Source organism: Ferrigenium straubiae (genome assembly GCF_051257895.1).
GTDB classification, from domain to species: Bacteria; Pseudomonadota; Gammaproteobacteria; order Burkholderiales; family Gallionellaceae; genus Gallionella; species Gallionella straubiae.
Window position 1 is genome coordinate 1423565 of the sequence record NZ_CP194331.1, and the last position, 55507, is coordinate 1479071.

The following is a 55507-nucleotide window of genomic DNA, read 5'->3' on the forward strand; positions in this document are numbered from 1 at the left end:
AACACCTGCATCTGGCGTTGCGTCAGGCCGTACTCGTTGGTGTTGATGCTGCGCCGGTCAACCAGTTCCGGCGGTTTTTCGGCCAGCGTATCGTGCCCCCGCAGCATCTGCGGCGGGACATACACCCCGCCGGAAAGCACCAGGTTCAGCGCGCTCAGCATCACGGGGGCGGTCGAGCTCTTGCAGACGAAACCCATCGCGCCGTAGTCCATCACCTTTTCCATGTAGCCGCGGCTTTCTTCGCCGGAGACCACCACCACCGGAATATACGGATAACGCTGATGGAAGAAACGGATGGAAATGGGACCTTCGCTGCCGGGCATGTTCAGGTCGAGCAGCGCCAGGTCGAGTTCGGGATGCTGATTGGCGATTCTCAGGCCTTCCTGGAAATTTCCCGCCTCCATGATCTCGACCTCTTCGGGCAGTTGCTGCAGCACATAACGCATCCCGTCGCGAAACAACGCGTGATCATCCACCAGCAGAATCTTCATTGCGCGTACTCCCCTGAAAGCTTTTTTGACCTTATGGATTACAGCCATCCGTACGTAAACCAGCGGCCAGAAACACGCTGCCGGTTCAATCCGCGGATTGAACCGCTTTCTCCGGATTCATTGTATCCGAAGGCACGGCATCACGCCCCGCCGAGCAGCTTGCGGATATCCTCGGCCAGCCAGTCGGCGCGTTGCGCGAGCGGCGCACGCAATCGCACCTTGCCGTTCGGGTCGACCAGGAACGTGCCGACGCTGTGGTCCATATTGTAGCCGGACGCGGTCAAACGCTTCTCATAGCCCACGTAAAACGCCTTGGCGGCCTGCGCCGTGGCTTGCGCGTCGCCATACAGCCCGAGGAACGAGGGGTGGAAAGCGCGGGTATATTGCGCCAGCACCTCCGGCTTGTCGCGCTCGGGATCGACGGTGATGAACAGCACCTGCACCCTGTCGGCGTCGCTGCCGAGCAGGCTCATGGTCTGCGCCAGATCGGCCAGCGTAGTGACGCACACGTCCGGGCAGTGTGCATAGCCGAAGAACAGCGCCACTGCCTTGCCGCGGAAATCCGCCAGCGTGCGCGTCTTGCCGTCCTGATCGGTCAAACGAAAATCCGCCTGGGTGAACATGGCGCTGACATCGCTGGCATGGAAAGGAGAAGGCAGCACGGGTTTTTCGCAACCGGTCAACAGCGCAAACGAGAGCAGTACCAACAGCCCTGCCAAAAACCTTCTACCACGAAGGACACAGAGGTCACGAAGTTTTCTTACTGGAGTGCATGGCAGTGGAGAGTTCATTTGAAGGGCGATTCCGTTGGTTTTAGGTTTTTCTTCGCGAGCTTCGTGGTTCAAATAAGGTTTTAATAAAAAATTACGCAGCCACATGACAACTTTCCGTCCATCCATATGTGTAAAAGGTATAGCCCACCTTCAGCAGGCCATACACGCCGAATCCTGCCACCAGCACGCCTGCGGCCAGCCGCACGCGCGGCGCTTGAACCCAGTGCCTGATGTTTTCCCAGAACAGCCCGATCGCCAGCAAATTCGGCAAGGTGCCCAGGCCGAACGCCAGCATCACCAGCGCGCCATCCTGCGCATTGCCGCTCGCCAGCGCGGTGACCAGCACGCTGTATACCAGGCCGCACGGCAGCCAGCCCCACAAGACGCCGAGCAGCAGGGCGCGGGCGGGCGTGGTGACCGGCAGCAAGCCGCGCGCCAGCGGCTGGATATGCCGCCACAACATGCCGCCGGCCTGTTCGATGCGACGCACCGCGTTCCAGATGCCCGCAAGGTACAGCCCCAGCGCGATCAGCATCAGGCTGGACAAGGCGAACAGCAGATGCTGCACCGGCGCCACATCGCGCAACAGCAGCCCGGCCTGCCCTATCGCGCCCGCCAGCGCACCGGCAGCCATATAGCTCGCCAGCCGCCCGCCGTTATAGGCGAGATGAAGCGGCCAGCGTGTTCTTTCCTTCGGTATCTGCGCGGTGAAAATCCCGACTATGCTACCGCACATGCCGAGGCAATGCACGCCGCCCAGCAGGCCGACGAAGAACACCGCAACAATGCTGAAATCAGCCATGTATTTCCGTTTGCTCCAGCAATGCCAGATTCAGAAGCGATGCAGCCTCACGCGCATCCGGTTGCGCCCGATGGGGCACCACGCCCAGCAGCGGTGCGCGAATGCGCTGTTGCAACGCAGCGATGTTTTCATCCGGCATCGCCATACCCGCATCCAGCACATTCGCCACCCAGCCCGCCAGCACCAAGCCGCGCGCGGCGATGGCCTCCGCCGTGAGCAGGGCGTGGTTCAGGCAACCCAGCCGCATCCCCACGACGAGGATAACCGGCAGCCCCAATTGTTCCGCCAGATCCGCGCTGTCCTGCTCGTCGTTAAGCGGCACGCGAAAGCCGCCCACGCCTTCCACGATCACCACCTCGGCCTGCGCATTCAGTTCCGAAAACGATTCCGCGATGCGCGCAAAATTGATGCTGACGCCGGTGAATCGCGCGGCCAGCGACGGCGCGACGGGCTGCATGAAGCAATACGGATTGATCTGCCCGCCGCTGGCCAGCACATTGCTGGCGGCGCGCAGTTGCCGCACATCCTCGTGCAGCCCGTCATCCGCACAACCCGCCGCGACCGGCTTCATGCCGACCACGCTCTTGCCCTGCGCGGCAAAGGCGTGCAGCAGCGCGCAGCTGACCAGCGTCTTGCCCACTCCCGTGTCGGTGCCGGTGACAAAGTAGTTCATTTCAATTTGAACGGCGTCTTGATGATAGCCGCCCCATCCTCAGTCACGCGCGGCTGCGGCTTCCAGGCGTGGCCGTAAATCACCTCATAGGTGGCGGGCAGCTTGCCGCCGCTGCGCAGCCGCTCGTAATTTTCCGTAAGGCGCACCCAGGCGTTTTTTCCCATCAGGCCTTGGCCGCGCCCCGCCGTGGCATTGTGCGCGCCGATGCGCTTCAGGTCGTGCAGCACGTCGCGCACATCGTCATAGGTCAGCGTCAGGTACTCCATGTCCATCACCGGCTCGGCAAAGCCGGCATGCACCAGCATATCGCCGATGTCGTGCATGTCGGCGAAGCGGTTCAGGTGATTATGGCTGTCCACGCCGCCGAAAGCCTGACGCAATTCCTTAAGCGTATCCGGCCCGAAAGTACTGAACATCAGCAGCCCTTCCGCCTTCAGCACGCGATGCAGTCCGCTGAAGGCTGCGGGCAGGTCGTTGCACCACTGCACCGCCAGGTTCGACCAGATCATCTCGACACTATTGGGAGCCAGCGGCAAAGCCTCGATGTCGGCGCATACCTGCATCTGCTGCGTGCCGCCGAACAGCTTGCGCCACCAGCCTGAATGACTGCGCGCAGCCTGCAGCATGCCGATGGCGATATCCAGCGAGACGAGCTGCGCCGCCGGATATTTTTCCGCAAGCTGGCGCCCGCCCCAGCCCGTGCCGCTGCCCGCATCGAGGATGCGCGCCGGTTGCAGCTTGATGTAGGCTAGCCGCTCCAGCATGCGCACGCATACCTCGCGCTGCAGCACCGCTGCAGCATCGTAGTCCGCTGCCGCGCGGGTGAAGGCGCGGCGCATGCGGCGTTTATCGATCAGAAAATCATTCATGCAGAAAACTCATTAGGTGTTTCATAAATTCATCCGGGTGCGACAGGAACGGCGCGTGCGCCGCGCCCCTGACTTCTACCCGCCGCGCGTCCGGCAGGTGCGCCGCCAGGTAACGCGATGCCTGAGGCGGCGTGAGCGTATCACGTTCGCCGCAAATCACCAGCGTGGGTTGCGCCATGCCCGGCAATGCATCGCGCAGATCGCAGTCGCGCAGGATTTCCAGCCCGGCCCACAATGCGCCCAGGTCCGGCTCACCGCGGCTCATTAACGCGCTACGCAACGCCGCGAGCAGCTCGCGCTCATTATCGCTGCCGCGCACCTGCAGCGCGAGAAAGCGCCGCAGCGTGAGCGCGTAATCCTGCTGCAGCGCGGCGGCGAATTCCGCCAGCGTCTCTTGCGCCATTCCGCATTCCCAGCCCGGCCGACGCACGAAGCACGGCGTGCTCGCGACCAGTATCAGGCGGTCTATTTGCTGCGGATAACGCTGCGCCCAGCTCAAGGCGATCTGCCCACCCAGCGACCAGCCGCATACGGCGAGCGGCTCGTCGAACTGCGCAGCCAACTCATCGACGATGGAATCTATGAGTAGGTCGGGATTCATCCCGACATCGCAGCGGGATGAATCCCGACCCACACTAAAGCCATGCCCCGGCAGGTCCACCGCCAGCACTCGAAAATGTTCCGCCAGTTGTTCAACGACATCGCCCCACATCCCGCCGTGCATGCCCCAGCCGTGGATCAGCAGCAGCGGCGCGCCGCTGCCTTGAGTCTCAACGTGCATGGTGGTCATTTGTACCCTCAATAATGAATCCCGCCATGCACGTTTCCCTCTCCTCAATCCTCTCCCGCAAGCGGGCGAGGAAGCAAACGAATCGCTGCGCGAATTTTTTGTTACTGTGCAAGCTCATGCAAGGCCTCGATCAGGAGCTTTACATCGTCTTCGCCGTGCGCGGCAGACAAGGTGATGCGCAGCCGCGCCGTGCCCTGCGGCACAGTGGGCGGGCGGATCGCCGCGACCCAGATGCCGCGCTCGCGCAACCCGGTGCTTAATTCCAGCGCGGCTTCGTTGTCGCCGATCAGCAGCGGCTGGATCGCGGTGTCCGACGGCATGAGTTTCCAAGGCAAGTCCGCGAGCCCCCCGCGCAGTTGCGCGACCAGGCCGCGCAGGTGTGCGCGCAATTCATCGCCTTCTCTGATGAGTTGCAAACTCTCCAGCACCGCGCTCGCGAGGGCGGGCGGCGTGGCCGTGGTGTAGACATAGCTGCGCGCATGGTTGATGAGCGTGTCGATCACGACCTGCTCGGCCGCGACGAATGCACCAAATACGCCGGCCGCCTTGCCCAGCGTCGCCATGTAGATGATGCGCTTTGATGCCATGCCGAAGTGCGCCAGCGAGCCGCGTCCCTGTGTGCCCAGCACGCCGAAGCCGTGTGCGTCGTCGATGAACAGCCACGCATCGTGCCGTTCGCAGAGCGCCAGCAGTTCCGGCAAGGGAGCGAGGTCGCCGTCCATGCTGAACACCGCATCGGTGATGATGAGCTTGCGCCCGCTTTGCTTCTGCTCGAGCAGACTCGCGAGTTGCGCCATGTCGTTGTGGCGATAGCGTTTCATTTCGGCGCGCGACAGCAGCATCGCATCGTTCAATGAGGCGTGATTGAGCTTGTCGGCGAACACCGTGTCGCCCTTCCCGGCCAGCGCCTGCACCGTGCCGAGGTTGGCCATGTAGCCGGTGGAAAACAGCAGCGCGGCAGGCTTGCCGACGAAGGCCGCAAGCGCCCCTTCAAGTTGGTAATGCGCCGCACTGTGCCCGCTCACCAGATGCGCCGCGCCCGCGCCGACGCCGTGTTGCCGCGCGCCCTGCTGCAGCGCGGCGATGAGCCGCGGATGGTTCGCGAGGCCGAGGTAATCGTTGCTGCAGAACGAGAGATAAGAACTTCCATCGACCATGATATGTGGCGACTGCGGGCTGTCGATGGTGCGCCGTTGCCGCAGCAAACCCTGTGCAGCGCGGGTTTCAAGCTCACGGGAGAGTGCGGAGAAGGGCATAGGTGGTTGTAGGTTGGGTACGGCCTGACGACCTAACCCAATCTACGTTTTTTCCGCAAGCGGATACATGCCGAGCTTGTCGAGCAGCGCGCGATCCTTCTCCACATCCGGGTTGCCGGTGGTGAGCAGTTGCTCGCCGTAGAAGATCGAGTTCGCACCGGCGAGGAAGCACAGCGCCTGCACCGCGTCGGACATCTGCTGCCGCCCGGCGGAAAGGCGCACGCGCGCCGTCGGCATGGTGATGCGCGCCACCGCGACGGTGCGCACGAAATCCAGCGGATCGAGGTCTTCCGCGTTCGCCAGCGGCGTGCCTTCGACCTTCACCAGGTTGTTGATCGGCACGCTCTCCGGGTAGGGATTCATGTTGGCCAGTTGCGCGACCAGTCCGGCGCGCTGCGTGAGGTTCTCGCCCATGCCGACAATCCCGCCGCTGCAGATGTTCATCCCCGCCTTGCGCACCCGCTCCAGCGTGTCCAGCCGATCCTGGTAGACGCGCGTGCCGATGATCTCGCCGTAGAACTCCGGCGCGGTGTCGAGATTGTGGTTGTAGTAGTCCAGCCCGGCGGCGCGCAACTGCTCGGTCTGCTCATCGTTCAGCATGCCCAGCGTGGCGCAGGTCTCCATACCGAGATCTCGTACCGCCTTGACCATCTCCACCACGCTCGCCATGTCCTCTTCGGTCGGCTCGCGCCAGGCCGCACCCATGCAGAAACGGTCCGCACCGTTCTGCTTGGCAAATTGCGCAGCCGTGACCACCGCCTCCACGTCGAGCATCTTGCGGTCTTCCACGCCGGTCGCATTGAACGCCGACTGCGGGCAATAGCCGCAGTCCTCGGAGCAGCCGCCGGTCTTGATCGACAGCAGGGTGGAAAGCTGCACCGCGTTCGGGTCAAAATGCTCGCGGTGCACCTGTTGCGCCCGGTACAGGAGGTCGGCGAACGGCAGCCTGAACAGGGCTTCTATGTCGGCCACGCTCCAGCGTTGCTGGCTCACTGGCCGCTTGTCGGCATGGCGCATGAATCTGAGGGTCTGGGTGCTCATAAGAAAATAACTGGGTATGATGGAAAAGCTGCGCTTCATTCCGGAAAGGGCGAAAGCTTGTCCATTATACGCAAGTATTTTCTGAACATCGGAGCAAAATTTAGGCAATTTGCGCCGTCGCAGCCTTGCATCCTGTGCGGCAGCATGAGCCACGACGGGCTGTGGTGCGCGGCCTGCGACCGCGCCCTGCCCTATCTCGGTGCGGCGCATTGCCCGAGCTGCGCGCTGCCGACGCCTAGCGGGGAAATTTGCGGGCGATGTCTGAAACACCGGCGGCTGTTCGCACGCACCGCCGCCGTATTCGGCTACACCTTCCCACTCGACAAACTCATCCAGGCCATGAAATACGGCGAAAAGCTCGCGCTGGCGCATGCTTTCGCGGGAAAGCTGGCGCGCCGCATCGACAGCCTGCCCGACTGCGTAATCCCGATGCCGCTGCACCCGACCAAGCTGCGCGAGCGCGGCTTCAACCAGTCGCAACTGATCGCTGCCGGAATCACCCGCGAGCTTAACCTCGAACTGTTCACGCACGCCTGCCGGCGCGTGCGCGACACCCCGCCGCAATCCGCCTTACCCTGGAAGGAGCGCAAGAAAAACATGCGCGACGCGTTCTGCTGCAACATGGATTTAACCGGCAGGCGCGTCGCGCTGGTAGACGATGTGCTGACCACCGGCGCCAGCCTGAATGCACTCGCCGAGGCGGTAAAGAAACGCGGTGCGGCTGAAGTCGATGCTTGGGTGGTGGCGAGAACTTTGCCACATAAGCGCACTACAACTCCTTGAGCTTCTGCCGCACGAATGCCTGCAACTCAGGGCTGAGCGTTCTCGATTCGAGCGCACGCCTGAATGCATCCCTCGCGTCGTCGGCGCGCTGCACCGCCTGCAGAGAAATGCCGTAGCCCATCAGCCAGACGCCGTTGTCCGGGGCGAGTTGCAGCGCGATCTGGTAATGGGTGATCGCCTCCTTGTGCCGGTTGCGGCGTTGCAGCAAGGCGGCGAAGAACGCTTGGTAGTCGGCCTGTGCGTCGGCATAGGGCAGGGATTTTTCCAGCGTCGCAACCGCCTGCTCCACCGCACCATGCTCCACCTGCAGGCGCGCCAGCAGCATGGCGAAGCCGGTATGGCCGGGCTTGGCCGTCAGCCGTTCCTGCAGCGCGCGCTCGGCTTCCGCGCCCTGCTTGTTTTCCAGCAGCAGCGCCACCAAGGCCTGGCGCGCCTCGTCGTGGCCGGCATCGAGGCGCAGCACCGTCCGGTAACCCGCGATGGCCTCGGCGGCATGCCCCTGCTGCATGGCCGCGACCGCCTGGCGAAACTCTGCATCGGCGCGCTGCTCCGGGCTGACCTGTTTCATCGGCTGCGCACCGCCCGATGGCTGAATGGCAACTCGCGCATCCGGCATCTGTGCCGGCTGCGGCCTGGCGACCTGCGCCCGCACATGGGCCGGCGGCTTTCCACTCATCTCCTGGGCAGCTGCGTTCGGCCGCAGGGAAGAAGGCAGCGGTATCGCGCCCAGCTCAAAACTCAGGCGCGAGGCGGGCGGGGGAATTTCTTCTGCGCCAACAGCACTGACGACATCGACCGAACTGGCGGCATTAACGATGCCTGCATTGCCAGCAGCCGGAACGGCGGAGACTGGTTCTGGCGCCGCCACGGCAGAAGCCGTAACAGGCCCCGCAGCGGAAGCAGATGCGGCCGGCTGGCGTTGCATCGGGTTCACCGCAACTGCCCCAGGTTTGCGCATCTCCGTCCACTGCCATGCGGCAATCCCGACGACCAGCACCAGAATCACCGCAAGCAGGGGCAAGACCAGGCTGCGCCTGTGCTGCGGCACCGGACGCACCATAGTCTGCTCCGGCGGAGTGTGCTCGCCGCGCTGCTCGAGCTGGTTGAGCACCTGGTTGATGACGCTCATTGCAGCACCATCCATGCGATTCCCAGCGAGGCGAGCAGCGCCGCACCGGTCAAGGCCAGCGCCCAGGGCAGCCAGTCGCGACGCGCTTCGGGCGTATCGGCAGCCGCAGCGCGGATATGCCTCGCGAACACCTGCTGCCGGCCGTCGCCGTACGCCAGCATCAGGGCCTTGTGCGCGACGATGTTGACCAGCCTGGGCGTGCCGCCGGTAATGCGATACAACTTGCCGACCGCCGCCCTGGCGAACAGCGTCTCACCGGGAAATTTAGCCACCGCCAGGCGGTGGCGCAGATAGCGTTCCATCTCGTCCCGGCGCAACCCTTTCAGCTCATGCTGGAAACTGATGCGCTGGCGCAGCTGGCGGATCGAACGGTGCCGCAGGCGTTCGTTCAGTTCCGGCTGGCCGAACAGCACCACCTGCAGCAGCTTGCGTTTCTCGGTCTCCAGATTGGTGAGCAGGCGCAGCACTTCCAGGCTTTCCAGCGGCATCGCCTGCGCCTCGTCCAGGCATACCAGCGCACGCTGGCCGTTGCGCGCGCATTCCAGCAGCGCGCGCGTCAGCCCCTTCAGCAACTGGTGCTGGTCGGTATCCTTGTCCAGCGTAACGCGGAATTCTTCCGCCAGGGCGAGCAACAGGCTGCGCGGTTCGAGATAGGGGTTGAGGATGTAAGCGGTGATGAAACGCGGCGCAGGCTGCCCGTCGGGCGGGGGCGGCGCCTGCTCCAGCGCGCCGTTCAGCGTAGCAGCCTGCCGTCCCTGGTTCAGCGTGGCGAGGAACTTGCGGCACAGCAGCGTCTTGCCATTGCCCACTTCCCCGACGATCTTGACGAAGCCCTCGCCGTTGCGCGCCGCCACCAGCAGGGTGTTGAGCGCCCCCTGGTAACTGGAACCGGCAAAGAAAAAGCTGGTATCCGGGGTCAGGCTGAAGGGCGGTTCGCGCAGGCCGAAGTGCTGCAGGTACATGCTACGGCCTGGCGCCCTGTCCGTTCAGCCCGCCGAACCGGTCGCGGCTCTGCGTGATGTCCTGCGACCAGTCCTTGTCGTTATCCACCACCGTGGGCCTGAGCAGGATCACCAGTTCGCGTTTCTCGCTGCGCTGGCTGGTCTGACCGAACAACGGGTTCCTGGACAAGCCCGGCAATCCGGAGCGGTCGTCGAAGGTCGCCGATCGCATCAGCCCGCCGATGGCAACAATCTGCCCGTCCCTGGCGCGCACGATGCTGTCGGTTTCGGAAATGGAACTGGAAGCAAGCGGCAGGTTGAGCGTGCCGCCCGCGCCGGTGTTCACCGTCTTGTTCACCGTGCTGACTAGGCTCACCGAGGGATGCACATGCAGGATGATCTCGTTGTTCTCGTCGATGCGCGGCGTCACGTCCAGCGCGATGCCGGAAAAGAAAGGCTGCAGCGTCACGCTCGGCGTGGAAGTGGTGGCCGTGCCGGTGGTCGTGGTCGTGGAGATGTTGGTCACAAAGAACTCGTCGGTGCCGACCTTGAGCACCGCCTTCTGGTTGTTCAGCGTGGCGATGCGCGGACTGGACAGCACATGCACGTTGCCCTGCGATTCGAGAAAGCTCAGCAGCGCGGCGAAGTTGCTGGTCTGGAACGCGAGGCCGAACAGCGCCCCTGCGGCAGTTGCCCCGCCCACCAGGTTGCTCCCCGGAGTCACCGTGCCGATGTTCGTTCCGCCGGTCAGCGCACCGGGGGTCAAGGCTCCCGCGCCGGGCGTACCGGGAACCATGGTCCCGCCGGGAAGAATCTGGCCGATCGAAGTCCTGCTGTTCGGGCCGTTCTTGAACGCCGCCCAGTTCACGCCGGACTGGAAACCGTCGTTGAGCTGCACCTCGATAATCTTCGCCTCGAGGATCACCTGCCGCTCGATGGAAATCTGCGAAGCCTTGAGATAGGCCGCGACGTTTCTCAGTTCGTCCGGCATCGCGCGCACCACGATCACGCCCGACATCGGGCTTACCACGATGCTGCGCCCTTTTTCGCTGCCGACGATCGCCTGCAGCGACTTGCCCAGTTCATCCCAGAAGTCCGCGCTGCTCACCATGCTGACCTTGCTGCTGTCCAGGCCGCGCGAGGTCGGGCTGCTGGTGGTCGTCGCACCCGGCGTTCCGCCGGTCGGGGTATCCGTCACCGAGCCGGAGGTCACGCGCAACGAAGACTCCCCCTTGCGCAAGCCGGTCAGGTAATTCACCTGGAATATCCGCGTCTGCAGCGCCAGTGGCTGGATATAGATGCGCGTGCCGTCCATCTTGTATTCGTAGCCGTATATCTCGCGGATCGCCTCCAGCGCCTCGAGCACCGTCACGTCTTTCAGGTTCAGCGAGATATTGCCGCCGACCTCGGGGTGCAGCAGCATGCTGTAACGCGTGCCGGAAACGATGGCCATGAAAACCTGGTTAACCGGCGTATTGCTCACTTCCAGGTCGAATTTGGTTTCCAGCGGTTTGTTGTCCAGCCTGGACAGGTCCACCGTGAGCGGCGGCAGCAAGGCGTTGTTCACCGCATCAGCCGCCTTGCCGGGTTGCGCGCTGTCCTGCACGGCCTGGTTCATTTCGCGCTGAATGGCGTCCGCCGTCTGATTACGGCCGCCCGGCGCGGCGCATCCTGCCAGCAACAGCGCCATACCCAGCCATAACGTAATTCTCATTTCTTCTCCTCGCGCGCAACCGGCTTGCCGGATTGCGCCTCACCCGCCGGCGGCGGCAACTTCATTTTCGCTCCGTGCTTGCCGGAAATTTTTACGCCGGGAAACAAGGTCAGCACCTGCAGCCCCTGTGCACCGCGCAATACTACGCTGCCTTCACGCACTTCAATCAGTTTTGCATCGCCATGTTTTCCGCCCAATTCGACGGTTTCTCCGTCGATGATCGCCGCCCGGCGCGTCTTGGAAATGATGATGGATTGCAGGCCTGCCGGGGCGGGCGCCGCTGCCACACCGCTTGCGGCAACCGGCGCGGCGATGCTCGCCGGAGGGCGCGTCGGGTCGGGCAGTTCTTCGGCGATCGCCGGCGCCGAAAACAGCGCCGCCGCCATCAGGCATGTCAAACGGTCAGCCATGTCTTGTCCAGGCTCAGGGTATACAGGGTCAGAGTCAGCACCGCCTCGGGATATTTATCCACGTTCAGGCTGATCTCCCCCCAGAACATCTGCGCCGGCATCTTCTCCAGCGCGGTGAGATAGCGCAACATATCCATGTACCCCCCGCGTACGGTGATCCGCATGCCATGCTTGAATATCTGTTTTTGCGCATTCGGCTGCTTTTGCCCGGCCGGCGATTCCGCGGCGGGTGTCTGGGATTTTTCGACCAGCGGGCTGGCGGGCAAGGTTTTCAGTTCGATCAGTTGCAGCTTGTCGTTTTTATTCAGCACCTGCTCCAGCAACCCGGCCATCTTGTCCGGCTCGACCAGCCGGTCGCGGCGGCTTTGCAAGTAGCCTTCCTGTTCCTGCAATTGCCGCTTGAGCTGCGCCAGCCGGACGCGCAGCGGTGAATGTTCATCGTCGCGCCGAGCCTGCAGCACTACCTGCAACTGCGCCTGCAACTCCTTCGTTTTCTCCTGCTGCTGCACCACCTGCGCCGACAACGTTTTTTGCCTTGCCTGCAAGGGGTCCAGCAACATGGTATTGGCCAGCGCGGCCACCACGAATGCCGCCGCGAGGAAAATCATCGCACGTTCGCGCAACGACATGCCGTCAATCTTGCCGCACGCCATTCCCCAGTAACGCTTCATTTCCTGGCCTCGCCTTCCGGGCCGGAGTGCAGGGTGAATTCGACATAGCGCGGAATTGCCCCCTGGCCTTCCACCTTCGGCTGCCGCATTTGCAGCGTGGCGAAAGTCCTGCCGCGCATGACGCTCTCCTTGCTCAGGCGCTGGATATAGGCAGGCAGCAGCTCGGGGTTGAGCACTGCGCCGCTCAGGCTGATTTGCGCCGCGTCACCGGTTATGCTGAAGCCGGTCAGCCACAGCCCTTCCGCCACCTGGCGCGAGAAGGCGCGCATGTATTCCGAATAGCCGCCGGTGTTGCCTATCGCGCCGGACTTGATGACTTCAAGCAGCTCGGCCTGCTCGGCAAGCTGCTTTTCCAGCCGCCGCACCTCTTCCTGCAATGCCTGGGCCGCCTGTTGCGGGGAAAATTCCGCAGTATGGCGCGCCAGCTGCGCCTGCTCCGCCTGGTAGCGTTTGGCGATTTCCCCGGTTTGCTTTTCGAGCTGGTCAACCTGATAAAGCGCATAGCCGTAAAAAGCCAGCGAGCCCGCCGCAACCAGAACCAATCCCTGCAGCATCGCCGGCAGCGAGAAATGCTTGCGCCGCCTCACGAAGGCCGGATTGAACAGGTTGATCTGCTGGCTCATGGCGCACGCCCTTCGCGGCGCAAGGCCGCACCCAGCGCCGGCAAGGCGTATGCCGCAAATGTGCTGTCGGCCAGCGCCGGCACCGCGTCGATGTCCAGCGCCTGCGACAAGTCCAGTTTTGCCACTTCCGTGCTGATCATCGCAGACAAAAACTCCGCCAGCCCCGTGTTATCGGGTGCGCTCACCAGAATACGACTCACCGGCAGATGGTTGAATTGGCGATCGAAATAATCCAGCGAGCGCTGCAGTTCCAGTTCGACGCGATCGCGGCATTGTTCACGCAGGCTCTCGCTGGCATCCTGCAACTGCCCTGCGCTGATTTCGATACGCCGCGCCAGATACAACTCGCCGCCCGCAGTAAACGTCAGTAAGCCACCGTTGTCGTCGAAAGCCAGCAGGGCCAAGGCACGGTCTTCCTGTTCGAACAGCGCGGCGATGTTGCGCTGCGCCATTTCGGGAATATCGATCACGTCCAGCTTGATCTTCGCCTGCTCGAACAGCGCCATGCGCTTCTGGATGACGTCGTTGGCTGCGGCAACCGCATAGAGGGATTGCGCACGTTCCGGGCCAGACTTGGCGGAGGGAATCCGCAGCACGTCCACCGTTGCATCGTCGATGTGGTAACTCAGGCTGTCTTTGATTTTCCAGCGGATCGCCGTCTTCAGCTCCTCGTCGGGCACGTTGGGCGCCTCGATCAGCAGGATCTGATATTCGCCCGGAGCCAGCAGGGCGGTGAAATGATGACCGCCAAGACCCGCGTCGTGCCGCAATTTTTCCAGTGCTGCTTCCGATATTGCGCCGGTCTCGTGATATTCGCAGCGCACCACTTGCGGCATCACCCCGGAAAACTTGACCTTCGCGAGATAGACACCATGCGCGCCAAAGGCGATGGCGAGCCGGTCGCCGCCGAGGCTCTTGGGCCCGAGTAATGAAGAGATGCGCGGGATTTTCATAATTGACGCGAACTTAGTTCAACAACCTATTGTTGTCAATAATTGTTTTTGGAGCAATGGATACCTAAAAATATTCCTGCTCCAGTCTCATAGCAGCTGCTTTCCAATCGCGTCCGGAACCTTTGCATCAGTAGTAGACCTCACGCAGATAGATGAATTCGTTGCTGCCCTTGTACACGCCGAAGGTGGCGCGCGCCTTGTTGCTCGGATTGGTGCCCGCGCCATTACTGCCCGCCAGCAGATAATCCGGAGCGCTGACACTTACATCCACGCTGCCCGTTCCGCCACCGGTGGGCTTCGATAGCTTGAACGCGAGAATGCCCGCCGTTATGGCTCCGCTTGCAGGCGTCGGCGTGGTCGTCCACGGGCAGCCAGTTTTGCATTGGTAGTTGGAAACTCCGACTGTCAGGCTCGTGACGCTATCGGTGACGCTGGTCAGCCAGCTCGCACCGTCGTAATACTGCACAGTTGCTGCCATCGGCAACAGCAACAGCCCGGAACCATGCGCACTGCCGATCTTGGTGCGCCCACTGACCACCTTGACTCCGCCCTCGACCGAGGAGGCTCCCCGCAACGAAGATACCCCGTCCGCGCCCGCGGGTTCATCCGCACGGACATAGATGTCGGTCGGTGCAGCAGGCGAGGCATTGAACACATAAGTTGGCACAGCTGTTACTTCGACCCCTGAAATGAATGCAGTCGATGTGATCGAATTGTTCGCCGACATGCCCGGACCCGGATTCGGCGTTGCACCACCTGGCGCATCCCACGCGGACAGCGTTACGGCCCTGGCAAATGCTCCCTGGTAATTTTGCGTGGTGCATATATCCGGCTCGATACCGGTGCAGGAGGCGGTATTGCGTGCCGACACCGTGACGCTGAACGGCTGTCCGGAATAGACAAAACCGTTGAATGAAACGGGGCAGGTCAAACCGTTTGGACAGGGCATAGGTACGGTCGCCGTGGCAACCACTGCCGTGTCAAAGTGATCAGGAATGAACCGCCCGACATTGCCGGTCGTCGTTCCTGCGACATCGCCCGTGCCGAGGTAGTCCGCATCCGTCACGCTCGGCGTGAGCGTGATGATGCCGGCCTCATTCCAGGTAAATGCCACGCCGGTCGCCACGCCGTTCGTGAAAGCACCGAACGCACCGCCGATGGCCGGGTTGTTGACTAAGCCCAGTCCCGCCGCCAGAGAGGGCGTCAGCTTCACACCTTCCGGCGCAACTTCCTTGCCGTAGTTCGGCGTCGCCGCACCAGCCACGGTGCAGGCCGCAGAAGCCGGAGAACAAGTCGTGGCGGTAACCGTCACACTGAACGCCTCGCCCGCCTTGACGAATTTCGCGCCTGCGGCATTTGCGGCGGCTGGGTTCGGCGTATTCGGTGCAGCAGTCTGCTGGATGCCCGACAGCACGAACCCGCCCGGCTTGGCCACGAACTGGCCGCTTTTGCCGACCTGCGTCACAGCTGCGCTGTTGCGCATCCACAGTTCCACCATCCCGACATCGGCATAATTGAAAATGTAGGAAACCGCAGAAGATGGGCTGCCGGCATTGAAGGTGACCGTCACCGTTGCGGACCAGGCAGCAGGCATGCCACCGTTCGCCTGACAGAGGGGCAAAGCCAGCCCGGCAAAAACCGCCTGCACGCCGGCATTCGCCACCGGATCGTGGCAGGTCAGGCCGAACTGCATGTTTGTTGTTCTCTGCTGGGACGCATGCAAGCGGGTTGGGATGCCGGCGGCACTCACCGCCGTGATATAGACCCCCACCAGATCCTGGCCGGCGACCTGCGGCAACCATGTCACCGGGGCACAGGTTTGCAGTGCGTTTCCGAACGCGCGGTTGTGGACGCAAGGACTGTTGGTGAATACAAAACTCGGCACCGTGAAATCGAGGGTGTACACCTCGCCGGTGAAGTTGCCGTTGCCCGCGCCCGCCCCGCCAAGCGGGTTGTTCGCCGTATCGACGATCGAATCGTCGTCGACCAGATTGAGCCCCAGCGTGCCGTTGCCGGTGCCAGTGCTCGCCGTGACGACCCAGGCCGCACCGCTGCCCGTCACCGACGCAATGGCGCCCCCGCCCGCCCCGCTCGCCCAGACCAGCGCGAAATCAGCCGCATCTACGCCGGTCACGCTCTCGCTGAACGTCACGTTCCAGGAAACGCTCGCCAAGGCGGTTGGCGTCGGATCGGCGCGCGTGATGGACAACACGGCCGGCAAGCTCCTGTTGATGCTGTACACCTGCCCGGTGAACGGCAGATTGGTCATCGCAAGGCTGACGCCGGTATCGTTGACCATGTCCAGCCCCAGCGTGCCGTCGCCCGTGCCGGTGCTCGCGGTAACCGTCCAGACAGTGCTGCTGCCGGCGATGGAGGTGATTGCCGGCGCACCGCCCAGGCCAGTATTGACGAGTGCAAAGTTGCCGCTGCTCACCCCGGTCACGCTCCTGCTGAAGGTGACCGTCCATGAAACGCTGGCGGCAGTGGTCGGATTGGCGTCGGCCAGATTGATCGAAACGACGGCAGGCGCGGGACAGCTATGCGCGACCGTCACCCCGCCGTTGGAGGTCAGCGTGTAATCGACCGGACAGGTTGGAGTCAGGGTAGCCGTGCCGATGATCGCACTCGTCACCGTCACATTCCGCGCCAAAGTAATTCCCCCGGTATTGCTGACCGTCAGATTGGCAAAACCCAGAGGTCCCGTGCCGGATATGGTTTGCACCGCTGCGCCGCCGTTGAGCGTGACCACACCCGTCCCGGCGGTAAAGATGCCGCTCTGGTCAAAATTCCCTGCCACGCTCAGGGCATTCGCACCGTTCGAGAAAGTAGCGCCCACGCCGATGCTGAAGTTGCCCGCCACGGTCGTTGCGCCTGCAAGCGACTTCGTCCCGGCATTGCTCAATGCAAGGTGGTGATAGGTCGTGGTTTTGATCGTCTGCGCCGCACCGCTGTAGTTGACGGTATTGCCCACCGCATTGGCGGTCAATCCGGTAATGGTGGACGTGCCACCGATATTCAATGTGCTCGTGGCACTGTTAGTCAAGTTCCCGGTTCCCGCAAGCGCCGTGGCGACAGTCAGAGCGAAGCAATTATTGGTCAGCACCGCTGGCGAAGTGACGGTAAGGCTCGGGATCGCCAGGGCAGTCGCGCAATTGAGCGTCTGCGCGGCAGTCGTGTTGAACGTATAGATTCCGGTGCCGGCAGTAAAGGTTGCGCCGTTGTGGGTGAGACCGCCCTGCAGCGTCACCGCCTCGTTTCCCGAGTTGTTCCACACGCCACCCGCACCGACCGTCACTGCCCCGGTGAAGGTCTTGGTTCCGGTAGCCGTGGTGATAGCAAGCGTGCCGCTGACGCTCGTCGTACCGGCGACGCTGAGGGTATTTCGTGAGGTTAAAGTGCCGGCGACATTGAGTCCACCGGTGCCGATGGCCAGAGTCCGGTTTGTCGCCTGGGTCAGCGTGCCGCCTGTTTGGATGCTCAGGCTCAGGGCGCTGGAGTTTGCGTTGGTCGTGATGGTGTGGCCGGTGCAGATCGTGACGTCGTCGGCCGCAGTTGGCGCGGCAAGACTGGCCGCTCCGCCGCAGGCGGCATCGCTCCAGGTGCTCACGGTACTCCAGCCGGCGCTCGCACGGCTGTACTTGGCGACAGCCATCGCCTCCCCGCTCCATGTCGCCAGTCCGGCAAGCGGAAGCAACAGGACGGCGGCCCTTGCAAGGGCGCGGAGGCCTTCTCCCGACACGTCGAACCGGAGCAGCGCCGCCATCAGTCCTGCCTCCCCTGTTTCATCTTGCTCATATCCGTCCCGCACCGGGTTCTCATTGCGCGATTGTAACGGTCATCTGCCGCTCGACGTAATCCGGCATCGCCACCGCGCCCTGCGTCGCCGTGGAGGTCAACTGGTAAATCGTCACCGTTGCACTCGCCTCGCTGTGCGGGGAGCTTACGCATTGCACGTTGACGTTAAACCCCGCCAGGGTATTGGGCAAAGGAGCAATCACCTGGGAGGCTGCCCCGCCGCGGCAAGTGGCGGCAAACCCGCCTGCCACGGCGGAATTCGGCAACACCTGGTACGCCCCCCACTCGATCCCCGCCCGTGCCGCGTGATACGCCCGCGTGCCCATCACGTCCAGCGCGGCGCTCTGCTGTTGCGTGGTGGAAAGCGTGACCGCAAACACGCCGAGTGCGGCGATCACCACCAGCAGGAAGATGGCGGTGACCAGACTGAAGCCGCGTTGCATGTTTTGCATCGTTTTCATGGCACGTTGCTCACATGAGTGGCACTGTACAGCGTGACGGTCTCGCCGTCCCTGGTTATGCCCAGATTCACTGTAACCAGCCCGAAACGCTGCGCGACCACGAATGCATCATAGGCGAAGCCGCAGGTGCTGACACTGGTCGCCAGCAAGGCATGAGATGCGCCGCTTAACGGGGTCGCCGCCACATCGTTCGGCTGCCCCGCTTGAATCGCATAACCCCAATAGCGCGTCAGCGCTCCGCCGGGTGTGCACGCGTAAGTCACCGGCTGGCCGACGATCTGGAAGCGATTGTAGGGGGAGCCGCCTGCTGGCAGGAAGGTGTGAGCCGCGAAGCTGATCTGGTCCTCGTTGGCATTCGCGGCGCTGTTCGTCACCCCCGTAATCACCGGCGCGCCGCCGCTTACCGCCGCGCAATACACGCTGGGGTTCAGGCTGCTGCAATCGTTGGCAGAGTTGTTGTACTGGTTATACACCACCAACCGCGAGGTACCGAGGGTGATCGCCCCGCCGCCTATCAGCGTGGTGCTCGCCGCTCCCGCCGCACCGGTCACCAGATCGCCCGTCGTGGTCAGCGTCGTGCAACCGCCCGCATTCAGGCAGTCGGCGGGCGCGGTCACACTGTTGTAGCGCCCGCCCGCTATTGTTTCCAGATATTCCAGATATATCGTGCCACCGCTGCTGGTCACACGCACGCTGTTCGGCAGCGCGGTGCGCAAGTCGCGGGCAATGCGGCGCAGCGCGGTGTCGGCGATGTCGGTCATGTCGGCGCGGCGCGCGACGTCGGTGTACTGCTGGATCGGCGCCCGGAGGAACATCGCGACGATGCCGCCGATGATGCCGGTGATCGTAATCACCATGATCATCTCGACCAGCGTAAAACCTTCCTGTGGGCGCCACATCATCATATCCTCGGCGAATAACGGGTACGGATGCCTTCGACGACCACCGGCTGGCCGTCGGGGCCGGTGACGGTAACAGTAATGCGCAGCGCAAGATCGTCACTGGCCAGTCCCAGCGCCAGCCCTGCCCGCAATATATCCACCGCTGCCCGATAGTTCCCCAACCCGGCAATCGGGGTGGTGCATGTTGGCGTCGTATTGGTGATGTCACATATTCCCGAATTCATGACAAACCCGCCATAATCGGCCACGTTGTCAAACGGATTGGTCGCAGACCAGCGGTTCTCTGTTGCAGGCGTGGGGGTGGTTAGCGCAGCACCGCCCTTGTTTTGATCCATTCCCGCAGAACAGTCTGCCGCGCTGACTGCGCTCGCCGCATTCGCATCATCCGGATCGCAGAAGGTGAACGGCATCAGCACCACCTCTTCCAGCAGCGATTCGGCGATCGACAGCGCCTGCTTGTGAACCAGCGGGTCGGCGCTGCCGCGCGTCGTCACGTTCATCACCAGCAGAATACCCGCCAGCGCGACGCCGACGATGACGATGAACAGGATCAGCTCGATCAGGCTGACGCCGCGCTGGTTATGGCGAGTGGACATAGCCGGTCTCGGCCTCCACGACAATGGCATTCGTTGCGCCGGTGATGTTGATAGTCTGGGCAAGCGAAGGGCGACCCAAGGCATCAAAGCTGAAATTCGCCGGCACCGCAGTGAAAGTGGCGCCCGCCGATGCATTGATGACATAGCTCGCATCGCCAGTCGGAGAAACCAACGGCGTGCCGCAGGCGGCCGTTGCCCCTGTCGTCAGGGTGATGCGGTTGCCGGTGAACGCGGCACAGACGAAGCGCCGCTGCGCGATGGCGACCTTCTGCGCATAACGCAACGTGGCCTGCACCTGATCGGCGAAGCCGCGCGACTGGAATACGCTGGTCTCGAAAAAGCGCGGCGCGGCCACTGCCGCGAGGATGCCGACGATGACCATCGTCATGATCAGTTCGACCAGTGTGAAGCCGGATTGACGAAACCTGTGATCGGCGGCAAGCATCATCGCCATAAATCTACTTGGCGCATCGGTCATATGATCGGTCTTATCAGAAACTGGTGCAGGTTTTAGCGTAAACCCTGTTAGCCATACCCCGAAGAAAAACGGGGGAGACTAATCTCCCCCGTTTCGTGCTGCACGATGGGTACGCAGGCTCAACCCATCCTACGCAGGCTCGATCAGTTGTTTCTTGTTAATGCAAACACTGCACTGGCAGCCGCATCCTTTTTCGAAGTGATCGTGCATTGAGTTGTAACACCAACCGCTGACGCAGTAGTACCACTCGGGGTATTATAATCAGGAGGGAAACCACCCTCGAGCAGCCCACCGATTTCGGTTGTATTGGTGCAAGCGCCACTAATCAAGGCAACCCCCGTGCCAGAAATGCCACGTAGACTGTAATTCGCATAATTAATAGCGTTTGCACTCGAAATCGCACCAGCGACACCTTTCACTGCAGCCACTTCTGCATCGCGTGATAAGTCAACAAACTTCGGCAGCGCCGTCGCCGCCAAAATCCCTAGGATCACGATCACCATGATCAGTTCGATCAGCGTAAAACCGGATTGGTTTTTCATTCCACTCTCCTTAAGTATTGAGGCCTGTCCTGAGCCTCTTCGAAGGGCCGCGACCCTGTTAGTCAATTGAGCTTGCGCTCCGCCTCTTCCTTTCCTGCCGCAGCAGGAATTTCACAAGCGCGTCCTATTTTAACCCAAACCGCCTTACACTGCCTCGTCTGGCCCGATTTTCGAACAATCGGCGAGGCTGCGCTACACCAGTACGCGGAACATGGCGAAGAGCAGATAGATGCTTCCCAGCAGGAGCAACCAGCCGCTTTGCCGCGCGTGGTGCGCGACAAAGCGGTCTATCCCCTCGCGCGGCACATCCATCGCCTTGGTCGCATGGCGCGAGGACACCCACCGGTTAGCTTCTGTTTCCATACCGCGCAGCAGGCTGGGGCGCAGCCACAGGAACAGCCCGGCGATGAGCGCGACCGCCGCGCCGGTCAACAGGCTCAGCACCATGACATCAAGCAGCCAGTCGAGCAGCACGGGCTGGACCATGCTTCCCAAATGCCGCAGCACATATGGCTTGTCGAAGAAGAAACCGAAGTAAATGAAAATGTAGGCAGCCCCTGCAGCGACGACAACCCCAGCCATGGTATGGTATTGATAGAACCAGCGCTCGATGCTGATGCTGCGATCCAGCCACCTTGTGATGTGGCGCATGGAAATCCACCGGTTGGCGAGGCGGTTGATGCGTTCCAGAAGATGCGGCCTGAAGATGAGCGTGAGCCCGATCATGGTACCGATCAATGCACCAACAAGCAGGAAAATGGCCAGCGTCTGCCACAGGATGATGTCGGTCGGATTAGTGCGCAATCCCTGCCTCCCTTCTCTTTCCACGACGCCCATCGCGTGCCGGTGCATCATCGATCATTGTGACACCCGTGGCCTGCGCCGAAATGACATGGATTTTTTAATTCCCGGTTCCATTCTGAATAATGGGGCGCTGTCTATGTAAGCCAATATACATAGTTGCATGTTTAGTGGGAATACATAGTTCGCTGTATCCGGTCAAAACCACAAATAAGGCTCGACCGGTTCGAACAGCATGCCGGTCAACTCGGCGGCCTCCGCCTGCAACGAGGGCAGGCGCGAAGTTTCATAGCTGGTGACAACATGGAAGCGTATCCATTTCCTGCCGTCCTTGCCTGGCCTGAAGTAGCTGGCGTTGCGCACCACGTAGATCAGGTCGCGCGTCCTGAGGTCGAACACCCAGTTGCCGGACTCCACGGACAGCGGGGTGGTGTCGTAGAATTCCCCGGCGTAGTTGGGCGGCTTCTTCTGCAGCCAGTTCATCGGGTTGTCCTGCGCCAGAGCCGCCACGTCGGAAGGCTTGCCGCGCGTCAATATCTGGCCGTATTGCATGACCAGCGCGCTCTGTATCGACGCCGCCACGCCTTCCATGGCGATTTTCTCGGCCTGCTCCTGGTAGAACAGCATGCGGTCGGCAAACAAGCCCATCAGCACAGCGACGATGGTGATGACTACGATCAGTTCGAGGAGGGTGAAGCCTCTTGCTCCTGCAGTTGCCTTCTTGCTCATCTCCGCATCGCCGCCTTGCCGAGGTCCCACATCGGCAGGAACACGCCGAGTGCGAGGATCAGCACCAGGACGCCGAGGAACACGATCAGGATCGGTTCGATTTGCGAGCTCAGGGTCTTGACCTCGTATTCGACCTCGCGCTGGTACATGTCGGCAACCTCGAACATCAGCCCGTCCAGGTCGCCGGTCTCTTCGCCGATCGCGATCATCTGCAGCACCACCGGATTGAACACGCCGGCGTCGACCGCGGTGCGCAGGATGCTCTCACCGCGCTCCACGCCCTCGCGCATCTGCTCGACGCGCCTGCGCATGAATTCGTTGTCCACCACCATCGCGACCACATTCATCCCCTGCAGCACCGGCATGCCGCTCTTGAAGGAAAGCGCCATGCTGCGCGCGAAGCGCGCCAGGGTGGACTTGAGGATGATGTTCCCCGCGATCGGCAGCCTGAATTTGTACCTGTCCCACTGGTAGCGCCCTGCCGGCGTGTTGATCCAGGAACGGAAGCCCAGCACCGCGGCGGTCACCAGAGCCAGCATCAGGAGCCAGTAGCTCACCATGAAATTGGAAAAACCGACCAGCATCCTGGTCATGAGCGGCAGCTCGGCGTGAAAGCCCTCGAACACCTTGGCGAATGCGGGAATGACGAACAGGTTGATGACCACGATGGCGATCACCATCGCCAGTATCACGAAAGTGGGGTAGCGCATCGCGGTCTTGATGCGCTCGCGCATGTCGCGTTCGAATTCCAGGTGGTCGTACAGGCGGATGAAGGTTTCGTCGAGCATGCCGGTCATTTCGCCCACCTGCACCATGCTGACGTAGAACGCCGAAAAAACCTTGGGGTGGCGGCGCATCGCCGTGCTGAGCTCGCGCCCGCTGTCCAGGCTCTCGCGCAGATCCTGGATCATCGCGGCAAAGGCCGGGTTCTGCGCCGATTCCTGCAAACCCGCCAGTGCACGCATGATCGGTACGCCGGCCTTGAGCAGGGTGTACATCTGGCGGCTGAACAGCTGCAAATCCATCGGGGTGACGGGTTTCTCCCGGAACAGCCGCTTGAACCAGTCCGGCGGCCTGGCCACCGTGCCGCCTCCCGCCCCGATAAACGCCTTGATTTCGAGGGGCGTGATGCCGTTCTTCGCGAGCTGGTCGGCAACCACTCCGCTGTCATCGCCTTCCAGCGTGCCCTCCACCAGATCGCCGCGCGCATTGCGCCCCCTGTAGGCGAAAACGCTCATCGTCAGTCTTCCAGCCGGCCGCTGATGCTCATCACCTCAATGACCGTGGTGCGGCCCTGCTTCAATTGCGCCAGTGCGTGATCGAGTATGGTTTTGCCTTGCATATGCCGCCGCGCGGCTTCCACAAAGTGGCTGACGCTTTCATGCGCCGCCGCCGTGACCAACTCATGATCCATTTCCAGCATTTCATACACGCCCATGCGGCCGCGATAACCGGTGCCATTGCAATGCGAACAGCCGCGCCCGTGCAGCAAGCCCCCCCATTGATCGGGCGGCACGCCTTCGGCCTCCAGCCATACGCCTTCCTGCGGTGTGGGAACATACGCTTCGCTGCAGCTTCCGCAGACGCGCCGCAGCAAGCGCTGCGCGATGGCGACCTGTACCGTCGAGGCCACCATGAAGCGCGGTATCCCCATATCCATCAGACGAAACAACGTGCCGGCGGCGTCGCGGGTGTGCAGCGTGGAGAACACCAGGTGGCCGGTCATCGCGGCGCGCAGACCGATTTGCGCGGTTTCTGCATCGCGCATCTCGCCGACCAAGATCACGTCCGGATCCTGGCGCAGCGCGGAACGCAGCACGCGCGCAAAGGTCAGTTCGATCTTCTCATTCACCTGCACCTGATTGATGCCGGGCAGGCGATACTCCACCGGGTCTTCCACGGTGATGATCTTCCGGTCGATGGTGTTGATCTCGGCCAGCGCGGAATAAAGGGTCGTGGTCTTGCCGCTGCCGGTCGGCCCGGTCACCAGCACCATGCCGTTGCTGCGTCGCGTGATCTCGCGGAAGCGCTTCAGCATATCGGGGGGCATACCCAGCTTGTCCAGGCCGATCATGCCGCTCTCCTGGCGCAGCAAACGCATCACCACCGCCTCGCCGTATTGCGTGGGGCAGGTGGCGATACGCACATCCACGCCCTGTTCGCGCACCCGCACATGGAAGCGCCCGTCCTGAGGCAGGCGCTTTTCGGATATGTCTAGGCCGGACATCAGCTTGAGGCGCAACACCAGCGCGGGGGCGATCTTGTTGTCGGCTTCGGTCTGCAGGTGCAGCGAGCCGTCGATACGGAAGCGGATCATCAGACGGCCTTCCTGCGGCTCGATGTGGACGTCGGACGCGCGAATCTGCGTGGCATCGTCGAACATGGTCTGCAGCAGTTTCACCACCGGCGCCTCCTCGGTGCCGGCGGTGGCGGTCAGCGCGCCGAAGTCCACATAGGTATCGCCCAGATCTTCGCTGAGCTCACGCGCCAATCCGGTGATTTCCTCCGTGCGCCGGTAGCCCCGGTCGATACTCTCCAGCAACTGCCCTTCGGTGACCACCGCCACGTCGATATCGCGCCTGACGACACGCGCGATCTCGTCGTAGGCGAACAGGTCGGTGGGGTCGGCCATGCCGATCAGCAACAGGTGGTTGCGTTCCTCCAGCACGATTGCGCGAAAACGCCGCGCCTGGTTTTCCGGCAGCAGCCGGACCAGCTCGGGGTTGATGTTGAAGAATTTGAGATTGATATAGGGGATGTTGAGCTGCTTGGCGAGCGCCTCGGAAATCTGCTCTTCGGTGACAAAGGCATTATCCGCCAGCACGCGTCCCAGCTTGCGCCCGCTGCGCTTTTGCTGTTCGAGCGCAAACTTGAGCTGATCCAGCGATATGAGCCCCTGCTGAACCAGCAAATCGCCCAAGCGAACTTTTTCCGGACGCGCCATAATTCTTCTCCCAGACTATTTTTATTGCGTGCTGACCTCAACGAGTCAGGAAATTAGCCCTTTTTCCCGACACTGACAAGCCTTAGCGGGCATTATTTCATGTTCCATGTGATCCTGTACCAGCCGGAAATTCCCCCGAACACCGGCAACATCATCCGCCTTTGCGCCAACACCGGCTGCGGGTTACATTTGATCCGACCGCTCGGCTTCACGCTGGAAGACAAACAGCTCGTCCGCGCCGGGCTGGACTATCACGAATTCGCGGCCTTGCGCGTATATGACACCCTGCAGGACTGCCTGAAGGCATTCGACCCGGCGCGCGTTTTCGCCATGACCACCAAGGGTTCGCAGCCGTTTCACGCGGCCCGCTACCGCGAGGGGGATGCCTTCCTGTTCGGCCCCGAAAGCCGCGGCCTGCCCGCCGAAGTGCTGGATCGATTCGATGCCGGACACCGGCTGCGCCTACCGATGCTGCCGCACAGCCGCAGCCTGAATCTGTCGAACGCGGCGGCTGTGGCGGTGTTCGAGGCGTGGCGGCAATGCGGTTTTTTGGGAGAAGGGAAAAACGGAGAAGGTGGAAGGGAGAAGGAGGAAGGGTAAGTTATCGCGGCCCCCGGTTTTACCCTTCCCCCTTCTCTTCAGAATTCCGTATTCGGCGCGCGATTGAGCAAGGCTTCCACCGCGTCCGCCGCCGGCAGCTGTTCGTAAAGGATGCGATGCACCGCCTCGCAGATCGGCATTGCAACATCCAGGCGTTGCGCAAGGCGGTGCACCTCGCGCACTGTGTAGACGCCTTCGGCAACATGCCCGAGGCGGTTCAGTATCCCGGACAGGTCATGCTGCTGCGCCAGCAGCAGGCCGACCTGGCGATTGCGCGACAAATCGCCGGTACAGGTGAGGATCAGGTCGCCCGCGCCGGACAGGCCGCCCAGCGTCTCGGGGCGCCCGCCGAGCTTCAGGCCGAGCCGGCTAATTTCGGCTATGCCGCGTGTCAGCAAGGCGGCACGCGCGTTATGCCCCAGCCCCATGCCGTCGCAGATGCCGGCAGCGATTGCCATCACGTTCTTGACCGCACCGCCGACCTCCACGCCGATCACATCGTTGCTCGCATAGATGCGCAGGCGCGCGTGATGCAGGGCATGTGCCGTGCGTTGCGCAAACTCCTCGTCGGCGGAGGCAAACGTCAATGCGGCAGGAAGGCCGCGCGCAACTTCCTGCGCGAAACTGGGGCCGGACAGCACGCCGCGCGGAAATTCCTGCGGCAGCGCCTCGGCGGCAACCTGGTGCGGAAGCAAGGAAGTTTCCGCCTCGAAACCCTTGCACACCCACACCACTCCCGGAAATTTTACATTGCCTTTCTCGTTTGTCCTTTCTCCCGCTTGCGGGAGAGAGTTAGAGAGAGGGAAGCGGCTGGCAATCTGCTGCAAAATGGAACGCAACGCCGCAACGGGAACGGCAACGATCGCCAACTCCGCACCGCCCAGGGCAGAGGGAAGGTCCGCACTCAAATCGATGTTTTCCGGCAACGGAATATCCGGAAGAAAGCGCTGGTTGAGGCGCGTAGCGCGCATCGCCTCAACATGGTCGGCATCGATCGACCACAGCGTGACACGATGATGGGCAGCCAGGCTGATGGCGAGTGCAGTTCCCCATGCGCCCGCACCGATGACTGTAATATTCATCCTGTTAATCGCCCCAGACTTCGGTGCTGCGCACGTAACCTGTATCCCCGTCCTGATGGCGCACCTTGACCCAGCCGGTGCCGGTCGATTCGAGGCGCTCCAGCGCTACCTGCTGGCGCACCTGGAACAGGCGTGCCGCGCCCGGGTCAGGCTCGGCGCGCACATCCAGCAGCGGCGGCAACGCAAACACGTAGCGCTTGCTGCTCAGCGCGCGCTTCTCCACCCAGTACAACCCTCCGGAGCGGTCGCGCACCTTGACCCAGCTGTCCAGCGCAACCACTTGTTCAAAGGGCATATAGCGATTCACCACAAACAGCTTTTTCGCCTTGAGCGAGGGCGCGTCGTAAAGGATCGCACTGCTCTCGCCGACCGACACATACTCCACCGCACTGGCCGCAGTCGCGCCGCACAGCAGCACGACTGCGGCTATCAAACCGGCCAGATACGATGAATGGCGCAGTTTCATCAGTGAGTGGTAGCCGCCGCGATCTGTTCCTGCTTGTGCTGCTGGTAAAGCAGGTCGAAGTTGACCGGGTTCAGCATCACCGGCGCAAATCCGGCGCGCACGGTAAGGTTGGAAACCACTTCGCGCAAATACGGGAACAGGATGTTCGGGCACATCACCGACAACACCGGTTCCATGTCTTCGCTGGGCAAATTGCTCAGGCGGAAGATGCCGGCCTGTTTGACCTCGATCAGGAACATCACTTTTTCGCCGATCTTGGCCGTCACCGTGTTGGTGATCACCACTTCGTATACGTCCGCGTCAATCTTCCCGGTCTGGGTATTCAATTGCACGTCGATATTGGGGCTTTCGCGCTCCAGAAAAATATTCGGCGCGTGCGGAATCTCCAGCGAGAGATCCTTCACGTAGATTTTTTCGATGTTGAATACGGGTTGATTGTTTTCCTGTGTTGCTTCAGTCACGTCTTTCTCCTCTTTGTTATATTGCCAAAAGTTTATCCAGTTCACCGGCATGATCGAGCGCTGCCAGATCGTCATAGCCGCCAACATGTTTGCCGCCGATATAAATCTGCGGCACGGTACGCCGTCCGGTTTTTTCCATCATTTCCACGCGCAACTCCGGATGCAAATCGACGCGTATCTTCTCCACCTCCTGCACCCCCTTGCGCTGCAACAACTGCTCGGCACGGACGCAATACGGGCAGACGGCTGTGCAATACATCAACACCTTCGCCATCATTTATCCAGGGGCAAGTTGGCCTTCTGCCAAGCCATTATGCCGCCGGCCAGGCTATAAATCTGGGTAAATCCCTGCTTGCCCAGCAACCCGCATGCCGAGCCGGAACGGACGCTGGTGCGGCACACCACCACGATGGGCTGTTCCTTGTATTTTTCCAGTTCGCCGATACGTTCCTTGAGTTTGCCGAGCGGGATCAGCCTGGAATTCAAAATATGCCCTGCCTTGAATTCATCCTCTTCGCGCACATCCAGCACCAGGGCGTTCTTGTGGTTGATGAGTTGCAAGGCTGCGGAGCAATCCACCTCTTTGATGCCGCGAATGTGCTTGCCGAATATCGACCAGAACAGCATGACTCCGCTGATTACAGCAAGGGAAATCGGAAGGATGTTACTGATGATGAACTGCACGCCGCCACTCCTGTTCTTTTTGGAGGGCGAATTCTAGCAGAGCTGAAAAATGTACGGGGTCTTTCTCCGCCAGCTCCTCCATTTGCCGCCGCACCCCGGAAAAATCCCCCGGATAGGACCAGATGGCCTGTAGCAGCAGCGTCCGGGCCTGCTCCTGCTGCCCGGCCTGCGCCAGCAGCAACGCCTGGCGGTACACTACGGCACCGATCGGCGCGAAGCGCAACACGCGGCCGTTCAATTCCAGCTTGTCCTCGATGCGCTCGCCGCTTACCTGAATCAGCGAGCTCATGAACAGCTCGGCATAAGGCGACAGCCGCGATCCCTCATGCACCGCAACCAGGCCTCTCCAGGTGCGATCGAATGCGCTGCTGTCGGCAGCTGAAGCCTGTCCTGAGCTTGTCGAAGCGGCCGGACGTATCGCCAGCGTCCGTTCCAGCTCATGGTAGCCGCTGCGCAGTTGCGCCAGCGTCATCAGGCCCATCAACAGGACCGCCGCCACGGACATGCGCCCCAAATTACGCAACTCCAGCCGGTAGCGGGTCTCGTCCAGCGCGCCGAGCAGGAACGCCGCGACCGCGATGAAATAGGCATACCACAGCGGATATTCGAGCAAACTGTGGATGGCCAGCACGCCCAGCGCGGCATGCCCCCACCAGTGTGCGGCGCTTAACGTTGCACGCCTCAGGCCATACAGCCAGATTCCCAGCGACCCGAACAGCGCCAGCAATCCTGCGATACCCGCTTCGGCGGCGAGCTGGAATACCAGGTTGTGCGCATTGTTGTACAAGCCCGTGATGTTGCCCGGCTGCAACACCGGCAGCAGTTGGAAATGCTGCCAGGCGAATTGTCCGAACCCCGCCCCCAGCCACGGCGACTGCAGGAACATCAGCCCCGCCTCGCGCCACAGGTAGAGGCGGATACTTTCGCCCGCCTCTTCGCCGAACAGACGCTGCACCGTGTCGACGCTGCTCCCTGCGCCGGCCAGGAACGGCAGTTGCACAACCAGGTGCATCACGCCGAATCCGGCAATCAGAAACAGGCTGTAGCGCAACAGCGGCCGCTGCACGGCATCGCGGCGCGCCCACCACCAGGCCAGGCCGGCCATCATCAGCAAATACAGCCAGGAGCTGCGCGATCCGCTCAGGGTCATCACGAACAGCAGCGGCACGGCCAGCACGATCACATAACCTGCCTTGAGCCGCTGCCGCTGGAGCAGCAGGCCGAGCGAGGCCAGCCCCAGCGCGACGTAATTGGCGAAATGGTTGGGTTGGGCGAGGTTGCCGAATACGCTGGAAGAGGTTTTCATCACGATCACCGAATTCAGCGGCGTATCCCAGCGGTAATGCTGCAGCACACCGGCCAGCGCGCTGAGCTCCGCGCCGATCAACAGGAAAACTGCCAGCACCGGCGCCACCTCCGCCAGACCGAAGCAGTCGCGTAATCTGGCGCCGAGCACCATCAGCAACGCCGCAAACAGCAGGTACAAGGCGTACAGCAGGGACTGGTCGAAATAGGCTATCTTGCCCAGCGCCGATTGCAGCAAAACCACGACGAGCAGCATGACCGGCAGTTGCACGATGCGCGGGATTTCCGGTTGCCTCCAGAAATCGCGTGCGACCAGCGGCATCAGCGCCAGCATGCCGAGCAAGGCGCTCCACCATTCCTGGTAGAACGTGGTCAACGGATATTGATGGCGATAATGCAGAAAAGGCAAAACCCACATCATCCCGACGAGGGCGAGGCTGATGTGGGTTAAGCGCAGCGACTGGAACGGGTTTTTCAGCCCTGTTGTATTCAGATTTTGCAAGTACCTTCCTTGATGCCGCATTTAACCAGAATCCGCGTCAGCGGGCAGAATGCGGTGATACCGCTCTGGAACAGGTTCAGGCCGACAAAGGCCGTAAGCCACAAGAAATTCTTGCTGACAAACAGCGGGCTGGCTTCCACGCCCAGCAACAGGGAAACCAGGATGAATGTCCCGGCGACGATGTGCGTAATGCGTTCTGCATTCATGATAAAGCTCCTACTCTGGTTGAAAAATTCTACTGGAATTTTAGTTACGGCATAACCTGAAGATTAGCCTTCACTGAAACTTCGTTTTCGGTACAGCGTGGCGTAATACAGCACCGGGATGACAATCAGCGTCAGCAAAGTGGAGACGAGGATACCGAAGATCAGGGAGATGGCCAGCCCGTTGAAAATCGGATCGTCGAGGATGAACAGCGCACCCAGCATCGCCGCCAGTGCGGTCAGGACGATGGGCTTGGCGCGCGCCCCGGCGGCGTTGATGACCGCCTGCTGCAGCGCCACCCCCTCTTGCAGCTGCAGGTTGACGAAGTCCACCAGCAGGATCGAATTGCGCACGATGATGCCGGCCAGCGCGATCATGCCGATCATCGAGGTCGCGGTGAACTGGCTGCCGAGCAGCGCGTGGCCGGGCATCACGCCGATGAGGGTGAGCGGGATCGGCGCCATGATGACGAGCGGCACGAGATAGGACTTGAACTGCGCCACCACCAGCAGATAGATCAGGATCAGCCCCACGCCGTAGGCGATGCCCATGTCGCGAAAAGTCTCGAAGGTCACCTGCCATTCGCCGTCCCACTTCAGCGCGTAGCCGGCATAGGGGTCGCCGGGCTGTTTGAAGTAGTAGCTCTCCAGCTTGCCGCCCTGCTCCAGCGCCATGCCGCCGACCTTGCCATTGACGCCGAACATGCCGTACAGCGGGCTGTCCAGCTTGCCCGCCATGTCGCCGAACACATACACCACCGGCAGCAGATCCTTGTGATAGATCGGGTATTCGCGCGACTCAGGGATCACCTGCACCACTTCCGAGAGCGGCACCAGTACACCGTCCTTCGCGCGCACCTTGAGCTTGAGCACCTCGTCGATGCGGCTGCGCCGCTCGGCGGGCAGGCCGATGCGCAGCGGCGGCGCATACTTCGCATTGGCATCGTGCAGCGAAGCGACATCCTGGCCGGCCAGCGCCGCGCCGATCACATCCACGATGTCGCGCGGCGCGACCCCGAGCAGCGCGGCCTTGCTCTGCAGGACATGCAGCAGCAGCTTGGGCGCGGGTTCGGTGACGGTATCGTCGATGCCGACGATGCCTTCGGTCTTGCCGAACTGTTCGCGCACCTTGCCGGCCACCTTGCGCGCGCCCTCGTAATCCGGTCCGTAGATTTCCGCGACGATCGGCGACATCACCGGTGGGCCGGGCGGCACCTCGACGACCTTGACCTTCGCGCCCCAGGCATCGGCGATCTTCTGCACCGGCTCAAGCACGGCAGTGGCGATCTCGTGGCTGCTGCGGCTGCGCTGGTGCTTGCCTTTCAGATTGACCTGGATGTCACCCTGCGCGGCGGCGCTGCGCAAATAGTACTGGCGCACCAGGCCGTTGAAGTTGATCGGCGACGCCGTGCCCGCATAGGCTTGGTAATCGGTCACTTCCGGCACGGTCGCGAGATAGCCGCCGATCTCGTGCAGCACCGCGCTGGTCTGCTCCAGCGCGGTGCCGCTGGGCATGTCCACCACGATCTGGAATTCCGACTTGTTATCGAACGGCAGCATCTTCAGGATCACCAGCTTCACCACGCCCAGCGATACCGCAAACAGCAGGCCGCCGAGAATCGCCAGCCACAGCTTGCGGCGCGCCGGCTTACCCTGTGCGCCGTTCAGGAACGGACTCAGGCGCTCGCTGAAGAAGCGGCTGATCGCCGCGCCATGCCTGTCCATGGGCGCGGCATGGGAAGATGCCGCATCGTGCGACCCAGCAAAGCGCCACACCAGCCACGGCGTGACGACGAACGCCACCGCCAGCGAGATCAGCATGCCCATGCTCGCGTTGATCGGGATCGGGCTCATGTACGGCCCCATCAGGCCGCTGACGAAGGCCATCGGCAGCAATGCGGCAATCACCGTGAAGGTCGCGAGGATGGTCGGGCTGCCCACCTCGTCCACCGCCTCGGGAATGATTTCGAGCAAGGGCCGCTGAGGCTCCAGGGCGCGGCGGCGATGGATGTTCTCCACGACTACGATCGCGTCGTCGACCAGGATGCCGATGGAGAAAATCAGCGCGAACAGCGAGACGCGGTTCAGCGTGAAGCCCCACGCCCAGGAGGCGAACAGCGTCGCTGCGAGCGTGAGCATCACCGCGATGCCGACCACCAGCGCCTCGCGCCGCCCCATGGCAAACCACACCAGCGCGACCACGGCGAAGGTGGCGAACAGCAGCTTCTGGATCAGCTTCATCGCCTTGTCGTTGGCGGTCTCGCCGTAGTTGCGCGTGACGCTGACCTGCACGTCGGCGGGGATCACGCTGCCTTTGAGTTCGTTCACGCGCGCGAGCAACCGGTCGGCGATCTCCACCGCGTTCGCGCCGGGCTTCTTGGTGATGGCCAGCGTGACGGCGGGGAATTCGCCTTTCGCCGCAATCTGCTTGTCCGCTGCGGCCATCCCGGTTCCCAGCCACACGTAGCTGCCCGGCTGGTCCGCCCCATCCTGCACCTCGGCGACATCGCGTAAAAACACCGGCTTGCCATTGGCGACGCCGACCACCAGTTGCCGCACTTCACTGGCGTCGCTCAGGAAACTGCCGGTTTGCACCAGCACTTCGCGGTTGCCTTGCACCAGCGTGCCGGAATTCTGCGAGGCGTTGGCGGACTGCAAGGCCGCGCGGATGTCCTGCATGGTGAGCTGGTAGGCATTCAGGCTTTCCGGCCGGAGCAGCACGCGCACCATGCGTTGCGTCGCACCCAGCGTACTCACTTCGCGCGTGCCCGGCACGCGCTTCAGGTCGGCCTCGATGGCATGCGCCACCTGCGTCAATTCGATGCCGCCGCCTGCCGCCTGCTCGCGCCACAGGGTCAGCGCGACGACCGGCACGTCGTCGATACCCTTGGCCTTGATGATGGGCGGGGCGACCCCCTGCGTGGGCGGCAGCCAGTCGGCGTGGGAGTGCACCACATCGTAGAGTTTCACCAGCGAATCGATATGCTCCTCGCCGACCTTGAACTGCACGGTGACGACCGCCATGCCCGGCTGCGACACCGAATACACATGATCCACCCCGGCGATCTGCGACAGCACCTGCTCGGCGGGAGTCGCCACGGTCTGCGCGACATCCCTGGCCGATGCGCCCGGATAGGCGATCATCACGTTCGCCATGGTCACGCTGATCTGCGGCTCTTCCTCGCGCGGCGTCACCAGCACGGCGAACGCCCCCAGCAGCACGGCGACGAGCGCCAGCAGCGGGGTCATCTGCGAGTGCAGGAAGTATCTGGCGATGCGCCCTGAAATGCCCATGCGTTTTTTCCGGTGACCTTTTATCTGGCGGCATGAAGTCTGGTGCATGACCCACCGTCACTTCATGCCAGTCAAAAGCGGCTTACTTCAGCTTTTCCACACCCATCGCCTTCAGCACGACCTTCTCGTAGATCGGCTCGGAGCTGCCCTTCTTCATCTTGCGGATGAAGTATTTCTCGAAGGCGACCTTGGCCAGGTGCACCCACTTGCCCTCCGAGAACCAGTTCACGTTGCGCGGCGGGATCTGCGGTATCGCCACGAACGCGATGCCGCCGTCGCCGAAGTCCGCGAGGCAGACCGCATTCCAGGTCGCCTTGCTGGTCGGCGGGTTGCCGGTCAGCTCGGAATGGATGTTGTGCACCGTCGCGGTCACCATCGACTCGATCATGTAGCCGGTCTTCGGGGTACCGCAAGGAACCGGAGTCGCTTCCACCGGCGGGATCGCGACGCACACGCCGACCGAATAGATGTTTTTGTATTTCGGGTTGCGCTGATGCTCGTCCACGATGATGAAGCCGCGCGGATTGGTCAGCCCCTCGATGCCGAACACCGCATCCACACCCTTGAAGGCGGGCAGCATCATGCTGTAGGCGAACGGCAGCTCGTGCTTCTTCTTTTCGTTGCCCGCCTCGTCGACCTCGGTGACATACATCTTGCCTGCCTCGATCTTGGTGACCTTGGCGTTGCATATCCACTTGATATGCCGATCGCGCATCGCCGATTCGATCATGCCCTTGGAGTCTCCCACGCCGCCCAACCCAAGATGGCCGATATAGGGCTCGGAGGTCACGAAGGTCATCGGCACCTTGTTGCGTATCTTGCGGCGGCGCAAGTCGTTTTCCATGATGAAGGCATATTCGTATGCAGGGCCGAAGCAGGATGCGCCCTGTACCGCACCGACCACGATCGGGCCGGGGTTCTGGGCAAATTGTTCCCATATGTCGTGCGACTTCATCGCGTGATCGACATGGCAGACCGAGTGGGTATGCCCGCCATGCGGCCCCATGCCATCGATTTCCTCAAAGGCCAGCTTGGGGCCGGTGGCGATCACCAGGAAATCGTATTTCACCGACTGGCCGTCGTTCAGTTCGAGGCGGTTCTCTTCGGGATGCACGCGTTTCACGCCGACGGAGATGAAGTCGATGCCCTTGCGCTCCAGATAGGGGCGTACCGGAAACTCGATATCTTCGCGGTCGCGCCATTTCACGCCCACCCAGGGATTGGACGGCACGAAGTGGAAGTTCTCGCTGTTCGAGATCACCGTCACCTTGTCGCCCTTGCGAATTTTTTCCTGCATTTCATAGGCCATCGGCATTCCGCCGATGCCCGCCCCCATGATTACGATATGCGCCATGTTGCTACCCTCCGTAAGTTGATGAACTGCACGTGAATCGATACTGCTATTTCTGCTTCACACCCAACATCCCTGCCTTGACCGGATCCAGCGCCACCTTCTCGCCCGGATTCAGCCCCGCCAGCACCTCCACCGCACCATCGGCGGTCGCTTCGCCGAGCCGCACCTGGCGCAACTTCACCTCTTCCTTCTCACCTACCACATAGACGGCAACCACTTCGCCGCGGCGCAGCACAGCGCTCGCGGGAATCACCAGCTTGTTCGCCTTGCCCGTCACGAAATGCACGCGCACGAACATGCCCGGATAGACTCCCGCTTCGTTCTTCGGCAGGTACACGCGCACCTGCGTGCTGTGGGTGCGCGCATCGGCAACCGGCTGTACGGCCGCCGAGGCGGGCTTGACCCAGCGATCCAGCGAGGGCGCTTCCACCATCACCTCGGGGCGCGCGCCGATGTCCAGCAGCTTGTCTTGCGGCACACTTGCCACCACGCGCATCTCGGAAGGATCGAAGCCGGTCATCAAGGGCTTGCCGGGCATCACCAGTTCGCCGACCTCGACCAGGCGCGCCGCCACGACCCCGCTGTAGGGCGCGATAACCGCCGTGTAGCCGTGCGCGAGACTGGCCTGTCCGGTGGATGCTTCGCTGGCCGCAGCCTGTGCGAGGGCGATCTTGTAGTCGGCCTGCGCCTTGTCGAGCGCCGCCTGGCTGATGAATTTCTGTGCGAACAGCTGCCGCGCGCGCTCGTAAGCCGCCTTGGCGTTCTGCATGTTGGCCTGGGCCTGCAGCACCTGCGCCTGACTGCCCGCCAAGGCCTGCACCGCTTCGCGTTCGTCGATGCGCAGGATCACCTGCCCCTTGCTGACGCGATCCCCGATATCGAAGTTGATTTCCCTGACACGCCCGCCGATTTGTGCGGACACGGTAGATTGACGGACGGCTTCCACCAAGCCGTCGGCACTGTAAGTCTGCGCCACCTCGCGGTACTGCGCAGGTGCTGTGGCCAGCTGCCCGGCAGCCTGCACAGCCGAGGTGCCCAGCAGCAATGCGCCGAATATCCATGATTTTTTCACTGCACCACCCCGCTTACAGTTTCGTTATATCAGAATATACTAATATTTAAAATCCAACAACCCCCTTATGTGCTGCAAAACACATCGCGCATCATCCCCACCAGCTTGATGGTGCGCGGATCGCCGATGCGGTAATACACCCGGTTCGCGTCCTTGCGCGTCGCCAGCACGCCCTTGTCGCGCAAAATCGCCAGATGCTGCGAGATATTGCTCTGCGAGGTGCCGACCTGTTCCACGATTTCCTGCACGCTGACCTCCCGGTCGCCGAGCACGCACAGGATTTTCAGGCGCAAGGGGTGCGCAATCGCCTTGATGGCCTGCGCGGCCTGTTGAATGTCTTCTTCCCTGTCTATTAGTTTGCTTGCCATATCTGTTCCTGATTATCCCGCCGAGCCGCCCACTGACCGGAGCGAATTCGGCTAAAATTAAACGAGACTCCACAACATCATTATCCGCTAATATTCTACACCAATGAAAGTCACTCCTGTCCTGCTGCTCATCCTGGATGGCTTCGGCTACCGCGAAGATGCCGATTTCAACGCCATTCTGGCGGCGCGAAAACCCAACTGGGACGCGCTGTGGCGCGACTATCCGCACACCCTGATCGAGGCTTCGGAAAAACATGTCGGCCTGCCGTCCGGGCAGATGGGCAACTCCGAGGTCGGCCATCTCAACATCGGCGCCGGGCGGACGGTGTACCAGGACTTGAGCCGCGTCGATGTCGCCATCGAGGATGGCAGCTTCTACACCAACACCGCCTTGAGCCGGGCCGTCGAGCTGGCAAAACAAAACGGCAGCACCCTGCACATCATGGGGCTACTCTCCCCGGGCGGCGTGCACAGCCACGAGAGCCACATCTACGCCATGCTGGAAATGGCGGCGCGCGCCGGCCTGAAGAAAGTCTGCGTGCACGCCTTCCTCGACGGGCGCGACACCCCGCCCAAGAGCGCCGCGCCCTCGCTGCAACGTCTGCAGGAAAAGTGCGCAGCACTGGGAACCGGGCAAATCGCCAGCATCACCGGGCGCTATTACGCGATGGACCGGGACAACCGCTGGGAGCGCGTGCAGCCCGCCTACGAACTGCTCACCGAGGGTCGCGCCGAATTCAGCGCGGCGGATGCATTGAGCGGCCTGGAACAGGCCTATGCGCGCGGCGAGTCGGACGAGTTCGTCAAACCGACCGCGATTACCTCAGGCAAGGCGGGATACACCATGCGGGACGGAGACGTGGCGGTATTCATGAATTTCCGCGCCGACCGCGCGCGAGAGATTACGCGCGCCCTGACCGACGCGGCCTTCGGCGGCTTCGAGCGCGCCTGCTTCCCGAAACTCGCCGCCTTCGTCACGCTGAGCAGCTACGGCGAAGACTTTCACCTGCCTTGCGCCTACCCGCCCCAAACCATCCACAACGGCTTCGGTGAATACCTCTCGAATCTCGGGCTGAAACAGTTGCGCATCGCCGAGACCGAAAAATACGCGCATGTCACCTATTTTTTCAGCGGCGGCAAGGAACAGCCCTACCCCGGTGAGGACCGCATCCTCGTCCCGTCACCCAAGGTCGCGACCTACGACCTCAAGCCGGAAATGAGCGCGTTCGAGGTGACCGACAAGCTCGAAGCCGCGATCCTCAGCCGCCAGTACCACGCGATCATCTGCAACTACGCCAACGGCGACATGGTGGGACACAGCGGCAACATGGAGGCCGCCACCAAGGCAGTCGAGGCGCTGGATATCTGTGTCGGCCGCGTGGTCAACGCGATGCGCTCCATCGGCGGCGAGGTCATCATCACCGCCGATCACGGCAATGCCGAACAGATGCTGGATCGCGTGACGCAGCAGGCGCACACCGCGCATACCCTGAATCCGGTGCCCTTCCTGTATGTCGGACGCAAGGCCGAACTGGCCGAAGGCGGCGCGCTGCGCGACCTCGCCCCCACGCTGCTGACCATGATGGGGCTGCCGCAACCGCCGGAAATGACCGGACATAGCCTGATCCGGATACAGTGACCTTTTCAGTTCGTTTACTGTTGCCGGTTCTGTGCGGCCTGATATTCACCAGTGCGGCATGCGCCAGCCAGCAGGAGGAGCTGGAAAACCTGCGTAAGCGCATCGCCGCGATGCAGCGCGAGATGGATCGGACCAGCGAATCAAAGTCCGAGGCCGCCGATGCGCTGCGCGAATCGGAACGCGCGATCAGCAACAGCAACCGCAAGCTCGCCGGCCTTGCCGAGCAGCAGCGCGCCGCCGACAGAAAACTAAACGAACTGCAGGAGCGGGAAAACCGGCTGACCGGCAGCATGGCCGAACAACAGGCCCTGCTCGGCAGGCTGCTGTATCAGCAATACCTCGGCGGCAGCCAGGAATATCCGAAGCTGCTGCTGGGCAACCGCGACCCCAATCAGGTCTCCCGCGACCTGCAGTATTACAAGTATATCGCGCGCGACCGCGCAACCCGGCTTGCCGCGCTGCGTAACGATTTCGCCGCGCTGAACGCGGTCAGCACGGCCGTGCGCGAGCAGCGCGCGGAATTGAAATCGCTGCGCACGGAGGAGGCGGCACAGAAAAAAACGCTGGAGAAGGAACAGCAGGCCCGGCAGCGGATATTGGTCAAAGTTTCCCACCAGTTGCGCCAGCAGCGCCGCGAGATCAACCGCCTCCAGCGCGACGAGAACCGCCTCGCGCAGCTGGTCGAGCGGCTGACGAAAATGCTCGCCCAGCCGAAGTCCGGCTCGTTGTTCCGCAACGACAATCTGCCGGACAGCCGCTTCGACGGCAACCCGTTCGACCAGCTCAAGGGCAAGCTTGCGTTGCCGGTGAAAGGTGAAGTCACCAACCGGTTCGGCGCACCGCGCCCCGACAGCACGGTGCTGTGGAAAGGCCTGTTCCTGAGAACTTCCCCCGGCCAGGCTGTCAAAGCCATCGCGGCAGGGCGGGTGGTATTCGCGGACTGGCTGCGCGGCTTCGGCAACCTGCTGATCATCGATCACGGCAAGGGTTACATGAGCCTGTACGGCAATAACGAGACCCTCTACAAACAGGTCGGGGACATGCTGCAGGGCGGCGATACCGTCGCGGCGGTCGGGAACAGCGGCGGCAACGAGGATTCCGGTTTATACTTTGAACTGCGCCACGAGAGCAAACCGCTCGATCCGATGAAGTGGCTGGCAACACGATAACTTGGGGAAATTATGCGTTTTCTGGAAAAAGCAGGCTTGGTGAGTCTGGGACTGGTTGCAGGCGTGTCGTTCAGCCTGCATTTCGCCGCAATGGCCGAGAAGGACACGCTCGCCACGCCGCTGCCCATCGAGGAACTGCGCGCCTTCTCCGAGGTGTTCGGCCGCATCAAGAGCGACTACGTCGAACCCGTCACTGACAAGAAGCTGATCAACGAGGCCATCAACGGCATGCTGAGCGGCCTCGACCCCCACTCCGCCTATCTCGACACGGAAGCCTTCAAGGAACTGCAGGTCGGCACCCAGGGCGAATTCGGCGGGCTCGGCATCGAAGTCAGCATGGAAGACGGCCTGGTGAAGGTCGTCTCGCCGATAGAAGACACGCCCGCCTACAACGCGGGCATCAAGAGCGGCGACCTGATCGTCAAGCTGGACGACACCCTGGTCAAGGGGATGACGCTGAACGACGCGGTAAAGCACATGCGCGGCAAACCGGGCAGCAAGATCGTACTGACCATCATCCGCAAGGATGAGCCCAAGCCGCTCACCATTACCCTGGTGCGGGCCGTCATCAAGGTACAAAGCGTGAAATCCAAGCTGGTCGAACCCGGCTACGGCTTTGTCCGCATCACGCAATTCCAGGAACATACCGGCGAGAACCTCGCCACCGCGCTGGAAACCCTCATCAAGCAGAACCAGGAGCCACTCAAGGGGCTGGTGCTCGACTTGCGCAACGACCCGGGCGGATTGCTGACCGGCGCAGTCGGCGTTTCCGCAGCCTTCCTGGCCAAGGACGCACTGGTGGTCTATACCGAGGGCCGCACCGAAGACGCGAAGATGCGCCTGACCGCCAGTGCAGAGCATTATCTGCGCGGTAACGGCAAGAGCGATTACCTGAAAAGCCTGCCCGACTCCGTCAAGAGCGTGCCGCTGGTCGTGCTGGTGAACGGCGGCTCCGCGTCCGCCTCCGAGATCGTCGCCGGCGCATTGCAGGATCACAAGCGCGCGGTCATCATGGGCACGCAGACTTTCGGCAAGGGCTCGGTGCAGACCGTCCTGCCGCTCGGCAACAACACCGCGATCAAGCTCACCACGGCGCGCTACTACACGCCGGGCGGACGCTCCATCCAGGCCAAGGGCATCGTGCCCGATATCCAGGTGGAAGATCCCGCCACCGCCGGGCAGGAAAACATGTTCCGCCTGCGCGAAGCCGACCTGAACAGGCACTTGCCCAATGGCAAGCAGCCGGATGAAAAGCCGGACAGCAATGCCGGGAAAAAAGCGCCGGCCGCTCCCGATGACAAGGGAGGTGCGAAGCCGGCACCCACCGAGTTCGGCGCCAAGAACGACTACCAGCTCAACCAGGCGTTGAACCTGCTCAAGGGAATGCAGATCCTGCAGGGAAAATAACCCCGCCCCCAGGGAGGCCGGCATGACGGAACCATCCGAACTGGACAGACAGCGCGAGATCGTTTTCAGTGCGGAACCGCCCGGACAGGCCGAGCGCGCCTCCCGCTTCCTGTCCGGCCTGCCCGGCTGCAAGGTCGAACCCGGCGATAACACGAACGCGCTGCGCATTTCCTACAACCTGCGCGACCATACGCTCGATGAACTGGAAAACAGGCTTGCCGAAGAAGGGCTCCACCTCGATCGCGGCCTGCTGCACAGCATCGGACGCCAGGTTATCCACTACTGCGAAGACACCGTCCGCCACAATCTGGGCATTCCTGCCTACCCGACGAAACAGAACGAGCGCGAAGTGTTCGTCAGGGCATACGACCAGGAACCGCATGGCGACCGCGACGATGTCCTTCCGGAATTGCGCGATTACAAGTAGTACTGCCTAAACGAACCCCCCTCGCCATTCAGGGCGGATGTCCTGCCTGTCACCCCAGCTCCAGAACCACCGGCGTATGGTCGGAAGGACGCTCCAGCCCGCGCGGCGCCTTGTCGATCACGCAGCTTCTGCATTGCGCCGCGAGCGGCTCGCTGACCAGGATATGGTCGATGCGCAGCCCGCGGTTGCGGCGGAACGCCATCATCCGGTAGTCCCACCAGGAATAGGATTGGCCGGGCTGCTCGAAGAGGCGGAAGCCATCGCGCAGGCCGAGCCCCAACAGCTTGCGGAACTGCTCCCGCTCCGGCTCGCTGACCAGCACGTTGCCTTGCCAGGCGATGGGGTCGTAGACATCGCAATCTTCCGGCGCGATGTTGTAGTCGCCCAGCAGCGCCAGTTTCGGGTGGCGCGCCAGCTCCGCTTTCAACCAGTCGTGCAGCGCGGCGAGCCACGCGAGCTTGTAGTTGTACTTGTCCGAATCGACGCTCTGCCCGTTCGGCACATAGACGTTCACCACGCGGACATCGCCTATCGTGGCAGCGATGATGCGCTTCTGCTCGTCGGGAAAGTTGGGCAGGCCGCATTGCACCTCATTGGCCGGTTCACGGCTCAGGATCGCCACGCCGTTATAGGTCTTCTGCCCGCTGAATACGCTGTGGTAGCCCGCCGCCTGCAGCTCGGCCTGCGGGAACTCGCCGTCCTGCTGCTTGGTTTCCTGCAGGCACAGCACCTCGACCGGGTTGGCGGCCAGCCAGCCCAGCACCTGCGGCAGGCGCACCTTGAGTGAATTGACGTTCCAGGTCGCTATCTTCATATCTTGCCCATCGATTCGTTCGGCGTTGATGTTACGCAGCTCCGCGCACCGGCCAAATGAAAACGGGGAACCGGATTGATCCGGTTCCCCGCCGTTGCGGCCATTTATGGCCTCACTTCTTCTTGCTCTCGATCAGTTCGTGCAGGATCGGCGTCAGGATGATTTCCATCGCGAAGCTCATCTTGCCGCCGGGCACCACCAGGGTGTTGGGGCGCGACATGAAAGAGTCGTGGATCATGCTGAGATAGTAGGGCAAATCTATATTGCCAAATTTGCTCATGATGTATTTGTTGAAGCGGATCACCACAAAGCTTTCATCCAGCGTGGGGATGTCGCGCGCGATGAACGGGTTGGAAGTATCCACCGTCGCGACGCGCTGGAAATTGATGTGGGTGCGCGAGAACTGCGGGGTGACGTATTTGACGTAGTCCGGCATGCGGCGCAGGATGGTGTCCACCGTCGCTTCGGCGGAATAGCCGCGCTCTTCCTTGTCGCGGTGGATTTTCTGGATCCACTCCAGATTGACCACCGGCACGACGCCGATGCCCAGATCCACATGCTTGCCCGCATCGATGTCGCCGTCCGTCGCCAGGCCGTGCAGGCCCTCGTAGAACAGCAGATCGGAATTCGCCTCGATGCCTTCCCATGGGGTGAATTGGCCGGGCTTCAGATCGGCGAGACCGAAGTGCTTTTTGTGATGTTCCGCCTCATCCTCGCTGTGCACATAGTAGCGGCGCTGGCACATGCCGGTTTCGCCATAGACCCTGAACGTTTCCTCGATTTTGTCGAAGTGGTTGGCTTCCGGGCCGAAGTGGCTGAAAGAATGGTTGCCGGCCTTCGCGGCCTCGGCCACGGCGGCGCGGAACGCCATGCGGTCCAGGCTATGCAGGCTGTCGCCCTCGATGATGGCGGCTGAAATCTTCTCGCGGCGGAAGATATTTTCGAAGGCACGTTTGACGGTGGAAGTACCCGCTCCGGAAGATCCGGTGACTGCGATGACGGGGTGTTTGCGCGACATGGTGATTTCTCCTGAAACAAAATGAAAATTCTTGAATAGCCGCAATTTTATAACAAAGCCCCCGGCACCACTACCGCACTTGCCGCCTGCGCATCATGAAATGTTCCGGATTCCTCGTTTTCATCCTCACCGAATCGCGCCAACGGCGGCGTCAATGCTGAGCTTCCACCTTACTCAGACATCGTTCGCCGTTTTTTTCAGTACCCGGTTAACCCGAGCACGGCAAAGGGGATATCGCTATAATGCCGCATTCAAAAAAACAAACTGCGGCCCGCAAAATCATGCACCCCAACTACAATCCGGCATCCATCGAGCAACAGGCGCAACAACACTGGGAGGACCGCCAGGCGTTCCGCGCTACGGAACAATCCGGCAAACCCAAGTACTATTGTCTGTCGATGTTCCCCTACCCTTCCGGCAAGCTGCACATGGGCCATGTGCGCAACTACACCATCGGCGACGTATTGAGCCGCTACCACCGCATGAAGGGCTACAACGTGATGCAGCCGATGGGCTGGGATGCGTTCGGCCTGCCCGCCGAAAATGCCGCGCTGGCCAACAATGTGCCGCCCGCCGCCTGGACCTATTCCAACATCGGGCACATGAAGCAGCAACTCAAGTCGCTCGGGCTCGGCATCGACTGGTCGCGCGAGGTGACCACCTGCAAGCCGGAGTATTACCGCTGGGAGCAGTGGCTGTTCACGCGCCTGTTCGAGAAGGGCCTTATCTACAAGAAGACCGCCTCGGTGAACTGGGATCCGGTAGACCAGACCGTGCTGGCCAACGAGCAGGTCATCGACGGCTGCGGCTGGCGCTCCGGCGCGCCGGTGGAGAAGCGCGACATCCCGATGTACTTCTTCCGCATCACCGAATACGCCGATGAGTTGCTGCAGGGGCTGGACCAGCTGCCCGGCTGGCCGGAGCAGGTCAAGACCATGCAGGCCAACTGGATCGGCAAGAGCCACGGCTGCGAGATCCATTTCCCCTACGACATGGAGAGCATAGGCTCGGGCGGCATGCTCAGGGTCTATACCACGCGCCCCGATACGCTGCTGGGCGTAACTTACGTGGCAGTGGCAGCGGAACATCCGCTGGCGCAGCGCGCGGCGAAACTGTCCGAAAAACACGAACTTTCCGACTTCATCGCATCGTGCCTGCGCGGCGGCACGGCCGAAGCCGATCTGGCGACGATGGAAAAGAGGGGCATGGACACCGGCCTGTTCGTCAAACACCCGGTCACCGGCGAAAAACTGCCGGTATGGATCGCCAATTATGTGCTGATGGGCTACGGCGAGGGCGCAGTGATGGCGGTCCCGGCGCACGACGAGCGCGATTTCGAATTCGCCGAGAAATACGGCCTGCCCGTCAAGCATGTCATTGCCAGCCCGGAGTTGCTGGGCAAGTGGAACAAGCTGGAAGCGCAGTTCAAGGCGGACGGCTGTGAACTTGACCAGGAAGACCTCGACGCGATGGGGATGCTCGCCTATCTGAGCGGTGCGCTGATGGATATTCCAAAGCCATCGGAAGCCCTCATCGAGGCAGTCCACGAATTTGCCGGGCAACTGGAAGTCGAGTCGCCGTACACGGAATACGGCACACTGGTCTGTTCCGGAAAATACAACGGCCTGACGTTCCAGGAAGCGTTCGAGGCGATTTCCGCCTACCTGCTGACCAGGGGCCTCGGCCAGAAGCGCAGCCAGTTCCGCCTGCGCGACTGGGGCATTTCGCGGCAGCGCTACTGGGGCTGCCCGATCCCGATCGTCCATTGTTTCACCTGCGGCGACGTGCCGGTACCTGACGAACAGTTGCCCGTGGTGCTGCCCGAGAACGTGGTGCCGGACGGGGCGGGCTCGCCGCTGGCGAAGATGCAGGATTTCTACATGACTCCCTGCCCGAAATGCGGCAAGGCGGCGAAGCGCGAGACCGACACGATGGACACCTTCGTCGAATCGAGTTGGTACTACGCGCGCTACGCGAGCCCGGATTGCGACACCGGCATGGTGGACAAGGCCGCCGCGCAGCACTGGCTGCCGGTGGACCAGTACATCGGCGGCATCGAGCACGCCATCCTGCACCTGCTGTATGCGCGCTTCTTCCACAAGCTGATGCGCGACGAAGGCCTGGTGCAGGGCGACGAGCCCTTCGCCAACCTGCTGACACAGGGCATGGTGATCGCGCCGACCTTCTACCGCGAGGATGCCGCAGGCAAAAAACAGTGGATTAACCCGGCCGAGGTGGAAGTCCAAACCGACGAGCGCGGCCGCCCGCTCGGCGCGACGCTCAAGGCCGACGGCCAGCCGGTCTTCATCGGCGGCACCGAGAAGATGTCCAAGTCGAAGAACAACGGCGTCGACCCGCAGGCCATCATCGACGAGTACGGCGCCGATACCGCACGCCTGTTCATGATGTTCGCCTCGCCGCCGGAGCAGTCGCTGGAATGGTCGGACGCCGGCGTGGAGGGCGCGTTCCGCTTCCTCAAGCGCGTGTGGAAAGCCACCCACGATCACGTCGCACCGGGTGTGGTGGCGGCTTACCGGAGCGGCGAATTGAGCGTTGCCGCGAAAGCCCTGCGCCTGCAACTGCACCAGACCATCGCCAAGGTGGACGACGACATGGGGCGGCGCAAGACCTTCAACACCGCCATCGCGGCGAACATGGAACTGCTCAACGCGCTGGGAAAGTTCGACGAGCAGCCCCCCGTCGCGCGCCATGTGACGCAGGAAGTGCTGGAAGGCATCGTGCTGATGCTGAGCCCGATCGTGCCACATCTCTGCCAAGCCTTGTGGTCCGAACTGCGCCCCGGCAGCGACCTGCTGGATCAGCCTTTCCCCAAGGCCGATGCCGGCGCCCTGGTGCAGGACGAAATCGAAATCGTGATCCAGGTGAACGGCAAGCTGCGCGGCAGCCTGACGGTGGCCAAAACCGCCGACAAGGCGGAACTGGAACGGCTGGCGCTTGCCCATCCTGCCGTCGAAAAACAACTGGCGGGCGCGACACCGAAGAAGATCGTGGTCGTGCCGGGCCGATTGATCAACGTTGTGATGTAGGGCGGCAGCACCAGGAACCTTCCACCCGCTGCAAATTTTTTCCGGTTCACCCGGCTTGGGAATATGGCTATGCGCACCTTATTGCTGTTGACTGCCTTGTTGCTCACCGCCTGCGGTTTCCATCTGCGCGGCCATGCCGGGATGCCGTTCGACACGCTGTACCTGGATGCGACCAACTCCGGCACGCCCTTCATCGCCGAGCTGCGCCGCAACCTGGAAACCAACAAGGTAAAGCTGGTGGGCAGCGCCGAGCAGGCCGACGTGGTGCTCAACATCGTCCTGGAAATTCCGGAGAAGCAGATCCTGACGCTGGGCGGCAGCGGACGCGTGACCGAATTCCAGTTGCGCTACCGCGTCTCCCTGCGCGCCTATGACCTCAAGGGGAACGACTGGGTCCCCGCCGAGGAAATCATCCTGCGCCGCGATTTTACCTATGACGACGCCAAGATTCTCGCCAAGGAGTCCGAGGAAGTCATGCTCTACCAGAGCATGCGCTCCGACATGGTCCAGCAGATCGTGCGCCGCCTGAGCCGCGCCAAACCGCAGCCGCAATAGACCATGCCGATCGCCGCCGAAGAACTGCCGCGCCACCTCGCCTCCGGCCTCAAGCCGCTGTATGTGGTGTACGGGGACGCGCTGCTGCTGGCGGTCGAGGCGGCCGACAGCATCCGCGCGGCGGCGCGCGCGGCGGGCTACAGCGAGCGCGAGACCTTCATCGCCGAGCAGCATTTCAAATGGAGCGAACTGAAGAACAGCGCGCAGAGCCTGTCGCTGTTCGCCGAGCGCAAGATCATCGACTTGCGCATCCCGTCCGGCAAGCCCGGCACCGAAGGCGGGCAGGCCTTGCAGGACTATGTCGCCAACCCGAGCCCCGACATACTGACGCTGATTACCCTGCCCAAGCTGGACTGGAGCGCGCAGAAGAGCCAATGGTTCGACGCGCTGGAACGGCACGGCGTGATGGTTACGGCCGACGACATTCCTCGCCCGGCGCTGCCGCGCTGGATCGCCGCGCGCCTGAAGCGCCAGGAACAGAGCGCCGACGAGCCCACGCTGGAATTTCTCGCCGATCGCTGCGAGGGCAACCTGCTCGCGGCATTCCAGGAAATCCAGAAGCTTGCGCTGCTGTTCCCAGCCGGGCCGCTGCCTTTCGAGCAGGTCAGGGATGCGGTGATGGACGTGGCGCGCTATGACATCTTCAAGCTCTCCGAAGCCATGCTGAACGGCAACGCGGAACGTTTCGCGCGCATCCTCGACGGGCTGCGCGCCGAGGGAACCGCCACCGTGCTGGTGCTCTGGGCCGTCAGCGAAGACATCCGCACGCTGGGCAAGGTGCTGCAGGCCGTGCAGCGCGGCGGCAACCTCGGCAATGCCCTGCGCGACCTGCGGGTGCGCAAGGACAGACAGCCCCTGATCGAGCATGCGGCGCGCCGCCTGAAATTCCCGCATATCGAACGCGCCCTGCAGCAGGCCGCGCGGCTGGACAAGACCATCAAGGGGCTGCGCCAGGGCGATGTGTGGGACGAATTGCTGCAACTCGGATTGCGCTTCGCGAAATGAACGAGATGCTGCTGGTCATCACCAACCTGCCCGATGCGGAAACTGCCGCAAGGCTCGCGAGGCGACTCATCGAGGAACGCGCGGCGGCCTGCGTAAACCAGCTCGCACCCTGCACCTCGACCTATCGCTGGGAGGGCGACATCGAGACCTCCGCCGAGGTGCCGCTACTGATCAAGACCACGCGCACCGCCTATCCGCGCCTCGAGCAACTGATCCGCGCGGCGCACCCCTACGAACTTCCCGAAATCATCGCTGTCCCCATAACAACCGGCCTGCCCGCCTATCTGGACTGGGTGAGCCGCGAAATTGCCCTCAAGGAATGATCCATGCGTTTCGTACTAGTGCTGCTGTCATGTTTAATGGTTACCGCCGCGAATGCGGGCCTGCTGGATCGATTGGGCGGCGGCAAGCAGCCCAGTTTCCTGCCACCTGACCAGGCTTTCGGCCTGCAGGTCACGGTGCGTGACGCGCATACCCTGCAAGCCGACCTCAGCGTAACGCCGGGCTACTATTTATACCGCGACAAGATCAAGTTCGAGATTCAGGAGGGCCCGGTCAAAATCCAGGCGGTGAGCCTGCCGAGAGGCGAGATGAAACAGGACCCCTCCTTCGGCAACACCGAAGTGTTCCATCGCTCGATCCAGGCCGCGATCACCCTGAACCGCCCGGGCAATGCCGCCGGCATCACCCTGAACGCCACCTACATGGGGTGCAGCGAAGATGGGCTGTGCTACCCGCCGATCAAGAAGGCGATCCGGCTCGACCTGCCCGACGCCAAGACCGGCTCGCGCCCTGCCCCGGCGATGACCGAAGCGCCGCCGCCCTCTGCCATCGCGCCGCTGCCGCCCGCGCCCGCCAGCGAAAACGCCCAGATCGCCAAACTTTTCAAGGGCGGCAGTTTCTGGCTGATCGTCTCCTTCTTCTTCGGCGCGGGGCTGCTGCTCGCCCTGACCCCCTGCGTGTTCCCGATGATCCCCATCCTGTCCGGCATCATCGTCGGGCGCGGCCACAAGATAACCAAGATGCACGCCTTCATCCTGTCGCTGGCCTATGTGCTGGGCATGGCGATCACCTACGCCGCCGCGGGCGTCGCCGCCGGCTTTTCCGGACACCTGATCTCCAACGCGCTGCAGACACCCTGGGTGCTGGGTAGCTTCTCCGCACTGTTCGTGCTGCTGTCACTGTCCATGTTCGGTTTCTACGAGCTGCAACTGCCTTCGGCACTGCAGAGCAAGCTGACCGACACCAGCAACCGCCTGCACGGCGGGCACCTGTCCGGCGTATTCGCGATGGGCGCGCTGTCCGCCGTCATCATGGGGCCGTGCGTCGCAGCACCCTTGGCCGGCGCGCTGCTCTACATCGGCCAGACGCACGATGCCGTGCTGGGCGGGGTCGCCCTGTTTGCGCTGGCGCTGGGCATGGGGGCGCCGCTGCTGCTGATCGGCGCCTCGGCGGGCGTATTGCTGCCCAAGGCCGGCGCGTGGATGGAGTCGGTCAAGAAATTCTTCGGCGTGATGCTGCTGGCGCTGGCGATCTGGATCGTCCAGCCGCTGCTGCCAATCGGTGCGCAGATGCTGCTGTGGGCGGCGCTGCTGATCTTCTGCGGGATATACCTGCGCGTGCTGGATCCCCTGCCGCACAACGCCAGCGGCTGGCACAGGCTGTTCAAGGGCGTCGGCCTGATCGCCCTGCTGCTCGGCGTGGCCTACCTGATCGGCGCGCTGTCCGGCGCGCGCGACCTGCTGCGTCCGCTCGGCAACCTCGGCCGCGCCGAAGCACAGGCCCCCGCCACCCTGCAATTCTCCCGCGTCACGGATGCCGCAGACCTCGACCGGCGCCTCGCCCAGGCGCGCGGACAGACAGTAATGCTGGATTTCTACGCCGACTGGTGCATCTCCTGCAAGGAAATGGAGCGCTTCACCTTCGCCGATGCCGCGGTGCAGGCCAAACTCAAGCCGGTGCTGCTGCTGCAGGCAGACGTGACCGCCAACAGCGAAGCCGACCAGGCCCTGCTCAAACGCTTCGGCCTGTACGGCCCGCCCGCCATCCTGTTCTTCGACAAGGAGGGCAGGGAAATGGGCGATTTTCGCGTGACCGGCTACCAGGACGCCGCGCGCTTCCTGCAATCGCTACAAGCCACTGGAATCTAAGGTTTTTAGATTATCTCCGTCAAACTACTGGACAATTCCACCCAATTTACGGCAAACTGAGCACATGAAGAACATCCTTGTGCTGCATGGACCCAACCTGAACCTGCTCGGCAGCCGCGAGCCCGATGTATATGGGCGCGTCACGTTAGACGAAATTAACGAACTTTTAACGAAGTTAGCTGGCACGAAGGGCGCAAACCTGTTCTGTTTCCAGAGCAACTCGGAAGCGGCGCTGGTGGAACGGGTGCAGCAGGCGCGCACCGACGGCACGCAGTTCATCGTCATCAATCCTGCTGCATATACCCATACCAGTGTGGCCCTGCGCGATGCGCTGGCAGCAGTGGGTCTGCCGTTCATCGAAGTACACCTGTCCAACGTGTTCGCGCGCGAGGCGTTCCGCAAGGAGTCGTTTTTCTCGGATATCGCCGTGGGCGTCATCAGCGGCCTGGGCGCGGCGGGCTATGAATACGCAGTGCAGCATGCACTGAACCATAAAAACTAGAGTTTTAAGGAGGGCATCATGGATTTACGCAAGCTCAAGACACTGATTGAGCTGGTCGAAGGTTCCGGCATTGCCGAACTGGAAATCAGCGAAGGCGAAGAACGCGTACGCATCACGCGCACCGTGGCCGCTGCGCCGCAACAAACCTATGCGCCGGCACCGCAACCCGTAGCCGCAGCCGTTGCGCCACAACCCGCCGCTCCGGCGGCGGAGCCCGCCAAGCCCGCTGCCCCCGAAGGCCATGTGGTGAAATCGCCGATGGTCGGCACCTTCTACCGTTCCGCCTCGCCCGGCTCAAAACCCTTCGTGGACGTCGGTCAGAGCGTGAGCAACGGCGACACCCTGTGCATCATCGAGGCGATGAAGCTGCTCAACGAGATCGATGCCGACCAGGCCGGGGTCATCAAGGCCATTCTGGTCGAGAATGGACAGCCGGTCGAATTCGGCCAGCCTTTGTTCGTCATCGGCTAATTCAGCCCTCTGGCGCGGCTGCGCGCCAGACCAAAAGCCCGGAGTATCGAAATGTTCGAGAAAATATTGATCGCTAACCGCGGTGAAATCGCCCTTCGTATTCAGCGCGCCTGCCGCGAACTGGGCATCAAAACCGTCGTGGTGCATTCCGAGGCGGATGCCGACGCCAAGTACGTGAAGCTGGCCGACGAATCGGTATGCATCGGCCCGGCGCCTTCCAACCAGAGCTACCTGAACATCCCGGCCATCATCAGCGCGGCAGAAGTCACCGATGCGCAGGCCATCCATCCCGGCTACGGCTTCCTGTCGGAGAACGCCGATTTTTCCGAGCGCGTCGAAAAATGCGGCTTCGTGTTCATCGGCCCGCGCGCCGAAACCATTCGCCTGATGGGCGACAAGGTTTCCGCCAAGAGTGCGATGAAGAAGGCTGGCGTGCCCTGTGTGCCGGGCGTGGACGGCGCATTGCCGGACAATCCCGCCGAAATAATCAAGATCGCGCGCAGCATCGGCTACCCGGTCATCATCAAGGCGTCGGGCGGCGGCGGCGGACGCGGCATGCGCGTGGTGCACACCGAGGCCGCGCTGCTCAATGCGGTCACCATGACCAAGACCGAGGCGCAGGCTGCCTTCAACAACCCCATGGTGTACATGGAGAAATTCCTGGAGAACCCGCGCCATATCGAATTCCAGGTGCTGGCCGACCAGCACGGCAACGCGGTTTACCTCGGCGAGCGCGACTGCTCGATGCAGCGCCGCCACCAGAAGGTCATCGAGGAAGCCCCGGCGCCGCTGCTCAACCAGCGCCTGCGCAACAAGATCGGCGAGCGCTGCGCCGAAGCCTGCCGCAAGATCGGCTACCGCGGCGCGGGCACCTTCGAGTTCCTGTACGAGAACGGCGAGTTCTTCTTCATCGAGATGAATACCCGCGTGCAGGTCGAGCACCCCGTCACCGAGATGATCACCGGCATCGACATCGTGCAGCAGCAGATCCGCATCGCCGCCGGGGAAAAGCTGTCGTTCAAGCAGCGCGACATCCAGTTCCGCGGGCACGCCGTCGAGTGCCGCATCAACGCCGAGCACCCCTATAAATTTACCCCCTCGCCAGGACGCATCACCTCCTGGCACGCGCCGGGCGGCCCCGGCATCCGCGTGGACTCGCACGCCTACAACAACTACTTCGTGCCGCCGAATTACGACTCGATGATCGGCAAGATCATCGCCTACGGCGACACACGCGAGCAGGCGTTTGCGCGGATGCGCACCGCCCTGTCCGAGATGTGGGTGGAAGGCATCGACACCAACATCCCCTTGCATCGCGAGCTGCTGCAGGACAGCGCCTTCAATCGCGGCGGGACCAGCATTCACTACCTGGAAGAGCGGCTCGCCGAACGCACCAAGGGCAAGTAAATGCCCTGGCTGACCCTCACCGTTGACACCGACGCGCAACATGCCGAAGCATTGAGCGAGGCACTGCTGGAACTCGGCGCGCTGTCGGTGGACTTGCTGGACGCCGATGCCGGCACGCCGGACGAGCAGGCGATCTTCGGCGAGCCCGGCGAGGCGCCGCCCGGCGTGTGGCAGCACAACCGCGTCAGCGCCCTGTTCGACGATGACCGCGACGTGCCGGCGATCCTGCGCGAGGCCACAAACAAAATCGGCCTGAAAGACCTCCCCGAACACCGCATCGAAACGCTGGCCGACAACGATTGGGTGCGCCTCACCCAGTCGCAGTTCGAGCCGATCCGCATCTCGGCGCGGCTGTGGATCGTGCCGACCTGGCATGAGCCGAGTGACCCCGCCGCCGTCAACATCGTGCTCGACCCCGGCCTCGCGTTCGGCACCGGCAGCCACCCCACCACGCGGCTGTGCCTGCGCTGGCTGGATGACAACCTCAAGGGCGGCGAGTCGGTGCTGGACTACGGCTGCGGCTCGGGCATCCTCGCGATCGCCGCGCTCAAGCTGGGGGCTGCACGCGCCGTCGGCGTTGATGTAGACTCGCAGGCAGTGATCGCCAGCCGCGACAACGCCGCTGCCAACCGCGTGGAGAACGTGAAATTCTATTTGCCCGGCGAGGCGCCGCAAGGCAGCTACGACCTGGTGGTCGCGAACATCCTGACCAACCCGCTGCGCATGCTCGCCCCGCTGCTGGCGAATGCGGCGCGGCAAGGCGGACAGATCGTGCTGTCCGGCATCCTCGAGGAGCAGGCGCAAGACGTGATGAACATCTACCGGCAATGGTTCGACCTGAACGCCCCGATTTTCGAGGAGGGCTGGGCGTGCCTGTCGGGACGGAAACGCTGACATGAGCGGAACGACCCTCTGCCCGCACTGCAACACCCGCTTCAAGATTGCCGCCGAGCAGCTGGAGGCGCATCAAGGCATGGTGCGCTGCGGGAATTGCCTGCAGGCCTTCGATGCCCGCCCCGGCTTCATCCCCGCCCAGCCGAATCCGCAGCTCGAACTGCCGATGCTGAACGAGCCGGCCGAACCGGAATTGCCTGCTGCCGAAGCCCTGCCGTCCGCCGACATCGCGGCGGCCATCGAGGAAGCCGCGCCCGCCGCAGACACCGTCCTGATCGACGCGATTTCCTCCACCGAAGAAGAAGCTGCACCAGCCGAAGCGCTGGAAATTCCGCAGAGCGAACTGCTGGATTTCCACCAGCCCGTCGTCGAAGCTGAGGCCGAGGCATCACCTGTTACCGAGGAGGCTGCCGCGCCTACGCTGGCCGAACAGGTCGCCATCGTGCAAGATGAAGTGGAAGAAGAGAAGCCCGCTCCCGCCGCATACCGCCGCTGGCCCTGGGCGGTGGCCGCATCGCTGCTGTCGCTGGTGCTGTTCGCGCAGGCCGCGTATTTCTACCGCGTCGAGCTCGCCGCGCGCCTGCCCGGCCTGAAACCCGCGTTGATCGGCTACTGCAGGCTGCTCGGATGCAGCGTGCCGCTGCCGCAGAATACCGACCTGATGAGCATCGAGTCTTCCGACCTCGAGGCCGATCCCGAGCATGTCAACCAGATCACCCTGAACGCCCTGCTGCGCAACCGCGCGTCATACGCGCAGGCCTACCCCAACCTGGAACTCACGCTCAACGATACCCAGGACAAGCCGCTCGCGCGCCGTATCTTCAAACCCAGGGATTATCTGCCGCCGCAGGAAAACGAACAGACCGGGCTGCTGCCCAATCGCGAAGTCTCCGTCAAACTTTACCTCTATACCGCCGACCTCAGGCCGACGGGTTATCGTCTGGTGCTGCATTACCCTCAGCAGTAGCTCAGAAGCTGCCTTAAAAATTTGCGAGGAGGGATGGATGCAAGGCGCACGGAGCGCAGCAACCGGAATGTACACAGAAGTGCATGAGGATTGCGAGTACCGCGCAACGCCGCAGGCGCCCTCCGCAGCAATTTTGAAGGCAGCTTTCAGCGCTTGCCGATGCGCGATTCCTTGCCCGCGAGCAGATTGCGGATATTGTTCTTGTGCCGCCAGATCAGCAGCAGCGACATGATGCCGGAGGCGACCACCCACTCGTCGGGCAAGCCCAGCATCAGCGCATAGACCGGCGCGCCGGCCGCGGCGGTCAACGCCGCGAGCGATGAGATGCGGAACAGCATCGCCACCGCGAGCCAGGTCACCAGCGCACCCAATCCCAGCCAGACATTCAGCGCCAGCAGCACGCCCAGCGCCGTCGCCACTCCCTTGCCGCCCTGAAAGCGCAGGAACACCGGGAAGATGTGGCCGAGAAACACCGCGAGCGCCACCAGCGCGATGAGCAGCGCGCCCTGTTTGTCCTGCGGCGCGAACTGCATCGCCGCGAACACCGCGAGCCAGCCCTTGGCCGCATCGCCCAGCAGCGTCAGCACCGCGGCCGCCTTCTTGCCGCTGCGCAGCACGTTGGTCGCGCCCGGATTGCCGGAGCCGTAACTGCGCGGGTCGGGCAGGCCGAACGCCTTGCTCATCAGCACCGCAAACGAAATCGAGCCCAGCAGGTAGGCGGCAACTACAAAAATCAGGTTCGTCATCTGAAATACCTTAAAATGTGAACGGCGGATTCTACTTGAATCACCCCGAGCAACCAAACCAGCGAACTCTTTACCTGATGGACATCATCTTCCTGCGCGAACTCAAGGTCGAAACCCTCATCGGCGTCTACGAATGGGAGAAGCGCGTGCCGCAGACCCTGCAGATCGACCTCGACATCGCGCTGCCCGACAGCCGCGCCTGCCAGACCGACGACATCGACGACGCGCTGGACTACTCGAAAGTCGCGCAGCACATCCAGACCGTCCTGGGCGAGGGTCATTTCTCCCTGCTGGAAACCCTGGCCGAACATATCGCGCAGATCATCCTCAAGGACTTCAAAGCACCTTGGGTCAAGGTCAGCGTTGCCAAGCTGCAGGCGATCAGGAATTGCAGGATGGTGGGGGTGAGTATTGAGCGAGGGGTTAAATAATGCCGTTTGAAACACCAACTCCTTAGCTGTTTGTTTGGGTACTGATTACATCAAACATGACCGCAAAAAACAGAAAGCCATTTGCCATACGAGCACACTGGACTCCAGGTGGCTGGTATAACGAGACGTATAGCTTTCATAAATATGCTGTGCAACAGCTAAAAGAGCTCGAATTATTAGTACAACAAGGAAATTCTCTGCACCCCCTTCCGTTAGGGCAAGCACTAAAACAACCCAATGCACCTCCAGAGCTTTGGGAGCTTGCTAGCCGTCAGAAATTCGTTTCTGATTCGATACGTA

At 62.3% G+C, this 55507-nt stretch carries 57 protein-coding genes (2 of these 57 cut by a window edge); 18 read left to right on the top strand and 39 right to left on the bottom strand.

What is annotated here, in order from left to right:
• The 8 genes from ACRRNM_RS06785 to bioB all read right to left on the bottom strand — a co-directional run.
• On the bottom strand, positions 1-491 hold the 5' portion of the coding sequence (locus tag ACRRNM_RS06785) for a response regulator (protein WP_435627473.1). It extends 178 nt beyond the left edge of the window; only the first 491 of its 669 coding nucleotides appear in the window; its start codon is at positions 489-491; its stop codon lies off the left edge, out of view.
• Positions 492-631: 140 nt separating this feature from the next.
• On the bottom strand, positions 632-1210 hold the full coding sequence (locus tag ACRRNM_RS06790) for an SCO family protein (RefSeq protein WP_435627474.1): 579 nt from the start codon (positions 1208-1210) through the stop codon (positions 632-634).
• 145 nt (positions 1211-1355) lie between these two features.
• Positions 1356-2066: a sulfite exporter TauE/SafE family protein gene (locus ACRRNM_RS06795; protein WP_435627475.1), complete on the bottom strand. Its 711-nt coding sequence runs from the start codon at positions 2064-2066 to the stop codon at positions 1356-1358.
• The gene (gene bioD / locus ACRRNM_RS06800; RefSeq protein ID WP_435627476.1) at positions 2059-2739 is read right to left on the bottom strand and encodes a dethiobiotin synthase; all 681 of its coding nucleotides are present in this window, start codon (positions 2737-2739) and stop codon (positions 2059-2061) included. The genes ACRRNM_RS06795 and bioD overlap by 8 nt, the downstream gene beginning before the upstream one ends.
• Positions 2736-3608, bottom strand: a complete 873-nt coding sequence (gene bioC, locus ACRRNM_RS06805; protein WP_435627477.1) for a malonyl-ACP O-methyltransferase BioC — start codon at positions 3606-3608, stop codon at positions 2736-2738. Before bioC ends, bioD begins: the two co-directional genes overlap by 4 nt.
• A complete protein-coding gene (gene bioH, locus ACRRNM_RS06810) occupies positions 3601-4398 on the bottom strand; it encodes a pimeloyl-ACP methyl ester esterase BioH (protein WP_435627478.1) in 798 nt (265 codons plus the stop codon). Before bioH ends, bioC begins: the two co-directional genes overlap by 8 nt.
• Positions 4399-4499: 101 nt before the next feature.
• Complete coding sequence (gene bioF / locus ACRRNM_RS06815; protein ID WP_435627479.1) at positions 4500-5654, bottom strand: 8-amino-7-oxononanoate synthase; 1155 nt, start codon at positions 5652-5654, stop codon at positions 4500-4502.
• A 42-nt stretch (positions 5655-5696) separates the two neighbouring features.
• Positions 5697-6695: a biotin synthase BioB gene (bioB, locus tag ACRRNM_RS06820; RefSeq protein ID WP_435627480.1), complete on the bottom strand. Its 999-nt coding sequence runs from the start codon at positions 6693-6695 to the stop codon at positions 5697-5699.
• Positions 6696-6752: 57 nt separating this feature from the next.
• On the opposite strand from bioB, the gene ACRRNM_RS06825 reads away from it, so the two are divergent.
• Positions 6753-7478, top strand: a complete 726-nt coding sequence (locus tag ACRRNM_RS06825; RefSeq protein ID WP_435627481.1) for a ComF family protein — start codon at positions 6753-6755, stop codon at positions 7476-7478.
• On the opposite strand, the gene ACRRNM_RS06830 is transcribed toward ACRRNM_RS06825, so the two are convergent.
• From ACRRNM_RS06830 to ACRRNM_RS06910, 17 genes are all read right to left on the bottom strand, one after another.
• Positions 7465-8607, bottom strand: coding sequence for a tetratricopeptide repeat protein (locus ACRRNM_RS06830; RefSeq protein WP_435627482.1), 1143 nt, complete (start codon positions 8605-8607; stop codon positions 7465-7467). The two genes, ACRRNM_RS06825 and ACRRNM_RS06830, sit on opposite strands and share 14 nt — an antisense overlap.
• Complete coding sequence (locus tag ACRRNM_RS06835; protein WP_435627483.1) at positions 8604-9569, bottom strand: ExeA family protein; 966 nt, start codon at positions 9567-9569, stop codon at positions 8604-8606. The genes ACRRNM_RS06830 and ACRRNM_RS06835 overlap by 4 nt, the downstream gene beginning before the upstream one ends.
• 1 nt (position 9570) lies before the next feature.
• On the bottom strand, positions 9571-11262 hold the full coding sequence (locus ACRRNM_RS06840; protein ID WP_435627484.1) for a secretin N-terminal domain-containing protein: 1692 nt from the start codon (positions 11260-11262) through the stop codon (positions 9571-9573).
• Positions 11259-11672 carry a hypothetical protein gene (locus tag ACRRNM_RS06845; RefSeq protein ID WP_435627485.1) on the bottom strand — a complete coding sequence of 138 codons (414 nt, stop codon included), beginning with the start codon at positions 11670-11672 and terminating at the stop codon, positions 11259-11261. Before ACRRNM_RS06845 ends, ACRRNM_RS06840 begins: the two co-directional genes overlap by 4 nt.
• On the bottom strand, positions 11657-12343 hold the full coding sequence (locus tag ACRRNM_RS06850) for an agglutinin biogenesis protein (RefSeq protein WP_435627486.1): 687 nt from the start codon (positions 12341-12343) through the stop codon (positions 11657-11659). The genes ACRRNM_RS06845 and ACRRNM_RS06850 overlap by 16 nt, the downstream gene beginning before the upstream one ends.
• On the bottom strand, positions 12340-12966 hold the full coding sequence (locus ACRRNM_RS06855; protein ID WP_435627487.1) for a PilN domain-containing protein: 627 nt from the start codon (positions 12964-12966) through the stop codon (positions 12340-12342). Before ACRRNM_RS06855 ends, ACRRNM_RS06850 begins: the two co-directional genes overlap by 4 nt.
• A complete protein-coding gene (pilM, locus tag ACRRNM_RS06860; protein ID WP_435627488.1) occupies positions 12963-13919 on the bottom strand; it encodes a type IV pilus biogenesis protein PilM in 957 nt (318 codons plus the stop codon). The genes ACRRNM_RS06855 and pilM overlap by 4 nt, the downstream gene beginning before the upstream one ends.
• Positions 13920-14046: 127 nt before the next feature.
• Positions 14047-17682 carry a DUF6701 domain-containing protein gene (locus ACRRNM_RS06865; RefSeq protein ID WP_435627489.1) on the bottom strand — a complete coding sequence of 1212 codons (3636 nt, stop codon included), beginning with the start codon at positions 17680-17682 and terminating at the stop codon, positions 14047-14049.
• A gap of 52 nt (positions 17683-17734) precedes the next feature.
• Positions 17735-18175, bottom strand: a complete 441-nt coding sequence (locus ACRRNM_RS06870; protein WP_435627490.1) for a pilus assembly PilX family protein — start codon at positions 18173-18175, stop codon at positions 17735-17737.
• The gene (locus tag ACRRNM_RS06875) at positions 18172-19080 is read right to left on the bottom strand and encodes a PulJ/GspJ family protein (RefSeq protein WP_435627491.1); all 909 of its coding nucleotides are present in this window, start codon (positions 19078-19080) and stop codon (positions 18172-18174) included. Before ACRRNM_RS06875 ends, ACRRNM_RS06870 begins: the two co-directional genes overlap by 4 nt.
• A complete protein-coding gene (locus ACRRNM_RS06880) occupies positions 19077-19673 on the bottom strand; it encodes a type IV pilus modification PilV family protein (RefSeq protein ID WP_435627492.1) in 597 nt (198 codons plus the stop codon). The genes ACRRNM_RS06875 and ACRRNM_RS06880 overlap by 4 nt, the downstream gene beginning before the upstream one ends.
• On the bottom strand, positions 19657-20127 hold the full coding sequence (locus ACRRNM_RS06885) for a pilus assembly FimT family protein (protein WP_435627493.1): 471 nt from the start codon (positions 20125-20127) through the stop codon (positions 19657-19659). The genes ACRRNM_RS06880 and ACRRNM_RS06885 overlap by 17 nt, the downstream gene beginning before the upstream one ends.
• Before the next feature lie 167 nt (positions 20128-20294).
• Entirely contained in the window at positions 20295-20693 is a 399-nt protein-coding gene (locus ACRRNM_RS06890; RefSeq protein WP_435627494.1) for a type II secretion system protein, read from the bottom strand.
• A 192-nt stretch (positions 20694-20885) separates the two neighbouring features.
• Positions 20886-21548, bottom strand: coding sequence for a hypothetical protein (locus ACRRNM_RS06895; RefSeq protein ID WP_435627495.1), 663 nt, complete (start codon positions 21546-21548; stop codon positions 20886-20888).
• 144 nt (positions 21549-21692) lie between these two features.
• Complete coding sequence (locus ACRRNM_RS06900; protein WP_435627496.1) at positions 21693-22223, bottom strand: type II secretion system protein; 531 nt, start codon at positions 22221-22223, stop codon at positions 21693-21695.
• Positions 22220-23461 (bottom strand): type II secretion system F family protein, encoded by a 1242-nt coding sequence (locus ACRRNM_RS06905; protein WP_435627497.1) that lies wholly within the window; start codon positions 23459-23461, stop codon positions 22220-22222. Before ACRRNM_RS06905 ends, ACRRNM_RS06900 begins: the two co-directional genes overlap by 4 nt.
• A 2-nt stretch (positions 23462-23463) precedes the next feature.
• Positions 23464-25167, bottom strand: coding sequence for a GspE/PulE family protein (locus ACRRNM_RS06910; protein WP_435627498.1), 1704 nt, complete (start codon positions 25165-25167; stop codon positions 23464-23466).
• Positions 25168-25266: 99 nt separating this feature from the next.
• Between ACRRNM_RS06910 and ACRRNM_RS06915 the strand changes: the two genes are divergently transcribed.
• Positions 25267-25767, top strand: coding sequence for a tRNA (cytidine(34)-2'-O)-methyltransferase (locus ACRRNM_RS06915; RefSeq protein WP_435627499.1), 501 nt, complete (start codon positions 25267-25269; stop codon positions 25765-25767).
• A gap of 38 nt (positions 25768-25805) precedes the next feature.
• Here ACRRNM_RS06915 and ACRRNM_RS06920 read toward each other — a convergent pair whose 3' ends face one another.
• The 11 genes from ACRRNM_RS06920 to ACRRNM_RS06970 form a co-directional block, all read right to left on the bottom strand.
• Positions 25806-26849, bottom strand: coding sequence for an NAD(P)H-dependent glycerol-3-phosphate dehydrogenase (locus ACRRNM_RS06920; protein WP_435627500.1), 1044 nt, complete (start codon positions 26847-26849; stop codon positions 25806-25808).
• A gap of 4 nt (positions 26850-26853) precedes the next feature.
• Positions 26854-27315, bottom strand: a complete 462-nt coding sequence (locus ACRRNM_RS06925) for an SH3 domain-containing protein (protein WP_435627501.1) — start codon at positions 27313-27315, stop codon at positions 26854-26856.
• On the bottom strand, positions 27315-27776 hold the full coding sequence (gene secB, locus ACRRNM_RS06930; protein WP_435627502.1) for a protein-export chaperone SecB: 462 nt from the start codon (positions 27774-27776) through the stop codon (positions 27315-27317). The genes ACRRNM_RS06925 and secB overlap by 1 nt, the downstream gene beginning before the upstream one ends.
• A gap of 16 nt (positions 27777-27792) precedes the next feature.
• Entirely contained in the window at positions 27793-28050 is a 258-nt protein-coding gene (grxC, locus tag ACRRNM_RS06935; protein ID WP_435627503.1) for a glutaredoxin 3, read from the bottom strand.
• Positions 28050-28460, bottom strand: a complete 411-nt coding sequence (locus ACRRNM_RS06940) for a rhodanese-like domain-containing protein (protein ID WP_435627504.1) — start codon at positions 28458-28460, stop codon at positions 28050-28052. The genes grxC and ACRRNM_RS06940 overlap by 1 nt, the downstream gene beginning before the upstream one ends.
• A complete protein-coding gene (locus ACRRNM_RS06945; protein ID WP_435627505.1) occupies positions 28441-30267 on the bottom strand; it encodes a Wzy polymerase domain-containing protein in 1827 nt (608 codons plus the stop codon). The genes ACRRNM_RS06940 and ACRRNM_RS06945 overlap by 20 nt, the downstream gene beginning before the upstream one ends.
• A complete protein-coding gene (locus ACRRNM_RS06950; protein ID WP_435627506.1) occupies positions 30255-30473 on the bottom strand; it encodes a YgaP family membrane protein in 219 nt (72 codons plus the stop codon). Before ACRRNM_RS06950 ends, ACRRNM_RS06945 begins: the two co-directional genes overlap by 13 nt.
• Positions 30474-30536: 63 nt before the next feature.
• The gene (locus ACRRNM_RS06955) at positions 30537-33764 is read right to left on the bottom strand and encodes an efflux RND transporter permease subunit (protein ID WP_435627507.1); all 3228 of its coding nucleotides are present in this window, start codon (positions 33762-33764) and stop codon (positions 30537-30539) included.
• A gap of 82 nt (positions 33765-33846) precedes the next feature.
• A complete protein-coding gene (locus ACRRNM_RS06960) occupies positions 33847-35118 on the bottom strand; it encodes an NAD(P)/FAD-dependent oxidoreductase (RefSeq protein WP_435627508.1) in 1272 nt (423 codons plus the stop codon).
• Positions 35119-35164: 46 nt separating this feature from the next.
• A complete protein-coding gene (locus ACRRNM_RS06965; RefSeq protein WP_435627509.1) occupies positions 35165-36190 on the bottom strand; it encodes an efflux RND transporter periplasmic adaptor subunit in 1026 nt (341 codons plus the stop codon).
• 65 nt (positions 36191-36255) lie between these two features.
• Positions 36256-36558, bottom strand: coding sequence for an ArsR/SmtB family transcription factor (locus ACRRNM_RS06970; protein ID WP_435627510.1), 303 nt, complete (start codon positions 36556-36558; stop codon positions 36256-36258).
• 103 nt (positions 36559-36661) lie between these two features.
• Here ACRRNM_RS06970 and gpmI point away from each other — a divergent pair, with 103 nt between their 5' ends.
• From gpmI to ACRRNM_RS06990, 4 genes are read left to right on the top strand one after another with little or no spacing between them, the layout of a single operon-like run.
• On the top strand, positions 36662-38197 hold the full coding sequence (gene gpmI, locus ACRRNM_RS06975) for a 2,3-bisphosphoglycerate-independent phosphoglycerate mutase (RefSeq protein ID WP_435627511.1): 1536 nt from the start codon (positions 36662-36664) through the stop codon (positions 38195-38197).
• Positions 38194-39366, top strand: coding sequence for a murein hydrolase activator EnvC family protein (locus ACRRNM_RS06980; RefSeq protein WP_435627512.1), 1173 nt, complete (start codon positions 38194-38196; stop codon positions 39364-39366). The genes gpmI and ACRRNM_RS06980 overlap by 4 nt, the downstream gene beginning before the upstream one ends.
• A gap of 12 nt (positions 39367-39378) precedes the next feature.
• The gene (locus ACRRNM_RS06985) at positions 39379-40773 is read left to right on the top strand and encodes a S41 family peptidase (RefSeq protein WP_435627513.1); all 1395 of its coding nucleotides are present in this window, start codon (positions 39379-39381) and stop codon (positions 40771-40773) included.
• A gap of 22 nt (positions 40774-40795) precedes the next feature.
• Positions 40796-41200 (top strand): hypothetical protein, encoded by a 405-nt coding sequence (locus ACRRNM_RS06990; protein WP_435627514.1) that lies wholly within the window; start codon positions 40796-40798, stop codon positions 41198-41200.
• A gap of 49 nt (positions 41201-41249) precedes the next feature.
• Here the strand turns inward: ACRRNM_RS06990 and xth are convergent, their stop codons facing one another.
• Together xth and ACRRNM_RS07000 are read right to left on the bottom strand one after the other, a co-directional pair.
• A complete protein-coding gene (gene xth, locus ACRRNM_RS06995) occupies positions 41250-42014 on the bottom strand; it encodes an exodeoxyribonuclease III (RefSeq protein WP_435627515.1) in 765 nt (254 codons plus the stop codon).
• Between the two features lie 112 nt (positions 42015-42126).
• Entirely contained in the window at positions 42127-43032 is a 906-nt protein-coding gene (locus ACRRNM_RS07000; RefSeq protein ID WP_435627516.1) for a phosphoribulokinase, read from the bottom strand.
• Between the two features lie 281 nt (positions 43033-43313).
• Between ACRRNM_RS07000 and leuS the strand changes: the two genes are divergently transcribed.
• From leuS to ACRRNM_RS07050, 10 genes are all read left to right on the top strand, one after another.
• Positions 43314-46079: a leucine--tRNA ligase gene (leuS, locus tag ACRRNM_RS07005; protein ID WP_435628650.1), complete on the top strand. Its 2766-nt coding sequence runs from the start codon at positions 43314-43316 to the stop codon at positions 46077-46079.
• Between the two features lie 69 nt (positions 46080-46148).
• On the top strand, positions 46149-46634 hold the full coding sequence (gene lptE, locus ACRRNM_RS07010; protein WP_435627517.1) for an LPS assembly lipoprotein LptE: 486 nt from the start codon (positions 46149-46151) through the stop codon (positions 46632-46634).
• Positions 46635-46637: 3 nt separating this feature from the next.
• Positions 46638-47639, top strand: coding sequence for a DNA polymerase III subunit delta (gene holA, locus ACRRNM_RS07015; RefSeq protein ID WP_435627518.1), 1002 nt, complete (start codon positions 46638-46640; stop codon positions 47637-47639).
• On the top strand, positions 47636-47962 hold the full coding sequence (gene cutA / locus ACRRNM_RS07020; protein WP_435627519.1) for a divalent-cation tolerance protein CutA: 327 nt from the start codon (positions 47636-47638) through the stop codon (positions 47960-47962). Before holA ends, cutA begins: the two co-directional genes overlap by 4 nt.
• Positions 47963-47965: 3 nt before the next feature.
• On the top strand, positions 47966-49789 hold the full coding sequence (gene dsbD / locus ACRRNM_RS07025; RefSeq protein WP_435627520.1) for a protein-disulfide reductase DsbD: 1824 nt from the start codon (positions 47966-47968) through the stop codon (positions 49787-49789).
• A gap of 64 nt (positions 49790-49853) precedes the next feature.
• Complete coding sequence (gene aroQ / locus ACRRNM_RS07030) at positions 49854-50291, top strand: type II 3-dehydroquinate dehydratase (RefSeq protein WP_435627521.1); 438 nt, start codon at positions 49854-49856, stop codon at positions 50289-50291.
• A gap of 18 nt (positions 50292-50309) precedes the next feature.
• Positions 50310-50762: an acetyl-CoA carboxylase biotin carboxyl carrier protein gene (gene accB / locus ACRRNM_RS07035; protein ID WP_435627522.1), complete on the top strand. Its 453-nt coding sequence runs from the start codon at positions 50310-50312 to the stop codon at positions 50760-50762.
• Positions 50763-50813: 51 nt separating this feature from the next.
• Positions 50814-52169: an acetyl-CoA carboxylase biotin carboxylase subunit gene (gene accC / locus ACRRNM_RS07040; RefSeq protein WP_435627523.1), complete on the top strand. Its 1356-nt coding sequence runs from the start codon at positions 50814-50816 to the stop codon at positions 52167-52169.
• Positions 52170-53063, top strand: coding sequence for a 50S ribosomal protein L11 methyltransferase (prmA, locus tag ACRRNM_RS07045; RefSeq protein ID WP_435627524.1), 894 nt, complete (start codon positions 52170-52172; stop codon positions 53061-53063). It abuts the gene before it with no gap.
• A gap of 1 nt (position 53064) precedes the next feature.
• Positions 53065-54030, top strand: coding sequence for a zinc-ribbon and DUF3426 domain-containing protein (locus ACRRNM_RS07050; RefSeq protein WP_435627525.1), 966 nt, complete (start codon positions 53065-53067; stop codon positions 54028-54030).
• Between the two features lie 146 nt (positions 54031-54176).
• Here ACRRNM_RS07050 and plsY read toward each other — a convergent pair whose 3' ends face one another.
• Complete coding sequence (gene plsY / locus ACRRNM_RS07055; protein ID WP_435627526.1) at positions 54177-54776, bottom strand: glycerol-3-phosphate 1-O-acyltransferase PlsY; 600 nt, start codon at positions 54774-54776, stop codon at positions 54177-54179.
• Positions 54777-54853: 77 nt separating this feature from the next.
• On the opposite strand from plsY, the gene folB reads away from it, so the two are divergent.
• Together folB and ACRRNM_RS07065 are read left to right on the top strand one after the other, a co-directional pair.
• Entirely contained in the window at positions 54854-55207 is a 354-nt protein-coding gene (gene folB, locus ACRRNM_RS07060; protein WP_435627527.1) for a dihydroneopterin aldolase, read from the top strand.
• A gap of 56 nt (positions 55208-55263) precedes the next feature.
• On the top strand, positions 55264-55507 hold the 5' portion of the coding sequence (locus ACRRNM_RS07065) for a hypothetical protein (protein WP_435627528.1). The gene runs 377 nt beyond the window's last position; only the first 244 of its 621 coding nucleotides appear in the window; its start codon is at positions 55264-55266; its stop codon lies off the right edge, out of view.

What these genes read in the sequence shown, in the direction of transcription:
- ACRRNM_RS06795 (WP_435627475.1), bottom strand. Translation starts at nt 2,066, where the DNA reads ATGGCTGATTTCAGCATTGTTGCGGTGTTCTTCGTCGGCCTGCTGGGC.
- bioD (WP_435627476.1), bottom strand. Translation starts at nt 2,739, where the DNA reads ATGAACTACTTTGTCACCGGCACCGACACGGGAGTGGGCAAGACGCTG.
- bioC (WP_435627477.1), bottom strand. Translation starts at nt 3,608, where the DNA reads ATGAATGATTTTCTGATCGATAAACGCCGCATGCGCCGCGCCTTCACC.
- bioH (WP_435627478.1), bottom strand. Translation starts at nt 4,398, where the DNA reads ATGACCACCATGCACGTTGAGACTCAAGGCAGCGGCGCGCCGCTGCTG.
- bioF (WP_435627479.1), bottom strand. Translation starts at nt 5,654, where the DNA reads ATGCCCTTCTCCGCACTCTCCCGTGAGCTTGAAACCCGCGCTGCACAG.
- bioB (WP_435627480.1), bottom strand. Translation starts at nt 6,695, where the DNA reads ATGAGCACCCAGACCCTCAGATTCATGCGCCATGCCGACAAGCGGCCA.
- ACRRNM_RS06830 (WP_435627482.1), bottom strand. Translation starts at nt 8,607, where the DNA reads ATGAGCGTCATCAACCAGGTGCTCAACCAGCTCGAGCAGCGCGGCGAG.
- ACRRNM_RS06835 (WP_435627483.1), bottom strand. Translation starts at nt 9,569, where the DNA reads ATGTACCTGCAGCACTTCGGCCTGCGCGAACCGCCCTTCAGCCTGACC.
- ACRRNM_RS06840 (WP_435627484.1), bottom strand. Translation starts at nt 11,262, where the DNA reads ATGAGAATTACGTTATGGCTGGGTATGGCGCTGTTGCTGGCAGGATGC.
- ACRRNM_RS06845 (WP_435627485.1), bottom strand. Translation starts at nt 11,672, where the DNA reads ATGGCTGACCGTTTGACATGCCTGATGGCGGCGGCGCTGTTTTCGGCG.
- ACRRNM_RS06850 (WP_435627486.1), bottom strand. Translation starts at nt 12,343, where the DNA reads ATGAAGCGTTACTGGGGAATGGCGTGCGGCAAGATTGACGGCATGTCG.
- ACRRNM_RS06855 (WP_435627487.1), bottom strand. Translation starts at nt 12,966, where the DNA reads ATGAGCCAGCAGATCAACCTGTTCAATCCGGCCTTCGTGAGGCGGCGC.
- pilM (WP_435627488.1), bottom strand. Translation starts at nt 13,919, where the DNA reads ATGAAAATCCCGCGCATCTCTTCATTACTCGGGCCCAAGAGCCTCGGC.
- ACRRNM_RS06865 (WP_435627489.1), bottom strand. Translation starts at nt 17,682, where the DNA reads ATGGCGGCGCTGCTCCGGTTCGACGTGTCGGGAGAAGGCCTCCGCGCC.
- ACRRNM_RS06870 (WP_435627490.1), bottom strand. Translation starts at nt 18,175, where the DNA reads ATGAAAACGATGCAAAACATGCAACGCGGCTTCAGTCTGGTCACCGCC.
- ACRRNM_RS06875 (WP_435627491.1), bottom strand. Translation starts at nt 19,080, where the DNA reads ATGATGATGTGGCGCCCACAGGAAGGTTTTACGCTGGTCGAGATGATC.
- ACRRNM_RS06880 (WP_435627492.1), bottom strand. Translation starts at nt 19,673, where the DNA reads ATGTCCACTCGCCATAACCAGCGCGGCGTCAGCCTGATCGAGCTGATC.
- ACRRNM_RS06885 (WP_435627493.1), bottom strand. Translation starts at nt 20,127, where the DNA reads ATGGCGATGATGCTTGCCGCCGATCACAGGTTTCGTCAATCCGGCTTC.
- ACRRNM_RS06890 (WP_435627494.1), bottom strand. Translation starts at nt 20,693, where the DNA reads ATGAAAAACCAATCCGGTTTTACGCTGATCGAACTGATCATGGTGATC.
- ACRRNM_RS06895 (WP_435627495.1), bottom strand. Translation starts at nt 21,548, where the DNA reads ATGATGCACCGGCACGCGATGGGCGTCGTGGAAAGAGAAGGGAGGCAG.
- ACRRNM_RS06900 (WP_435627496.1), bottom strand. Translation starts at nt 22,223, where the DNA reads ATGAGCAAGAAGGCAACTGCAGGAGCAAGAGGCTTCACCCTCCTCGAA.
- ACRRNM_RS06905 (WP_435627497.1), bottom strand. Translation starts at nt 23,461, where the DNA reads ATGAGCGTTTTCGCCTACAGGGGGCGCAATGCGCGCGGCGATCTGGTG.
- ACRRNM_RS06910 (WP_435627498.1), bottom strand. Translation starts at nt 25,167, where the DNA reads ATGGCGCGTCCGGAAAAAGTTCGCTTGGGCGATTTGCTGGTTCAGCAG.
- ACRRNM_RS06915 (WP_435627499.1), top strand. Translation starts at nt 25,267, where the DNA reads ATGTTCCATGTGATCCTGTACCAGCCGGAAATTCCCCCGAACACCGGC.
- ACRRNM_RS06920 (WP_435627500.1), bottom strand. Translation starts at nt 26,849, where the DNA reads ATGAATATTACAGTCATCGGTGCGGGCGCATGGGGAACTGCACTCGCC.
- ACRRNM_RS06925 (WP_435627501.1), bottom strand. Translation starts at nt 27,315, where the DNA reads ATGAAACTGCGCCATTCATCGTATCTGGCCGGTTTGATAGCCGCAGTC.
- grxC (WP_435627503.1), bottom strand. Translation starts at nt 28,050, where the DNA reads ATGGCGAAGGTGTTGATGTATTGCACAGCCGTCTGCCCGTATTGCGTC.
- ACRRNM_RS06950 (WP_435627506.1), bottom strand. Translation starts at nt 30,473, where the DNA reads ATGAATGCAGAACGCATTACGCACATCGTCGCCGGGACATTCATCCTG.
- ACRRNM_RS06955 (WP_435627507.1), bottom strand. Translation starts at nt 33,764, where the DNA reads ATGGGCATTTCAGGGCGCATCGCCAGATACTTCCTGCACTCGCAGATG.
- ACRRNM_RS06960 (WP_435627508.1), bottom strand. Translation starts at nt 35,118, where the DNA reads ATGGCGCATATCGTAATCATGGGGGCGGGCATCGGCGGAATGCCGATG.
- ACRRNM_RS06970 (WP_435627510.1), bottom strand. Translation starts at nt 36,558, where the DNA reads ATGGCAAGCAAACTAATAGACAGGGAAGAAGACATTCAACAGGCCGCG.
- gpmI (WP_435627511.1), top strand. Translation starts at nt 36,662, where the DNA reads ATGAAAGTCACTCCTGTCCTGCTGCTCATCCTGGATGGCTTCGGCTAC.
- ACRRNM_RS06985 (WP_435627513.1), top strand. Translation starts at nt 39,379, where the DNA reads ATGCGTTTTCTGGAAAAAGCAGGCTTGGTGAGTCTGGGACTGGTTGCA.
- ACRRNM_RS06990 (WP_435627514.1), top strand. Translation starts at nt 40,796, where the DNA reads ATGACGGAACCATCCGAACTGGACAGACAGCGCGAGATCGTTTTCAGT.
- xth (WP_435627515.1), bottom strand. Translation starts at nt 42,014, where the DNA reads ATGAAGATAGCGACCTGGAACGTCAATTCACTCAAGGTGCGCCTGCCG.
- ACRRNM_RS07000 (WP_435627516.1), bottom strand. Translation starts at nt 43,032, where the DNA reads ATGTCGCGCAAACACCCCGTCATCGCAGTCACCGGATCTTCCGGAGCG.
- leuS (WP_435628650.1), top strand. Translation starts at nt 43,314, where the DNA reads ATGCACCCCAACTACAATCCGGCATCCATCGAGCAACAGGCGCAACAA.
- lptE (WP_435627517.1), top strand. Translation starts at nt 46,149, where the DNA reads ATGCGCACCTTATTGCTGTTGACTGCCTTGTTGCTCACCGCCTGCGGT.
- holA (WP_435627518.1), top strand. Translation starts at nt 46,638, where the DNA reads ATGCCGATCGCCGCCGAAGAACTGCCGCGCCACCTCGCCTCCGGCCTC.
- cutA (WP_435627519.1), top strand. Translation starts at nt 47,636, where the DNA reads ATGAACGAGATGCTGCTGGTCATCACCAACCTGCCCGATGCGGAAACT.
- dsbD (WP_435627520.1), top strand. Translation starts at nt 47,966, where the DNA reads ATGCGTTTCGTACTAGTGCTGCTGTCATGTTTAATGGTTACCGCCGCG.
- aroQ (WP_435627521.1), top strand. Translation starts at nt 49,854, where the DNA reads ATGAAGAACATCCTTGTGCTGCATGGACCCAACCTGAACCTGCTCGGC.
- accB (WP_435627522.1), top strand. Translation starts at nt 50,310, where the DNA reads ATGGATTTACGCAAGCTCAAGACACTGATTGAGCTGGTCGAAGGTTCC.
- accC (WP_435627523.1), top strand. Translation starts at nt 50,814, where the DNA reads ATGTTCGAGAAAATATTGATCGCTAACCGCGGTGAAATCGCCCTTCGT.
- prmA (WP_435627524.1), top strand. Translation starts at nt 52,170, where the DNA reads ATGCCCTGGCTGACCCTCACCGTTGACACCGACGCGCAACATGCCGAA.
- ACRRNM_RS07050 (WP_435627525.1), top strand. Translation starts at nt 53,065, where the DNA reads ATGAGCGGAACGACCCTCTGCCCGCACTGCAACACCCGCTTCAAGATT.
- plsY (WP_435627526.1), bottom strand. Translation starts at nt 54,776, where the DNA reads ATGACGAACCTGATTTTTGTAGTTGCCGCCTACCTGCTGGGCTCGATT.
- folB (WP_435627527.1), top strand. Translation starts at nt 54,854, where the DNA reads ATGGACATCATCTTCCTGCGCGAACTCAAGGTCGAAACCCTCATCGGC.